The sequence below is a fragment of the Acinetobacter sp. 228 genome, assembly GCF_048147885.1.
The window spans coordinates 173,015-230,685 of the sequence record NZ_JAYWYV010000001.1 but is presented as its reverse complement, the minus strand read 5'-3'; the positions used below and the strand labels follow the sequence as shown (position 1 = coordinate 230,685).

The window sequence follows — 57,671 nt, the reverse complement described above, 5'->3', positions numbered from 1 at the left end:
TTTACGTTGTCTGAGTAAATGCAAGATTCCTTCCACTACCAGCACGAAGACGGCCAACCAGATTGGGATATAAGTCAGCCATTCACCTGATTCTACGCGTTCCCCAAGTGCCATTGAAGCAAAAGCCAGCAATACCGGTTCAAGATAACTCAATAGCCCAAAAATCACAAAAGGCAAATATCGACTGGCCAGGATATAACTGCCTAAACCGAGCGCACTTAAAAAGCCTAACCCAAGCACTGCCAATATCAAGTGATAATGACTGAATATTAATGGCAAAGAGTCGCTATAAATAAAGCCAAGATAAAACGCAACAGGCAAAATCAGAAATAAATCCCACCAAAATCCACCCAGGTGATCGGTAGCGAATTTACGCCGCATAAAGAAATAAATTGGGTAAGCTAAAGCAACATAGACTGTTTCCCATGCGATTGAACCAATTCGCCAGATTTCATGCCCTACTCCCAATACTGCCAATGCAACAGCGACCATCTGGAAAGATGATAATTTTTCTTTGTAGAGCACACAGCCGAATAACACCATTACCAGAGGCAGGAGAAAATAGCCGAGCGAGACTTCGAGACCACGCCCATTGATAGGCCCCCATAAAAACAACCACAATTGTGTGGTACATAACAGCGAACTAATCAGCAACCAGATCAAAAATGAAGGCTGTCGTAATACCCGCTTAAAGATACTGCTGATATGTTTCAGGTCCCCTGACCACCACATAAATGCAGTCAGAAATGGCAAGGTCGCCAGCATACGCCAAGCAAAGGTCTGTTCACTGTCTAAAGGCTGTAAAAAGGGCGTAAATATATAGAGCACTCCAAAAACCACGGAGGCCAATACAGATAACGCAATGCCTTTATACATAGTCAAACTCTACTTTGATTCGTCTGCATTATAGCGACTAGCATTATAGAAAGCTTGATAATTCACTTATATAAAAAGGTCTCCATTTAAAATTAGATATTATGTTTTCACACAGCATAAAAAACCATGCCTAAGCATGGTTTACATAAAAACGCTAAACTTATCTTTGAGTTTGCTTGGTATAAATCACATCACTCAGGTCATAGCCCACCGACTGTGCATATTGCAAATATTCATTCACTACGTTTTTATCCAGTTGGGGATTACGGGAAAGTATCCACATGTATTTACGTTTAGGCTCGCCCACCAACACAGTCTGATAGTTCTCATCCAGTTTTAAAACCCAGTAATCACCACGGGCGACCGGAATCCAGCGAATAAAGTCTGGTAAGAAACTGACTTTTAACTTGGTATTCTGTGGTGGATTCTGCACAAATGCCTCACCCAGTGATTGGGTTTGTCCACCATCTTTTTTAATGCAGCGGTTATCCACCACAATATTGCCATTTTCATTTAAAGTATAAGTCGCTGTGACATCACGATCACACTTATTTTGAAAATATAGAGGCTTGCGTGCTACTTCGTACCATGTCCCCAAATAACGGTCCAGTTCAACTTTCTCAATGGTCGGTAATGGCTCGTCTTTCGCATAAGCCATAGTAGCGGCGCCCAAACCGAGAAGAACCGCGCTACCCACCGCAATTTTTGCCAGCTTTAATCCGGTACGTGAAGATTTTTGAGTTGTCATAAAGATACCTATTGCATGTTCACAAAATATTTATTTAAAAAATTCTGTTCCTACAATAGCTTTATCACAGCCCTTAATTTGTTACATTATGTTTGCTTTGTGATTGATTTTACGTCATTTAAATAAGATTTAATGCAACAATAATCAATCAAACATCTGGGCTTTCAAGCGTAAAATTTCATCCCGCATACGTGCAGCCTGCTCAAACTGCAGCTCTTTGGAAGCTTTCAGCATCTCTTTTTCCAGTTTGTTAATATGTTTCGCAAAAAGTTTCGGATCTGCCATGATATGCCGCTCATCCGCACTGATGGCACGTGCCTGATCTGATACGTGTAATTTAATGGATTCATCATTCAATATTTCACCCGTATCAATTTCCTTGATCACCTGACGCACTGCACTACGTGGCGTAATACCATGCTCTTCATTAAACTGAATCTGCTTGGCACGACGACGGTCCGTTTCATCAATCGCTTTCTGCATCGAATCAGTAATACGATCAGCATACAGAATCGCCTTACCTTTCAGGTTACGCGCAGCGCGGCCAATGGTCTGAATGAGAGAGCGCTCAGAACGCAAAAATCCTTCTTTATCTGCATCCAGAATCGCCACTAATGATACTTCCGGCATATCAAGGCCTTCACGCAACAGGTTAATTCCGACCAGCACGTCATGAACCCCAGTACGCAGCTCATGAATGATTTTTACCCGTTCAACAGTATCGATATCCGAGTGTAAATAAGCGACCTTAATCCCATATTCTTTCAAATAAGAAGTCAAATCTTCAGCCATGCGCTTGGTCAAGGTTGTAACCAACACCCGCTCATTAATGTCTTTACGCAGATTAATTTCTGAAAGCACATCATCGACCTGTGTCAAAACTGGACGGATTTCAATTTCCGGATCGATCAGACCGGTTGGACGTACCACCTGCTCGACAATCTGCTGGGATTTTTCCAGCTCGTAACGTGCGGGCGTTGCGCTAACATAAACAGTCGTCGGCACAATCCGTTCCCATTCTTCAAATTTCATCGGCCGGTTATCCAGCGCACTCGGCAAACGGAATCCGTAATTGACCAGATTTTCTTTACGCGAACGATCGCCCTTATACATGGCGCCAATCTGCGGCACCGTCACATGTGACTCATCAATAATCAGCAAGGCATCATCAGGAATATAATCGAACAAGGTCGGTGGCGCTTCACCCGCAGGACGGCCAGATAAATGGCGTGAATAGTTTTCAATGCCGTTGGTATAACCCAGTTGCTGCATCATTTCCAGATCATAGCGTGTGCGCTGCTCGATGCGCTGGGCTTCCAGCAGTTTGTCATTTTCCCGGAAGAACACCAGACGCTCTTTAAGTTCTTCCCGAATGGTTTCGATGGCACGGGACAAATTGTCTTTCGGCGTAACATAATGGCTTTTAGGATAAATGGTTACGCGAGGCACTTTACGAACCATTTTCCCGGTCAGCGGATCAAACCAGCGAATGGAGTCAACTTCATCATCAAACAGTTCAATCCGGATCGCATCCTGATCGGATTCAGCCGGAAAAATATCAATAATTTCGCCACGAATACGATAAGTACCGCGCAGGAATTCCAGTTCGTTACGCGAATACTGCATCTCGACCAAACGGCGAATAATATCATCACGTCCAATACGGTCGCCTTCGACCACATGCAGCAACATGCTCATATAGGCATTCGGATCACCCAGACCGTAAATCGCAGACACTGAAGCGACAATAATTGCGTCGCGACGTTCTAAAAGTGCACGGGTGGCCGAAAGACGCATCTGGTCAATGTGGTCATTAATTGCCGCATCTTTCTCGATAAAGGTATCTGAAGATGGCACATAGGCTTCTGGCTGATAGTAGTCATAATAACTGACGAAATATTCAACCGCATTATTCGGGAAAAATGCTTTAAATTCACCGTAGAGCTGTGCAGCCAGCGTTTTGTTATGGGCCATGACAATAGTCGGACGCTGGGTACGGGCGATGACATTGGCCATAGTATAGGTTTTACCTGAACCGGTAACCCCCAGCAAAAGCTGATCGTGATAGCCTTTTTCTATACCCTTGACCAGCTTTTCAATGGCCTGTGGCTGATCGCCAGCAGGTTGATAACTGGTCACCAGTTCAAAGGGTTGTTTATCACTCATAGCTTTAATAATTTCACTGCGGATATCGACTCAATTTATTATGGGGGTAAAACTGAATTACTCAATCCCTATCCAGGTTTCTGTTTGGTAAAATAAAACAGTATCATTGTCATTATTTTATAGTGCTTTACTTTACTTAGATTTAATGAATAAGGTACAGATCAATCCAAATCAATTTTGAATTATGCAACAATCAATATAAAATTGAGATCTTTAAAAATTATAAAAAATTGGCAGGATAATGAAAGATAAAGAGTATCGTGAAATCGTGACTAAGAATCAGTTTCGCTATATGGGCACAATCATATTTTGTTTGGGCCTTTTCTATTTAGTTAGCGTTATTTACTTTCTTATTCAAAAACACTTTTTTTAAAACTCACCCATGAGTATCACTTGTGCAAAAGAATAAATTAAGCATTTTCAGACAACAACTTTATTTAGGTTTACTCGGTATGCTGTTTTGGATCATGGGTGGAATACTGACTTATCTGTTTGGATAGCGCTGCAGAATAATGCCTTGACCCCTCTTCATTTCACGGGCAACATGAAGATCAGGATGGCCTAGAATAGACAATTATGACTTACCACTATCACGATGAAAGTATTGTTAAATCCCTTCCAGAAAATACCGTTTTTGTATTTGGCAGCAACCTGGCTGGCCAGCATGGTGGTGGTGCAGCTAGAACGGCACTTGAGCATTTTGGCGCAGTCATGGGCGTCGGTCGTGGCTGGGCGGGTCAAAGCTATGCCATTCCCACCATGAACGAGCATTTGCAACAAATGCCGCTCTCACAAATCCAGCACTATATTGATGACTTTAAGATTTACACCAAAAACCATCCTAAAAATAAATATTTTATTACTTCCATAGGCTGCGGGATCGCAGGTTATAAGGTCGAGGAAATTGCACCGATGTTCAAAGGCATCTCGCGCAATGTCATTTTCCCGCAATCTTTCCGTCCTTTTGTCGAAAAACCCTTGCCCAAATTAACCGCAAATTTCTTGCATACCATTTTCCGTGATTCGGTCATTTTAACTCCGGCCAGTGATGAGCTGATTGAAGAACTGCCTTTGACTGAAAATGAAAAAAGTCTGGCAAGGATTATTTTAAATACTCAGATCTACCCGACCGACAGCAATGGACGGGAACGTGTTTTTGAAATTGAAGATATCCTGCATAACCTGAATACCAAGCTGGTCGATTTTCAAAGCCAGAAAGAAGGTGCCATGTTGTTTGGAGGCGTGATTTTAGCGCTACTGGAACTTTATAATATTAACGAGAAAGATTTTATTGATGTCTGGCAAGGTGAGCGAGAAATTGCTCCACCCAAACCGGAAAATAAAGCACGTAAAAGTATTCGTTAAGTGGCCACAGTACTCCTTTTAAAAAAGCCAATGTCTGAATTGGCTTTTTTTTAGCTACTCAAATACTGAATATGAAATAGATCAGGTCTGGATTTTGTTTCGTTTGGTATTTAGAAAGCTTAAATATTTCGTTTGCTTTATTAAGAATAAAACTGAAAGAGATTTGGATCATCCGGTTTTTTACTTTTTCATGCTCAGGAAGCTGCAAAAATGAAATATTGATCGCCAACTCCCTAAAAACTTCCACAAAAAAAGCCATGATTTATCATAGCTTTTTGAGTGGGATCAATTAGCGTTTGCCCATTGAACGGCGAGTACCACGTGGCGGCATCCAGGTACGGTCAGCATAGCGCTGCGGTCTTGGTCTTAAATCTTCTAGAACTTCTTCGGCAGCATTTTGCTCTGCTTGTTTAATAGGGAAAGGTAAATTGACCAGGGGCTTTTTTTTGGGAGTCGTTTGGGTGCTCATATGATTCACTCAATAATATATATAACTATTGTACAAAAAAACTCAACCCACTGGGTAGCAGGATCTTGGATAAATTCATCTCGACGTATTTTTTAAAATAATAAATGTGCTCAGACAAACATTTGCATGAACCATGTCCAGCCTAAAATTTACTTAAATTATCATGTAGATAATCAAAAATTAGTCTGATCGATAGTTGAGTTAATTCCAAGCTAAACTTTCTTGATATTTACATTAAAATTAAGCAGCAAACTCCTCATTTTTCAAAGCACTTTTCTTTAAAAAAGCAACTACGAAACACATAAAGCATACAGCCGTTACCAAGATTAACTATTGATTAACTTTTAGCCTATTGTTCTATAACTGAATTTTTAAATTTAATTCACATAATTAATGAACTAGAAAAACGAATAAATACACTGGACATGGAGTTCCAAATCAATGAAAAAAATGCTGGCGTGTATGGCAGGCTTGGCGACTTTACCTATGGTCGCTTATGCAGATTCCCCTTATTTTAGCTTGCAGGATGGAGATGGCTTTAAACGCTTTTCTGTATCCGTTGGTGCATTGCATGTAATGCCGCAAGGTAAAGCACAGCCTGTTCGTGTCAATACTGCAATTAATGAAGGCTATCAATCCAAAGTGGGAGATATACAGGCGGAAACCGTCATAGACAACCTTGATCCTGACCGCAAACCAAATCGTGTCGTCGAAGGATTAGTAAGGTTAATTGGTGCCTTTGGCGGTAAGGTATCTAGTGGCCTTTCTGGAGATTCCTATGTATACGGTCTTTCAGAATGGGATAATCCAGGAACGGGTCTTGAAGCAGATGATGTCACCACCCTAGGCCTCCTGACCAACTATTATTTTACCGATAATATTTCTTTTGAAATGAAGGCGGGTATTCCCCCCAAGGTAGATATCAAGGGAAAAGGTACAATCTATGCACCATTTGCTGCTGTGGCAACGCCTTTGGGTGGGATTGCAGGTAATTTAAATCTTGCCAATGACATCAAAATTACAGATCTAGCGCAGTCCAGCAAAGCTGCAGAAGCACGTGCCTGGACCCCGGCTTTTGAACTCCAGTATCATTTTGGTAAAACTGGGGTAAATAAATTCCGTCCTTATGTTGGGGTAGGATTTATGTATGCTTATTTCAATGAACTTGAAATAGATCAAGGTATTGAATCTGATCTAGTTGCTGCAGGCCACATGATCCAGAATATTATTAATCAGAATGCTGGTGCTTCCCTGGAAATGAAGGATAGCACGGGTAGAATGAAAGTGGATCTTGAAGCTACCGATGCTTTTGCCCCCATAGCTACTGTTGGCTTTACTTATGATTTCAATGATAAGTGGTTTGCGGTGGGTTCAGTGTCTTATGCCCATTTGCAGAATGAATCTAAAATTACTGTAATTAATGAAAATACCGGACAGACCTTGATTAATTCAAAAGCCGATATTGAAATTAATCCGATTCTGGCCTATGCCGGATTTGGAATGCGCTTCTAAGTTAATTTTTTACTTTTTAAGAAAACGGCTCCGGCCGTTTTTTTTGCGAATCATATTGATAAAAAAAATTTATCTTTTGATCAATTTTTATTTAATCGCCTCTCTTGCCTGAATCGAATACTATACCTATCAACTTTTATAGGCATGAATGATGTATGGCTGACGGTCAGTTTTCCAAAGCTCTGGTTTTTATGCTCATTGGCTCCGCCATTATCTTGGCATTGTCGCTGGGCGTACGACATGCATTCGGCCTGTATCTGGTGCCGATGAGTGAAGAATTTGGCTGGGGTCATCATGTTTTTAGTCTGGCGATTGCCATGCAAAACCTGATCTGGGGTGCAGTTCAGCCCATTACCGGGGCATTTGCCGATAAATATGGTAGCAAGATTGTCGTTGCTGTAGGTGGAGCTTTATATGCAATTGGCCTGCTCCTGATGGCAGTCAGCTCGACCGGGCTACTACTCAATCTGAGTGTAGGGTTAATTCTAGGTCTCGCCCTGTCAGCTACGTCATTTCCGGTGTTATTGTCTGCAGTGGGGCGTGCAGCACCGCCAGAAAAGCGTAGTCTAGCTATGGGGATTGCCAGTGCAGCCGGATCTTTTGGCCAGTTTATCATGTTGCCTTCGACCCTTTTACTCTTACAGAATGTCGGCTGGTCAGCAGCATTAGTGGTCAGTGCCATTCTGATTGCACTGATTGTGCCCTTGGCCTGGATGCTAAAAGCACCGATGTATGTTAATCCCAACGCAGCCTCTACCCCGAATAAAGTCTCACTGAGTTTTAAACAGATTCTGGTGGTAGTAAAAAATCATAAACCGTTCTGGTTTCTGGCCTTAGGTTTTTTTGTTTGTGGTTTCCAGGTGGTATTTATTGGCATCCACCTGCCTGGCTATCTGATCGATCATGGTTTTAATGCCACAACAGGTACAATTTTTCTGGCGCTGGTCGGTTTGTTTAATGTGGTAGGTACCTATACTGCCGGTTGGCTCGGTGGCAAATATTCCAAGCCGCATCTGCTGATGGGGCTTTATGGTCTGCGCGGAATCGCGATTATTGCCTTTCTCATGCTGCCTTTGAGTACATGGACAGTTTATGCCTTTGGTGTCATCATGGGATTACTCTGGTTATCAACCGTTCCGCTGACCAATGGCATTGTCGCAAATATGTTCGGTGTGAAATATCTGACCATGCTCAGTGGTATTGTATTTTTCACCCATCAGGTTGGCTCATTTTTCGGTGGGTGGCTGGGTGGAGTCAACCATGATTTGAGTGGCAATTATAATGCGGTGTGGATGCTGTCAATTGTCCTCAGCATTTTTGGGGTACTGGTGCATTTCTGGGTCAATGAGGAGCAAATCGTCCATGACTGATTCTCTGCTGAAACTCAAAATTTCGATTACTGTAGTTCTCCTGCTTTTACTGGCTCTGTCGATTACGCTCTGGTTCCAGACCCCGGAGCTGTTTGAATATTTTAATCAGGCTTTCTGTGCCCACTAATCTGCTGGAATATCCTCAGCAAAAAACACGCAATCCATCGCAGAATAAGTTAAATGCTGTAAAATCAGCAAAATAATAAAAATATAAGATTCTTCATAAACTTATCACTTCTTTTGATTTTATTTCAGTCCGGAATTTTCTTAGATTCTGATTATTAAAAAATTCTGAGACTTGATAATGACCAGCTTAACCCAACTTTCACAAGCCATTCATGATGCCCCACGCTGGCATCAGCAAGATCAATTTCAACATCCGGATGAAATCAAAATTGTACCGCAAACAGGTCAGGCCTTAGGCGCAGTAGTCTATGGTCTGGATGCCCGTAAAGTACAGTCATCCGACACCATTCTGAAGTTAAAACAGGCGCTGGCCGAGCACCTGATTTTGATCTTCAAACAGCAAAGTCTGGATGATTTACAGTACCTGGCATTTTCTACCTATTTCGGTTCCATTTTCCGCCCAGGTGCAGATACACCTGTACTGGCTGCGCAGTCGGATAGCGGTGTTCCACCCGATGTCGTTCCGGTGTCCAATGCAGTTGATCAGGGAGACTATACCGGGCATGGTGAACTGACTCCACATGCCGATCATCAATGGACACCTTTACCCTCTTTTGGTTCCCTTCTGTATGCAATTGAACTGCCTCAGGACGGCGGTCAGACCAGCTGGATCAATACCATTAAAGCCTATGATGCACTCGATAAAGAAACCAAAGCACAAATTGATCAGCTACAACTGATTACTTACAACCCATTCGTGCGCCGCCAAAAAACCAGAGATCAGGTTGAGGATCAAGGTTATGGCAATAGCCCGCTGTATCGCTTTAAAGATCAGCCCATATTAAGTCATGCCTATCCACATCCACTGGTGCGCACTCATCCCGAATCCGGTCGTAAAGCACTTTGGCTGAATACGCATACCGAAGTCGAACTGGTCAATTATGATGATCAGGCTGGCAGCGAACTGATTGCAACATTGCGTGAGCATATTTCAAAACCTGAGTTCGCTTATGAACATCATTGGGAAGTGGGCGATATCGTGTTCTGGGACAATCAGGTGACGCTGCACTCCCGTCGTCCTTTCCCGGCTGATCAGCGCCGTTTATTGAAACGTATCAGTCTGGCAGGTAGCCGTCCATTTTAATAATAAAAACGAGAATAACGAGAAAGGTAGAACTAGCTTAAACCTTCAATAATTACGATTCATCATGTCGATCTTCCACCATTGAGACTTTGACCACCTCAATGGTTTTTTATTTTCAAGCAAAAAATTAACTTTGAATATTAGCTTTGATCCAGTCGATCTTTAACAAAACAAAGTAGCTGTTTACTTTTTCTCACTTAATCTGTCTGGTGTATTTTCCTTTTTCTGCTTAGCGTATTAGAAAATCAGCAATAAACCCATGGAAAGAGGAAACAACAATGAATCAGCTTCAATTTTCAGATTGTGTTCAGACCTGTATGAGCTGTTCTCTGGCATGTACCAACTGCGCCAGCGCCTGTCTTAAAGAAAAAGAGCTAGAGATGATGCGGGAATGTATCCAGCGCTGTCTGGATTGTGCAGATATTTGTCAGCTGTGTGCCCGTATGGAACAAAAGCAGTCTCCTTTCATGCATGAGATATGTGAACTTTGTGCAAAAGCATGTGACTACTGCGCAGAAGAATGTGGTCAGCACCAACATGAACATTGTCAGCAATGTGCCGAAGCATGCCGCCGTTGTGCTGAAGAATGTCGAAAAATGGCTGCCTAGCCCTCACGGTGACTGGTCAAAAGTAGCTATAAAGATTAAAAAAGAAAAACCCGCAAGATTGATCTTGCGGGTTTTTGGCTAACTTGAATGAGTCAAATTAGAATAAACGGTTCATACCATTCAGCGTTGCCACACGATAAGCTTCCGCCATAGTCGGATAGTTAAAGGTAGTTTCTACAAAGTACTTGATGGTATTGTTCGGGCTGTTCATGACTGCCTGACCAATGTGGATAATCTCAGATGCATTGTTACCGAAACAATGAACACCCAAAACTTCCAGCGTTTCACGATGGAACAGAATCTTCAATTCGCCCACAGTATCACCGGTAATCTGTGCACGGGCCAGGTGACGGAACGATGCCTGACCGACTTCATATGGAATTTTCTCTTCAGTCAGCTGCTGTTCATTCTTACCAATCGAAGAAATTTCAGGAATGGTATAAATCCCGGTTGGAATATCAGTGACCGGAGCAACGTCTTTCTCACCACTCATGTTTGCACCCGCGCAACGACCTTGGTCATAGGCAGCAGAAGCCAGAGATGGCCAGCCAATCACATCACCAGCAGCATAGATATTTTCAACGTCAGTCTGATATTGATCATTTACAGTCAATTGACCACGACTGTTCGGTTTCAGGCCGACATTTTCCAGACCCAAACCATCGGTATTGCCTGAGCGGCCGTTACACCACAAAATTGCATCTGCTTTAATTTTCTTGCCACTCTGAGTATGCAGAACTACATATTCATCAGACGTTTCAAGATAATCAATCTGTTCGTTATGACGGATCAAAACACCCTGTTCACGCAAGTGATAAGACAATGCATCAGAAATTTCATCATCCAGGTAGCTGAGCAGTTTCGGCTGTGTATTGATCAGGTCAACTTTATGGCCCAGACCAATAAAGATCGATGCATATTCGCAACCAATGACACCTGCACCATAAATAATGATTTTTTGGATTGTATAATCCAGATCCAGAATTTTGTCTGAATCAAATACACGCGGGTGATTAAAATCTAGAATTTCAGGACGGTAAGGACGAGAACCGGTCGCGATCACCAACTGTTTAAACTGAATCGTTTCCTTGATGCCATCCGGGGTAAATACAAAAATGGTATTTTCATCCTGAATGTAGGCACGGCCATGGAAAATATCAATTTTATTACGATCGTAAAAACGCGAGTGTGTTTCAACCTGCTGTTGAATCACTTTATGTGCATTACGAAGCACCTGCTTCATGGTGAACTGTTTCCATTCACCTACTTTTTGAAACATTGGATCACGTTGATAACGGATGATGCTCGATACCGTCTGACGCAATGCTTTACTTGGAATCGTACCAACGTGGGTACAGTTACCACCTAGCTGTTCACGCATATCAACGATTGCAACACGTTTACCTGATTTGGCAAGTTTCATTGCCGCGCCTTCGCCCGCAGGGCCCGAACCTAGAACTACCGCATCATATTTAACGAAAGTCCCACTAACGACCTCTTTTTTACGTGGCATTCAACGCTCCTCAAAATTAAAAAATTTACTTTAATCTACCTGCTTATTATGACGTAAATCCTGTTGATTTGGTGTATTTAACTCACATATATTACTTGATAAGAACATTTATTAAATGAATAGTCCTTTTTGCCCCATTTGTAGCTAAGTCCGTTATAATAACTCGGCTATCTTTGAGTATCTCCCCCTTCAAAAACAGTGGAAAAGTTGAATATGTCTGAAAACCGTAAACCTGAACAGGGCGTCAAACTTCGCGGTGCGGAAAAAGTTGCCCGCATTCCTGTAAAAGTTGTTCCTACGGTTGAAACGCCACGCAAACCGGACTGGATCCGAGTAAAAATGGCGGCACCGGAAGAAGTTCAACGCATTAAAACCACATTACGTCAGCAAAAATTACACACGGTGTGCGAAGAAGCCGCGTGTCCAAACCTGCCTGAATGTTTTGGTGGCGGTACTGCTACCTTTATGATTATGGGGGACATCTGTACCCGTCGCTGTCCGTTCTGTGATGTAGCACATGGCCGTCCAAATGCACTCGATGCAGATGAACCGCGTCATATGGCTGAAACCATTGCCAACCTGGGTTTGAAATATGCAGTAATTACTTCCGTAGACCGTGATGATCTGCTGGATGGTGGTGCTCAGCATTTTGTAGATTGTATTAAAGAAGCACGTGCCTTAAGCCCGAATACTCTACTAGAAATTCTGGTGCCAGACTTCCGTGGCCGTATGGATATTGCGCTACGCATCATGACTGAGTGTCCACCAGATGTGTTTAACCACAATATCGAAACAGTGCCACGTCTGTATAAAGCCATGCGTCCAGGTTCTGACTATCAGCACTCTTTAAACCTGCTGAAAATGTTTAAGGAATACTGCCCAGACATTCCAACCAAATGTGGATTAATGGTAGGAATTGGTGAAACCGAAGAAGAAGTGCTTGCCCTGCTTGATGATCTGCATGCGCATGGCGTGGACTATGTAACCATTGGTCAGTATTTGCAGCCTTCCAAGGAACATGCAGCGATTGACCGCTTCGTGACACCTGAAGAATTCGAACGTTATACTAAACATGGTCAAAAACTGGGCTTCCGCAATATCTGGGCAGCGCCAATGGTTCGTTCAAGCTATTTTGCCGACCGTCAATACTATGGCGAACCTGTACCAGCAGTGCGTCGTAAGGTTGACCCTGCCAAGAAAATTGCAGTTCAGACAATTGAAGCTTAATCGGTTTAAATAGATGAAATAAAAGCCCTCTCAAGTAGAGGGCTTTTTAATATCTATAATTAAAATTTAACTCAGCGTTAAGCTGATTTTTCTCTATTAGACAAAGATTAAGTCATTACTTATCTTCACATTTCTTTGCGCGTTCTCACTTGAAGAATGAGCATTTTTCAAACAATCTCAAAAACAGATAAACAACTTAACTTATTCGTTTTAATACTTGAAAAAGATCATTCTCACACGTGCACTGCTGAAGCTATCCAAATCTCAAGTGACAAGAATGAATGAATTGTAATAACGAAATATCCATGAGGGATCTTGGCAAAGCCAGCTTGGTATAAATCTGGAGAAATATAACAATGCTATTTATATTTGCTGTACTACTGCTATTACTCAGTTTATGGGCTGTGTTCTATTTTCAGCTCTCGCGTAGTGTGGGTGCAATCACGCTAATTATTATGTCAGTAGTGTGTGCCTTTATTAGCCCGTGGTCACTTATTCTCGGTATTCCGCTCATCCTGATTAGCCTTGTAGTGATGATCGAACCTTTGCGCATGTCATTCATTTCCAAACCGGCCTATAAAACACTGGCCAATGCTATGCCGAGCATTAGTCCAACAGAACGCGAAGCACTGGATTCCGGGACCAGCTGGTGGGAAAAAGAGCTGTTCATGGGTGCACCGAATTGGGAAACCTTTAACAGCTATCCTTATCCAAAGCTGTCGCTAGAAGAGCAAGCCTTTCTGGACAATGAAGTTGAAACCTTGTGCAGCATGCTGGATGAATGGGAAATTCATGAGCAAAAAGCGCTGCCTGATCACATCTGGCAATACATCAAAGACCATGGTTTTCTGGGTCTGATTATTCCCAAAGAATACGGCGGTCGCGCCTTCAGTTCATTTGCCCAAAGCCGGGTGATGAGCAAGATTTCCTCACGCTCGCTCACCACCGCCGTAAGCTGCATGGTGCCGAACTCTCTCGGTCCGGGTGAGTTATTGCTGCATTACGGTACTGAAGAACAGAAAAACCGTTATTTGCCAGGTCTGGCGCGTGGTGAAGAAATTCCCTGTTTCGGTTTGACCAGTCCAGAAGCCGGTTCGGATGCCGGTGCGATTCCTGATACCGGTGTAGTCTGCTATGGTCAGTTTGAAGGTCAGGAAGTTCTGGGCTTGAGAATGAATTTTTCCAAACGCTGGATTACGTTAGCCCCAATCGCGACAGTCGTAGGCCTGGCCTTTAAAATGTATGACCCTGATCATCTCTTGGGTGAACAGACTGAATACGGCATTACCTGTGCCCTGCTCCCTGCCAGTCATGAAGGCGTAATAGTGGGACCACGGCATAACCCGGGACCACCATTCATGAATGGTACAGTTGAAGGTAAAGATGTCTTTATTCCACTGGACTGGATTATTGGTGGCGTCAAAAATGCCGGTAAAGGATGGCGCATGCTGATGGAATGTTTGGCAGTTGGTCGTGGCATTTCCCTACCAGCGCTGTCTACGTCTACAGCAGAAATGACTTATTTAAATGTGGGTGCTTTCTCTCGTATCCGTCAGCAATTCAAAATTTCAGTCGGTAAATTTGAGGGGGTACAGGAAGCCAATAGTGAAATCGCCAGTGATACCTATATGCTGGAAGCCTTCCGTTATCTGGTCACCTGTGGTTTGAATCAGGGCGGCAAACCTGCCGTAATGACGGCGATTGCCAAATATTATGCGACAGAAGGTATGCGTAAAGTGGTCAATCACGGTATGGATGTGGTCGGTGGCCGCGCCATTCAGATGGGTCCGCGCAACTTTCTGGCGCCTTACTATCAGGCAATTCCAGTCTCCATTACCGTTGAAGGTGCCAATATTCTTAGTCGTTCCCTGATGATTTTCGGTCAGGGTTCAATGCGTTGCCATCCTTATCTTTATGAAGAATTACAGCTTTTACAGGCTGAAGATCGGGCGGCCGCTCTAAACCCTTTCGATGACCTGCTTTTTAAACATTTGAGATACACCTTTAACCGGACTGCCCGCTCCTTTGCCTATGCCTTTAGCGGTGGCGCAAGTGCAGCACCGCAAAGTGCGGTTGACTTCACCCGTTCTTATTACAAAGTGATTAACCGGCTGAGTGCCAACTTTGCTTTAACTGCGGATATGTGTCTAGGTTTACTTGCAGGTGATATCAAGCGTAAGGAAATGCTTTCGGGTCGTCTGGCCGACATTCATGCTCACCTGTTTATTGCATCGGCAATTCTCAAGTTTTTTGAGCATAGTAAAAAAACTGAAGATGAGCGTTTACATGCACAGCTTGCGGTAGAAAAGTCTCTGTATACAGCGCAAGAAGCATTTTTTGACCTGTTTGCTAACTTCCCGTCAGGTGCAGCAGCAGGTATGGTCAAACTGTTATGTTTCCCATTTGGCCGTCCGGTACAGAAACCATCAGACCAGCTCAAACAGCAGGTTGCAAATAGCATGATGGAAGACAATGCTTTCCGGCAGACCCTTAAAAAACATGTCTACTATAATATCAATGAAAATGATGTCACTGGCCGTATGGAATCAACTTTCAATCTGCTACTGGAGATTGAAAAGCTCTGGGATCGCTTTAAAAAAGCTGAAAATAAAGGACAATTTAAAGGACTCAGTTTTGCTGAGCATGTAGCCGATGCACATCAACAAGGCTTTATTAATGATCAGGAAGCAGAAAAACTGCTGCACTATAATGCGCGCCGTTATGACAGCATGTTGACCGATGTATTCGATCTGCACTTGAATGAGGTATTAGAGCTTGAGAATCCGTATCTCATCAAGGAAGATGCCAAAGGAACGGATACTTCAGTGCAAACTGATCCTTCACACTCGGTATCACCTTAAATAAAACTTGAATTTAAGGTGTCATAAATTCCAGAGTGAAGTCATTTTATTGCTTTACTCTGGAAGCTTTACAAGTGGCTTTTCAGCCACTTTTTTACGACTATGGCACGATAGTATTTTAGCTTAAAAGCGTTAAGCTAAAGCAATAATAAAATTGAGGATAAAGCATGTCACAACAAGATTATGAAAATGGCTTGAAAGTCCGTACCGAAGTAATGGGGGAAAGCTTTGTGCAGCGTGCTCAGGAAAATACCGTGCCTTTTACCCAGCCTCTACAGGACTGGATTAATGAACATGCCTGGGGTTCGACCTGGCAACGTGAAGGTGTATTGCCACGTAAATACCGTTCTTTAATTACCATTGCATTTCTGACTGCTCAAAAAAGTCCCACTGAACTGAAAGGCCATGTGCGAGGTGCGCTGAATAATGGCGCAACGGTTGAAGAAATTCAGGAAGTGCTGCTGCATAGTCTGCCTTACTGCGGCGCACCGGCAACCCAGGAAGCCTTTCGTGCTGCACTTGAAGTGATTCAGGAATATGAAGCGAATCCAGAGTTGTAAATATCAGTGTATTAGAACTCTTTCATAAATAATTCTTAATGATTAAAAATTATTTATGAAATTCCCGCTCCTCATAGGAGAGGTTCTTTATAAAAAATCTCTCATCCTCTTGCAGAGCATGCTCCTCACCCCTAAGAGGGAAGGAACATTAAATATTAATGGACAATCATTTTCTGATTTATAAAGGAAATCTATTTATTTAAATTGCTCAAATATCAGTAAAATTTAAAATTGCTTAGGCTATTTAAAGTAATGCTCAATAAGAAAGCCGAGAGTTGTTAAATTCCCGGCTTTTCATATTTTTGATAATAAATCTGTCGTTATGGATTTAATTCAAAATTAATAGGTTCTCTATGAATAGCAATTTATAAGAAAGACTTTAACCCCTTAATTCAATTTGCGTACGTTGTTCCAACCCTTGTACCGCAGCGGAAAAATCCAGCTGACTGGCCTGAGGTCTGGCAATCTGCTGAAACTGTTCTTGCACCAAGGACATGACTGATAAATCTAATTGCTGCTGTTGCACCAGTTCCAAAGCAATACCAATATCTTTCTGTAATAAATCCAGCGCAAAGGTTTTATGAAACTCACGGCTCAGTACACGCTGCGCCATGATATTTTCCGACATGCTACTTTTACCACTGGAATGATTAATACAGTTCAAGGCACTGCTTAAATCAACTCCCTGCCCTTTCAGTACAGTTAAGCCTTCAGCCAGTGCCCATAAATGCGTAGCCATCAAAGTATTGTTAACGGCTTTCACTGCAAAACCGGAACCACTTTCTCCTACATACTCAATCAACCCAGCAAAAGCAGCAATGACCGGTTTGGCTTGCGCAAAGGCAGCTTTATTTCCTCCCACCATCACGGTTAAAGTACCTTTTTCTGCGCCAATGGTCTGACCGGATACTGGAGCATCCAGATAATAACTTCCCTGCTGCTCCAATCGTTGTGCCAGTTTTTGGGCCGATTCTGGTACACCGCTAGTACAGTCAATCCAGATTGAACCTGGCTTGGGTGGATGTGCAGCGATTAGATTTTCGACATCCTGACTGGTGGGTAAGCAGGAAAAGATAAAGTCGGCTTGAACCGCCTGCTCAATACTGACAGCCTGAGTGGCGAAAAGTGTGGCATGCTCTACAGCTTTCTGTTCAGACCGGTTCCAGACCCAAACCGGGTGTCCGAGTTTTGGCATATGGGAAGCCATATGCCAGCCCATTGCGCCGAGTCCTAAAAATGCAATTGTATGACTCAAAAGATACTCCTTATATTTAAGCAACCGGTTTCACTTCAATGTCCGTTGCGGTTGATGCAGATACAGGCGATTCTTTATCTTCCCCACGATTCAGGAACAGATTGAGTAAAATCGCAGCCAGAGTCGCAGTGCCAATCCCACCTAAATCAAAGCTACCAATCTGCAAGCTATAATTACCTGTACCCATAATCAGACACACTGCGCCAATGATCATTGTGCTGTTCTTGGTAAAGTCAATACGGTTATCTATCCAGATTTTGGCACCTGCAACCGTAATCAGACCGAATACTACAATCGAGGCTCCGCCAAGCAAGGCCACAGGAATCGTACTGATCACCGCACCAAATTTCGGTGAAAGCCCGAGCAAGATAGCGAATATCCCGGCAAAGACAAACACAGTGGTTGTATACACTTTGGTCACTGCCATAACACCGATATTTTCAGCATAGGTGGTCATTCCCGTACCTCCCACAGAAGCGGATAAGGAAGTACAAACACCATCTGCAAAGAAACCGCGTCCCATATACGGCGACAGATTTTTACCAGTCATTGCAGATACTGCCTTAAAGTGTCCCAAATTTTCTGCCACCAGAATAATGGCCACCGGTGCAATCATCAGCATGGCATTCATTTCAAAGACTGGACTCTGGAAAGTCGGCAGACCAAACCATGCCGCTTCACTGACTTTGCTGAAATCAATCGCAGGTCCGAAGCCCATAATATTGGTGAAAAGAAAATAAAGCAGATAGGAGGACAATAAGCCGAGTAACAGCAGCAGACGGCGTACCATTCCGCGGGTAAACACGGCAATCACACTGATACAGAGAATGGTGATTAACGCCATCCAGGAATCAAACTGGTTGGCAGATACACTTTTGATCGCGACCGGTGCGAGATGCAAACCGATAATCATCACGATGACGCCCGTGACCACGGGGGGCATCAGCTTTTCAATCCAGGCTGTACCAGTTTTCATGACCAGCAAACCAATCAAGGCATAAACAATACCGCAGGCAATGGTTCCGCCAAGTGCGAGCGCAATATTGGGATTCGCGCCTACTCCTGAATAGCCGGTAACCGCTACCACGGCACCAATAAATGCAAAACTCGACCCCAGATAACTCGGCAATCGGCCGCCAGTGATCAGGAAAAATAAAATGGTGCCAATCCCGGTAATAAAAATTGTGAGATTGGGATCAAAGCCCATTAAAAGTGGCGCTAGCACGGTTGCCCCAAACATCGCAAACACATGCTGTAACCCGAGAATAATACTTTTCCCAGCGGGCAGATATTCGTCTGTCTGAACTGGTGTTGTATCGATATTGCCTTGGTAAGGCTTAAATTTTGGAAACCACGATTCTTTTTCTTGCATGGGCTTCCCCTCCTTGATTAGGACTGAATTGATTTAGCACATTTTGTGTGGCTCACAGTAAGAACGGTTAAAGTACATCAGCGCATTGCCTTGACGCTGGCCCATGGCTTTCACTTCACAGAACAGCACGTCATGACTGCCTACAGATACTTGCTGCACCACCTCACAGTCAAAACTGACCAAGGCATCCTCAAGTACAGGTGACTGGGTCAGCAACGTTTTCCAGTTCCCCTGACTGAAACGCTCTGCCATAGGTGTTTTTCCACCAAACAGATTGGATAGATGCTGCTGATGTGAAGCTAGGGTATTCACACACAACACCTGATTATTTTTAAAAGTTTCATAAACTGATGCTGAACGGTTCAGACAGACCAGCAAAGTCGGCGGCGTATCAGTCACACTACACACGGCGGATGCGGTAAATCCAGCCATGCCTGAACGACCTTGTGTAGTAATCACATTCACTGCCGCACCCAGATTGGACATACCCTGACGGAAAATCTGCTGATCGACCTGGGTAAACATTTCAGCTGCGTTTTCAGTCTTTACCACCTTATTTAGTGCACTGTTATCTGCAACTGCTTCTGTAATGATTTTAGACAATTTGGCATTCATGCTGTTCTCCTTCGCCCCAAGTCAGTTTTCAGTGACAGACTTAGGGCTGATATAGATGAAATTGAATCAGGTGGTTCGGCTTATACATGGGCAATCGAAGCAATTTCGACCAGTGCATCCGGTTTTACCAAGCCAGTCTGTACGCAATAGCGTGCCGGTTTATCTCCCGGGAAATACTCTGCATAAACGGCATTAATCGCCGCATAATCTGCCCAGTCTTTGACAAATACATGATTGAAAGTCACGTCATCCATGCTGCCACCGGCTTCTTCAATGACACGTTTGATGGTTTCCAAAATATGACGGGTCTGGGCTGCCGCATCACCGACATGCACAACGTTATTATTTTCATCAAAAGCCAGCGTGCCTGACACATAGACAATATTGTCTGCCTTGGTTGCCGGTACAAACGGTGCTAATGGTTTTGAAGTTCCTGCTGGAATAATGACTTCTTTAGGCATACTGTTTTCCTTAATCTTGATATTTAACTTCTTAAGCGCTTTGAGCTAATCCAGTTTCTTTAAGTGATTCACTTTCTTTTTGAAAGGTATCGACAAAATTTGAGGTATCCGACACCCAGCCAAAGAAGGTCTTGATGTTGTACAGGCTGGCTTCGTGGGCTTCGACTGGACCGGCCTGATGGCAGGCATCCGCCAGCGCCACGCCAAAATATTCCAGAAAGAAACCATCACGCAGCGTCGACTCCACGCAGACATTGGTGGCAATTCCGACAAAAACTAGGTTACGGATACCACGAACACGCAACATGCTGTCCAGTGCGGTATTAAAGAAACCGCTATAGCGAGGTTTTTCAATGACCAGATCTTGTGATAGTGGCTGTAACTCATCAATCAGGTCAAAGTCCCAGCCCCCTTTGGCCAGTAATTGCCCCTGTAATTCGGGACGTTTGCGCATGGTCTTTAAAGCATTGGATTTATGGAAATTTGGAGAATCCGTACCACCTGCTTCCTTATATTCTGCATCCCAGCCATTTTTAAAATAGATGACCTGAATACCGGCCGCATGCGCAGCATCGACTGCTTTCTTGATATTTTCGACCACGGGTTTGGTCTTTGAGACATCAAAACCCGCCAGATCCAGATAGCCACCCTGCGAGGTATAAGCATTCTGCATATCAATCACAATCAGGGCAGTCTGTTCTGGTGCCAGACGGATCGATTCAGGTTCCGCCTTGAGCACTTTGCCCGTGCCTAATGCTTCAGTAAAGCCTACAGATACGATGTGCTCACTCATGCGCTTTTCTCCAAAACGGGTGCTGTATCTTCAATCACAATATGTTCACGGCACTTCATTAATGGCTGGATTTTCTGACCGAAATCTTCCACACCCTGAACGAAATCATCAAAAGTCAGCAGCACACCTTCTGTACCTTTGATTTCGCCAATTTCATCCAACATTCGTGCCACATTTTTATAAGAACCTACCAAAGTTCCCATATTGATATTTACAGGAGATACGCTAGAAGCCATTTGACGGATATTGGTATCTGTACCGGAAGTCGTGTCTTTCCCACCTTGATTCATCAACCAGTTAATCGCTTCCATATCGGCACCATCGTTATAATGCTGCCATTTAGCCTGAGCTTCTTCATCAGTTTCGGCTGCAATCACCATAAACAGCACATACGTCTGCACATCACGACCAGTAAGGTCGGTTTTTTCTTTTAAGCGATCATTAATTTCTGCATAAGCCGTTGGAGTATTCAGCCCTTTACCAAAAACAAAGTTGTAGTCGGCGTATTGCGCAGAAAATTCCAGACCGGCATCAGACTGACCTGCACAGATGATTTTCATATCGGCTTGCGGGCGCGGACTAACACGGCAGTCTTCCATCTGGAAATGCTCACCTTTAAAGTCGGATTTTCCGTTTGCCCAAAGCTCACGCAAAATTTGTACATATTCAGATAGATATTCATAGCGTTTGCCAAAATACTCATTGCCTGGCCACATGCCCATCTGGGTGTATTCAGGCGGCTGCCAGCCAGTCACTACATTTAGCCCAAATCGGCCATTAGAAATCGAGTCAATGGTAGATGCCATGCGCGCTACAATTGCAGGTGGCATGACTAGAGTTGCAGCTGTTGCATAAATTTGAATTTTGCTGGTAACAGCAGCAAGGCCGGCCATCAGGGTGAAAGTTTCCAGGTTATGTTCCCAGAATTCAGTCTTGCCACCAAAGCCACGCAACTTGATCATGGAAAGTGCGAAATCGAAACCATAGTGTTCAGCGCGCTGCACGATTTGTTTGTTTAACTCAAAAGTCGGCATATATTGTGGTGCATTTTCAGAGAGTAACCAGCCGTTGTTCCCAATTGGACAGAAGACACCTATTTTCATTTTCACACCTCATTATTTTTTAACACTTATTCAAAATCTTGAATCCACTACGGAAGTCTTATTTACAATATAAACATTGCAAACCGTGTGCCAACTATATTTATTCATTCTATTTCAATAACTTAATATTTATTTTTTTGAATTTTTAGTAAAATAACTATTTTTAACCATGAATCAATTTCGCTCACTATGTTTCATTCAAGTGCATTTATAAAAATTCATGCGTGTGCAGAATCTGTATAAATTCGCAGTAAAATTCCTGCTCATACCATAGAAACGATTCATTAGAAAAAATAAAAAGTCAGACCCAAGGTCTGACTTAAATAAACAGATTTATTGGCTGAAAATATCAGGCTGATTTTAAAAAATGCAGTATGTTTTGGTTGATCAGGGCAGTTTCAGTCACCGTAGAAGCATGTGCTCCCGTTTCGAGCAGGTTAAACCGGCTATGTGGCAATAACTGCTGCAGTTGTTGTGAACGTTGATATGGCACCAGAAAATCATCCCGATTGGCAATCAGATGTACAGGAACATGTTTGAGTGCCTGCTGATGCACTTCTTCTACTTGAAAAGCTTGTACTGCCTGTATACGTGCCAAGACATTTTGAATCGGTGGAAAGTCAAGGAGCTGCTTATTTTCTGCTTCGGTTAATGGGTCAATATGTGTTGAGATCCAGTGTGGTGGATATAAAAATAAAGCTTGGGCCCGAACATAGGCTTCTGCCCCGCTATTCAGCAATAAAGAAGTCCTTGCCTGAAAACATTTTTGGGTATGTGAGTCTAGTTCGCCCCAGGCATTCAACATGGTCAGACTCAGCAACCTAAATTTTTTCTCCGCCTGATAGGTTGCGAGCTGCATGCCAATATGCCCACCCAACGCATGTCCAATAAAATGAAATTCGCAAATATCCTCATTGATCAATAAATCCAGGATCTGCCGGGCCATACGATCTACGGAATAAGGCGTTGGCAAGAGTTCAGAATCCGAATGACAACCTTCCTGATCATAGGTCACTACATGAAAATTTTGCTGTAAGGCTTTAATTTGAGGATTCCAGAAGCTGGCATGTCCGCCCAAGCCGGAGGAAAGCACTACATAAGGCGCATGTGCCTGTGCTGCAGAGTGAATAAACAAAGACATAAAACTCTCATATTTGAACTATGAGATAAATACAGCAAGATATATGCCTGAATAAGACTATTTTTGAACAATTGGTAAAATTATAGCCAGTACACATTGAACCTGTAATAGAACTCCTCTACCTCAAAGCGTACGTTATAGCCCAGCTCTGTCAACTCCGCTGAAAGATGGTGGATTTCTTCCAGTGGCAGATGCTTGGGAAAAACTGTCAGTACCGCTGTATTACCCTGTCTGGCATTATCTTCAATCAATTGCGCTAAACGTGGCTTGAACATCTCAATATTTATATTTGCGACATCAGATAATATTTTGGCTTGATCAGCAGTCATAAAACTCATTGTTGTGTACTCTTTTTAATTTTATTCAATGAAATTAAATGATTTAAATCACATAAAATATTCTTGTTTTGTAATCTACAATATAAAAAGATAACCAAAAAAAAATCCCTCAACAAGAGGGATTTTTTATTTAAATTTACTGACCTGGCAAAGGAATATATTGCGAAGCACTATTTTGTGCCTTACGTTCAGTTACTACCACTTCAAGCGTCATCGGTTTACCTGCACGCTCGATTTCAATCTGGATAGTACTGTTCGGCTTTTGCAAGGCGACAAAATTAATCAAATGTGAGGCTGAGCTGATCTCTTCCTCATTCACCTTGATAATTTTATCACCACGCTTGATTCCAGCCTTAGCAGCAGGTCCATCTGGTAGCACCTCAGCGACGGTGACACCTTTTTCTTTAGGTTGCAGCACATCATCGCGTTCGGCAGGTAACAAGCTAATCCCCAACCAGCCACGAACGACACGGCCATCTTCCAGAATGGCATTCAATACCTGCTGACAGATTTTGGCCGGAATGGCAAAACCGATCCCTAGCGAACCACCAGACTGCGAGAAGATTGCGGTATTCACCCCAATTAAGTTACCGGCGACATCAATCAGTGCACCACCCGAGTTACCCGGGTTGATGGCGGCATCGGTCTGGATAAAATCTTCATAGGTATTGATACCCAGATCAGAACGGCCTGTGGCAGAAATAATTCCTTGAGTGACGGTTTGACCTACACCGAATGGGTTACCAATGGCCAGGACAACGTCCCCGACTTCGTTACCACTGAGCTTAAATGGCAGCACAGGTAATTTATCCAGCTCGATCTTGATCACGGCAAGGTCTGTATCCGGGTCAGTCCCGACGACCTTGGCTTCAGCACGACGGCCATCCTGCAAAGCCACTACAATCTGGTCGGCCTGCGCGATCACATGATTATTGGTCAGGATATAACCGTCCGGACGAACAATCACCCCAGAACCCAAGCTGTTTTCATTCGGGCTTTGTCCATACTGGTCAGGTAACTGATCACCAAAGAATTCACGAAATACCGGATCACTCAGCAAAGGATGAGCCTGCTGCTTGACTTTTTGAGTGGTAAAAATATTCACCACAGCCGGTGCTGCCACTTTAACCGCAGCATTATAGGAGACAACGCCTCCTGTGCGCGAAATATCAATCAACGGCTCTACTTTTTCAGCAGGCATTTTGACGCCATCTGGCGCAACTGGTGCCTTTGGTTTTTGGAGTTGTTGCCACCCCAGAAAACCGATAATGACTAAAATCAGTAACACCCAAGGTAACCATGTAAAGGTGCGGCGCACGTTATTATCCTCTAAAATATTTTAATTCGTTGATGACTAAGTAATTTATATTCTATTGTAATGCTAAATACATAACTAAACACAAAAAAATCCACAGAGATTTGTGCAGCTTTAGTTACAATCAGACCCATAGCTAACTATGGGCAAGCTTTTAAACTAACAGGACTTTTATGGCGAATTTGAACGATATTATTCACTGGTGTGACCAGACCTTGGTAACGCGTGAATTTAAGGACTATGCACCAAATGGCTTGCAGATTGAAGGCAGACCTGAGGTAAATAAAATCCTCTGTGCTGTGACTGCTTCCCAGAGTGCCATTGAAGCTGCAATTGAACAAGGTGCAGACTTGCTGCTGGTTCATCATGGATATTTCTGGAAAGGTGAAGCTTACCCAATTACCGGGATGCGTGGAAAACGCATTAAAACACTGATTAAAAATGATATTTCTTTAGTTGGATACCATCTTCCTTTAGACAGTCACCCTGTTTTAGGAAATAATGCCGCGATTGCAGATCTGCTTGAACTGGAAAATCTGGAACAGCTCAATCCAACCGAACGACATCCAATTGGCAATATTGGCTATTTAAAACAGTCCTTGACTCCAGAAGGCTTCAAAGCCTATGTATCAGAAAGACTCGGCTTTGACGCACTACATTTGCCTGCAGAAAAATCCTTGATTCAAAAAGTTGGTTTCTGTACAGGTGGCGCGCAGGATTATATTCAAAAAGCGGCCCTACAAGACTGTGATGCCTATATTTCGGGCGAAGTGTCTGAACGGACCTTTTATGAAGCTCAGGAATTGAATGTGCACTATTATGCCTGTGGCCATCATGCGACTGAAAAATACGGTGTGCAACGCCTGGCCAAGGCTATTTCAGAACAGTTTAATATTGAGTATGATTATTTTGAATTAAACAATCCGATTTAATTCGACTGACGGTTATGATCAGTGGCTTTATTCATATATTTTCAGGCTTTATTCTGTATTGTTATTTATACACGATGCCCATTTCGGCCCGATTATCTATTACAATAACGCCACTTATTGTTAAAACCCAGCAAAATGCAAGGAATTGAGAACATGACAACCATTACTTTACCAGCATTACCTTACGGCTACGAAGATCTTGCTCCACACATCAGCAAAGAAACTTTAGAATACCATCATGACAAACACCACAACACTTATGTGGTTAACCTGAATAACCTGATCGCTGGTACTGAGCTTGAAGGCAAAACTCTAGAAGAAATTATTACAGCAACTGCTGGTGATGCTTCTAAAGCAGGTGTGTTCAATAACGCGGCTCAAGTTTGGAACCACACGTTCTACTGGAACTGTATGGCTAAAAACGGTGGCGGTAAAGCAACTGGTACTTTGGCTGCAAAAATTGACGAAGCTTTTGGTTCTTACGAAAAATTTGCTGAAGAATTTGCTGCTGCTGCAACTACTCAATTTGGTTCAGGTTGGGCTTGGTTAGTGGCTGACGAAGTAAACGGCCAGCTTTCAATCATGAAAACTTCAAATGCTGATACGCCAATGGCGCATGGTAAAATCGCAGTATTGACGATTGACGTTTGGGAACACGCTTACTACATCGACTACCGCAATGCTCGTCCTAAGTACATCTCTACTTTCCTGGAAAGCCTGGTGAACTGGGATTATGCAAATGCGAAATATGCAGGCCAGCCTGCAGGTGTTGAGAAATAATTCTTTATTTCTTTGCTAAAAAAATCACCCATTTTGGGTGATTTTTTTATTTTTAGGCTCTAAATGAATATTTATAAAGCAAACAATTCATTTCTTTACATTAATTGATTGACGACCTGCCGATTCCTCCCTAAAATGCCGATCAGATTCTCCAATAGCTCAGTCGGTAGAGCGACGGACTGTTAATCCGCAGGTCCCTGGTTCGAGCCCAGGTTGGAGAGCCAATCTATTCTCCCATAGCTCAGTCGGTAGAGCGACGGACTGTTAATCCGCAGGTCCCTGGTTCGAGCCCAGGTGGGAGAGCCAGAATTCTAAAAACCCACTCATTGCGAAGTGGGTTTTTTTATACCTGTGTTTTTAAAATCGAGATCATATTGATTTAGATACGCGGTCAGCTACCTGATTTCTTATGATCCAGCTCACTTATCAAAATTAAGGCTGATCACGATTTTGTGGTTAGGACCGGTTTACATAAACATAACAGTTTGAACTACAAACCTTTTCGACTATTTTTAAAACACTTGATTCAATTTATGCTGCTTTTTTCTAAAAGTGCCTTGACCCCTTTTCAAATCTCTCTATAATCGCTGTCAGATTCTCCAATAGCTCAGTCGGTAGAGCGACGGACTGTTAATCCGCAGGTCCCTGGTTCGAGCCCAGGTTGGAGAGCCAATCTATTCTCCCATAGCTCAGTCGGTAGAGCGACGGACTGTTAATCCGCAGGTCCCTGGTTCGAGCCCAGGTGGGAGAGCCAGAATTCTAAAAACCCACTCATTGCGAAGTGGGTTTTTTTATTTTCTCTATCTGTGATCTATGTTTGATTTGAGTCAGTTTATATTTTTTGTGATTGGTTGCCTGGCAACCTTTGCATTAGTTTGTCTACTCTTCCCACATCTGTTTACCCGTCAAAAGAAATTCTATCCAAAACGTGTGATTACTGCTTTTGAAAGCAGGATGTTTACTCGTCTAAAAGATGCCTTTCCTCATCATCATATTCTGGCCCAAGTTGCGTTTAGCGCCTTGATCACGCATGACCAGATCAAAATGCGCAATCAGTTCAATCGTAAAGTCACAGACTTCGTGGTACTTGATCGCGAATATAATGTGGTGGCGATTATTGAATTAGATGATCCGAGTCATATTGGCAAAGAACAAGAAGATGCTGAACGTGATGCAATGCTGATTGCAGCAGGATATACCGTGATTCGATATACCCAGATTCCGAGTATTAGACAGCTACAAAGGGATATAAGATAAATTAAGGAACAGTTACTGTACTTTCAGATGCAGCTTGAGTTGAATTTGCTAAAGCATCCTGCTCTGCTTTGAGCTTTTCCGCAGCCTTTCGTGCTTCAATACGTGCAATCATATCTGCCTGCTGCTGCTTGTATTTTTCCTGATTTTTAGCATCACTATTTACCGCAAGAAATGCCATACTAATTAAAAATACCGGAATACAAAGTGCAAGCGTACCGAAGATCAATAGCTTTTTGACACTGCGGGGCTGTGGCTGCTCAGACATAACAAACCTGCTTTAATTTCGTCATTTAATTACACTGCCCAATATAACAAAATAACGTCATAGCTCAAGGCCGAACAGTATTTAAATCCACGCTGACTTCAAGCCAGCATGGATTTATCACTCTTATTTAATTATGACACCGGCGTATTCATAACGGCTTCTACCGTATTGAGCAGTGCGGGAATATTTTCAGTGACCACTGTAGCGTGCGTGGCATTCAGGATCGGAATTAACTCTACTTCAGTTCCGTCTGCAAGCATACCATCATATAAGATCTGGGTAATGGTATAAGGTACTGTGGTATCTGCTGTACCTTGAAAAATATAAACTGGACGGTCTAGTCGGGTTTGTGCAGGTTGATTATCCATCAGATAATCCATAATATCAGGGTCGCTCAGGAAGTTTTCCCGTAATGCCTGATATTGCGAGAAATTCACATCACTTTGTAATGCCGTTTGAATATCTGCACCAAAACGCTGTGCAAGCTCAGGGGAACATAAACTTTCAGCCTGTCTAGCCAGATCTACCTTGGCATTAACAAAGGCCTGATTGTAATTAAAGCTGGTTTTTTCCGCCTTAATTCCTGAACTGACGATGGCGGCATACGTATACAAAGTCGCCGCAATTGGAACTGCTTGAGCTATATTACCATCAGCAGCCAGACCTTGAGCAAATAAAAGCCCTTGTTCCAAGGTATCATTAAGATAGGAAGCTGGGGCAATCGCAACTGCACCACGATAAGTATTATTTGGTAAAGCCTTATAAAACTCTGCGGCTGCTAAAGCTGCATGTCCGCCCTGTGACCACCCGATCACCCCCCAATCTTTGGCCAGTAGTCCACCATACTGTTTTTGAGCTTCACTAATCGCTGATAATATTGAATTGGCAGCACTTTCCAGATGCAGATAAGGATGTGGCTCATTATCATTGCCCAGACCCTCATAATCTGGGGCAATCACCGCATAACCTCGTTGTACCAGCCCCATAACCAAGGCCTTTTCAGGTCCATCCAAGGCAAGGCGTGAAGGTGCACACTTATCTGCTCCACCTGTAGTACCATGGGCCCAAACCACAATCGGCCAGCCACCTATAGGTGGAGTACCTTTAGGGGTAAATACCAGTGTAGTAGCACGAATCTCTCGATTCTGTACACCTTCCATTCGATAAGTAAAGATATCATGACGCCCGACAACCGCTTTCACCTGCTCATCAACCGTATAAGTTCGAACAGGATTAAATCCTACAAAATTATCGTTATCATCATCGCCACACGCAGATAAAAACAGTACCGAAGAACACAGTACACCCAACATCAATTTCTTATAACTGTTCTGCATATTTCTATCCTTTTATTGTTATTCCCTATCTCTTTTTATCGAGATCACTCAAAATTAAGCATAAAAAAAAGCATCCTTATAGGACGCTTTTGTTATTAGCCGATAGACGGTTAGTACCAAAGAGCCAGAAAAATTCCAGCAAAGATTATGAAGCCAATCCAGCGGTTATGCCTAAACGCCCAGAAACACAGCTGTGGATTTTTATCTCGAGTTTTAAACCATTGGTAAATAAAATCAAGAGCAACAACCATTAGTGCAGCCAGACCAAATGGAAGCAGTAAATTTTCCAGCCATAATGCAGCACCTATCAATAAAATACTGCTCACCTGCAATGCACTAATGATCTGAATATCGTGCCGCCCAAATAAGATCGCTGTCGATTTTACCCCAATTTTCAAATCATACTCACGATCTGCAATTGCATATTGGGTATCATAGGCTACGGTCCAGGCCAGATTACCAAAATATAGAAGCCAGCAGGTTAAATCAGGCGTTTGCCCGACTGCAGTATAGGCCATCGGAATCGACCAGGAAAATGCTGCACCCAAAAAGACTTGAGGTAAATGGGTATAGCGCTTCATAAAAGGATAAATAAACGCTAAAAACAAAGCCCCGAATGACCAGTAAAAGGTTTCAATCGGCAGGAAAAGAAGCAGGCAGGCACTGGCAGCCACCAAAACCAGAAATACCATCACGGCTTCTTTGGCACTGATAACTCCGGTCGCTAACGGACGGTTTTTAGTACGCTCTACATGTGCATCGACTTTACGGTCAGCAAAATCATTAATGGCACAACCTGCTGCCCGCATAAAAATCACCCCCAAAATCATGGGAATTAAAATTTCAATGCGTGGCATGCCCTGAGCAGCAATCCACAGCGCCCACATGGTGGGCCAAAAGACCAGTTCAGTGCCAATCGGTTTATCAAAACGACAAAGATAATAATAGGCGCTAAGACGCTCACGCCAGGTGATTGCTTGTGCGGTTGCCATAAAAATCAAGCCTGTGAATTTTGTATAAAGTGTTCAAATGCCGGTAAAAATGTTTCTTGTACAATAAATTTACAGCCGTGCCAAGTATAGCAGCTCTGACGGGTCCAGCCTTCATCTAAAAGTACCACCCGACGCTGGCAGAGTGGATTGGTACGTTGAAACAGAAACCAGCCAATAGGTTTGGTGCCAATATGCTGAAAAATTCGGGCTTTTTTTTGCAGGCTTAAAATTGGAAAAATACTTTTGGCTTTCACCCAAGGAGATTGTTCCGAACCATAGAGATAACTTTCACGCACCCAGGAAGTATGCTGAGGTGACATCTGCATCCATTTGGCATTGGCAAAGCTTAAACGCTGAAAATGCTCTTGAATTGGCTCGACATGAAACTGTCCCTGAGCCAAATCGGTTAGTTGTTGCGTGAGTGAACCTGATGCATACAGCCACGGTTTTAACTCAGCCGGCAGAGCTGACAGCAACACACGCGGATTTTGTTTTCTAGAACGACTATTCATTGTTAACAGTTATCTGTTTTTGCAATGATTTCATATTTACCTTGCGGAGTCTTAATTAAAATAAAACCTTCAGCACTCAAATAAAATGAATCGGGATAAGCATAATCTAGCGCCATTTCTGGATTTTTCAGCCCCATAAATTGAGCCTGCTTGTACCCTTCAGGTGTCCGCCCCACTTCAAGATAAGTTACTTCGGAGAAGTTCAACTTAAAACCTTTGTCATGATCTTTTGGATCAATCCATGGATAAAAGCTGGTGTGCTTTTTACGCTGTGCCATTTAAGCCTATCAATCATTTAAAATTATAAATAGATGATACAAAAAAACCCGCGACATGCGCGGGTTTTCTTCGCTTTAATTCGGAAAGAATTACAAGCTGTAGTACATTTCAAATTCAACTGGATGAGTAGTCGTGTTCAGACGACGAACTTCTTCAGTTTTAAGCTCGATGTATGCGTCAAGCATTTCTTTGGTGAACACACCACCTTTAAGCAGGTAATCTTGGTCCGCTTTAAGCGCATCAAGAGCCATATCCAGGCTGTGCGCCACTGTAGGGATTTTTGCTTCTTCTTCCGGTGGAAGATCGTACAAGTTCTTGTCAGCAGCCTCACCTGGGTGAATCTTGTTTTGAATACCGTCGATACCCGCCATTAGCAATGCTGCGAAACCTAAGTACGGGTTCATCATTGGATCTGGGAAACGTGCTTCAATACGCTTGCCTTTCGGGCTAGACACATAAGGAATACGGATAGACGCAGAACGGTTACGTGCTGAGTAAGCAAGCATAATCGGTGCTTCGAAGTGCGGTACTAAACGCTTGTACGAGTTTGTAGAAGGGTTAGTGATCGCATTCAAAGAACGGGCATGTTTAATTACACCACCGATGAAGTACAACGCCATTTCTGAAAGGCCTGCATATTCATCACCAGCAAACAGGTTTTTGCCGTCTTTAGAGATCGACATATGCACGTGCATACCAGAACCGTTATCACCCACCATTGGTTTAGGCATAAAGGTTGCAGTTTTTGCATATTGATGCGCAACGTTCCAAACTGCATATTTGAACTGTTGAACTTCATCTGCTTTACGCACCATGGTATTGAAGCTCACACCAATTTCTAACTGGCAAGAAGCAACTTCGTGGTGATGCACTTCTACACGACCTGGCCCCATAATGTCTTCGATACGCGCACACATATCAGCACGCATGTCATGTGAAGAATCTACAGGAGGAACTGGGAAGTAACCGCCTTTTACGCGTGGACGGTGACCAGAGTTGCCGCCTTCATAGTCTTTGTTGGTTGACCATGCAGCTTCTTCAGCGATCAATGTATGGCGCGCGCCAGACATGTCGATTTCCCATTTTACTTCGTCAAATACGAAGAATTCTGGTTCTGGGCCAAAGAATGCTGTATCACCGATACCAGTAGATTTCAAATATTCTTCTGCACGGCGCGCAATCGAACGTGGATCACGATCATAACCTTGACCAGTAGATGGCTCGATTACGTCACAAGTTACAACAACTGTTGGCTCTGCAAAGAACGGGTCGATAAAACCAGTTTCCGCGTCCGGACGTAAAATCATGTCCGATGCTTCGATGCCTTTCCAACCTGCAATTGAAGAACCGTCAAACATTTTGCCGTCTTCAAATGTATCTTCATCAATACTGTCTGCTGGATAAGTAACGTGTTGCTCTTTACCCTTGGTATCAGTAAAGCGAAAATCGACCCATTTTGCGCCACTTTCTTGTATGAGTTGAAGGACCTTGTTCGCCATGCTCATTTTGCTCCGATGTTTTTGTTGCACCCGTGAAGTGCGTGTTAGCAGTTGATAGTTATTAAGCAATTACCATACCAACTTTTAAAAGTATAGATAAAATCTTGAATTCTTTATAAGAATTCATGAATTAATAAAAATACTTTGCGGCTATTATACTAGCTGCAAAACTAAATGCACTATATTCAAGCATTCTTCATTTATTTTATTTCAGCTTTATTTTTTAGCGCACCTAAATAGTGCAGTGGTGAATAAAAATGTATTAGAAACATAATTTTTTATAGTGGATATGCTGCTTTTTTCAACTTTTGTTTAGTTTTTATTTAGTTTTAGCTAAGAATTAAGCATTTTTTATGAGATATCAGTAAAGAAAACTTCCGGATTGACTTAGGATCACCTGATTATTTTGAGGCATTTTCTTTAACTATACTTTTGAAATAAAATTTTATATCACGCGGTCTGATTCAAGTGATGTTTTTTTCACCAAAAAATTTTAATCTTTTTTTAACTTTCTTTTTAATTTTTAAGTTCTACTCTAAAACTAATCATACTTATAACTTTCTAATGGTAAGTCTATTACTTAAAATAATGATTCAATAATTTCCATTCTGTTTAGATCGGCTTCTTAAGCCATCAAATTTGATGAAATTGTTGCGCCGAATATGGCTATTTTTTGCTATGATGAAGCGTGCTTTATTTTCACACAATGAAATCAATGATTTAGTTGTGTTACCCAAGTGCTTGCAATAAGCGCGAATTAAAGTACGATCGGGACAACTTTAGCACAGTTAAGTGCATTAATTTCAATAGGTTAAGCTCATGCTTTTAATGATCGACAACTATGACTCCTTTACTTATAACATCGTCCAATATTTTGGCGAACTGAATCAAGAAGTAAAAGTAGTCCGTAATGATGCCGTGACATTGGAAGATATAGAGCGATGGCAACCCAAGTATTTAGTGATTGGTCCTGGACCGTGCTCGCCAAGTGAAGCAGGAATTTCTATTCCTGCAATTCAGCATTTTGCTGGTAAAATTCCCTTACTGGGCGTTTGTCTTGGTCACCAGAGTATTGGTCAGGCATTTGGCGGCGATATCGTGCGTGCCAAACGTGTGATGCATGGCCGTCTGTCTGATATGTACCACAGTAATACCGGGATTTTCAGCAATCTTCCTTCTCCATTTCCTGCAACGCGCTATCATTCACTGGTGATTGATCAAGCTACCTTGCCTGAATGTCTGGAAGTCACCTGCTGGACCAATGAAGCGGATGGCTCTATGGAAGAAATTATGGGTGTGAAACATAAGACATTGCCGGTCGAAGGCGTGCAGTTCCATCCTGAATCGATTCTGAGCCAGCATGGTCATCAAATCTTTAAAAACTTTCTCGAAATTTATGCCTAAGAACACCTTATGAATATTCAACAAGCTTTAAGTAATATTACTAAAAACATTCACCTGACTCAGGATCAAATGCAAGACGTGATGCGTGCCATTATGTCAGGTGAAGCAACCGATGCCCAGATTGGTGCCCTGCTGATGGGCTTACGCCTTAAAGGCGAAAGCATTGATGAGATTACCGCAGCTGCACGTGTCATGCGTGAACTTGCCACCAAAATTGATGTCAGTGACATTCCCTATCTGGTCGATATCGTCGGCACAGGCGGTGATGGCCAGAACCTGTTTAATGTCTCTACTGCTTCCGCATTTGTAATTGCAGCAGCGGGCGCAACCATTGCCAAACATGGTAACCGCGGCGTTTCGACCAAATCAGGTTCGTCAGATTTACTGGAACAGGCCGGGATTAATCTGGACCTGAATATGCAGCAGACCGAGCGCTGTATCCGTGATGTCGGTGTCGGTTTCCTGTTTGCACCCAATCATCATCAAGCGATGAAATATGCAATCGGCCCACGCAAAGAATTAGGGATTCGCAGCATTTTCAACTTACTTGGCCCGCTTACGAATCCGGCCGGAGTAAATCGTTTAGTCATTGGGGTATTTTCCAATGAACTCTGCCGCCCTATTGCCGAAGTCATGAAACAGCTCGGTGCTGAACATGTGATGGTAGTACATTCACGTGATGGTCTGGATGAAATCAGTATTGCCTCTTCAACTCATGTCGCTGAACTGAAAAATGGCGAAGTCACGGAATGGGAAATCACGCCTGAATCGGTCGATATTGAATCGCAAACTCTGACCGGACTGATTGTGGAAGATTCTGCGCAAAGTCTGGCTTTAATCAAAGATGCACTGGGCAAGAAAAAATCAGACATCGGTGATAAAGCCGCCAACATGATCGCGCTGAATGCCGGCGCGGGTATTTATGTCTCCGGTTTAACCAGCAGCTATAAGCAAGGTGTTGCGCTGGCACATGACATTATTTACGGCGGTCAGGCACTTGAAAAAATGAGTGTGCTGTCTGAATTTACCAAAACCATTAAACATTACGAAGCTTAATTCGGTCAGGAATTTTGATCATGGTGGATATCGCAAACACAATTTTAGGCAAGATTGTTGACCGTAAAAAAGAAGAATTTGCCCTACGTTTAAAGCAGAAAAGCTATAAAGATCTGGAGGAACTGGCTCAGGGTGCATCACCTGTACGTGGTTTTGCACAGTCTTTAATGTCGAAACGTCTTGGTGTGATTGCTGAAATTAAAAAAGCTTCGCCATCCAAAGGGATTATTCGCGAGAACTTCAACCCTGCGGAAATTGCGGCACAGTATCAGGATGCAGGCGCAGCCTGTTTATCGGTGCTGACCGATGTAGACTTTTTCCAGGGTCATGATGACAATATTCAGATTGCCCGTTCACATTGTGACCTGCCTGCACTGCGCAAAGACTTTCTGATCGACCCTTATGGGGTCATCGAAGCACGTGCCCTGCATGCAGACTGTATCTTGCTGATTGTGGCTTGCCTGTCTGACCAGCAGTTAGAAGAAATGTCTAAAACTGCATTTGAACATCATCTGGATGTACTGGTTGAAGTTCACGATGAAGAAGAACTATCACGTGCTTTAAAGCTTTCTGATCGTTGTCTGCTCGGCGTGAATAACCGTAATTTAAAAACCTTTGATGTCGATTTAAATACATCATTACGTTTGAAAAAATTACTGGACCCTTCACGCCTGCTAGTGACTGAAAGCGGTATTGCAACTCCTGCCGATGTGGCCATGATGCAGGAAAATGATATTCACGCCTTCTTGGTCGGCGAAAGCTTCATGAAACAGCCACGTCCGGATCATGCTTTCCGCGATCTGTTTGGTGAGCCTGAAGCGGTTTAAAATGTAAATGCTCACCTAAGCATTAAAAAAGCCCAATCTCAGAATTGGGCTTTTTAATTTTATTCAGCAAAGTTTCACAGCAGATAAACTCAAATTACATTGCAATTGTTTTAAGCAGAACTAAAGAGAGTGGAAATAAAACAGGCGAAGATTGACAAAGTACTGCCTCGAAACGAGCCCCTGCACTTTGAGCCTTGGTCTTAAAATATAATCCTGCAAACATTGCAGCGAACATAAAAATAATCAATGTTGGACTGAATAATTTTACTGACTGGATATCGAATAAAATGAGCGAAAATAATCCGACAATACTCAAGTTATAAAAATATTGAAGATGCCACATATCCTCATTTCCTTTTTATTAAGAGTATATATCGGACTTATGCATTTCTATATCTGAAAACTTCATTTTACTGATCAAAATAAGATAGCAGTTCTTCAAACTCCGGCAGTTCAGTATAGCTTTGATTCACCTTGATTTCGTCTGCCCAAGTAATTTTAGAGCTCAGGCAAAAACTTAATTTTTGCTGAATCTTTGGTGCATTATCTAACAACCCTAAAGGAATCCATATCAATGCAGTTGTGCCCACTTGATTGGGAACGGGTGAGCCGCAGCGCTGACAAAAATGGGAGCGAAAGCCAGTCTCTTTTTGATAACAGGATATTGAAGACGTGACTGACGTCCATTCAAAATATTGCTGATTGATTAAAGTGGCTGCATTGGCGGCCGTGCCACTCTGTTTCCGACACAAACTGCAATGACAGTGATACATGCTATGAATGTCTGTATTAACCCTAAATTTTACATTGCCGCATAAACAGCTGCCTGAATAATTCATTTTTTATTTTCGCGATTATATGATCTTATATTTAAAAAGAGATATTCCATAGAAGCAACTCTTTAAGTGATCAAACCAGAAAAATCACGAAACATCTTTTATTTACAGCGGATTCGGTTTTTGATTGTAAAAATGTGCCGCTATTTTAAAGTCCAATTTTTATGTTATGTGGTTATAAACGCATTTCATTTCTCCTTTCAGCCATTTAAGACTATAATTCTATTAAATTCCGTTTCTCCCCCCTATTTTCAGATTATGAGCAAACATGATTCTTCGCTTTCTAAAGATCAGTACAACTTACTGAAAGATTTAAAAAAGCAAATTAGTCAGCCTAAGGCTGAACCTGTTGCCCCTGTCGTGAAAACAGCGGAGCAAGAACAGGCTGAAGACCTCGACCTGTTTCGTAAACAAATGCAAGGCGTACAAAAAATCGATGCCGGCAATACTGCCAAAATTGAAAAATCTGCCAAGAAAAAGCCGGATGCACAAATTCTGGCAAAGCGTGCCGCTGCCGAAGGGCCAATGCACACCGATGAAACCGTTCTTTCAGATACTCAAGCCATGCTGAATCCGGTCGGCAGTCAGGCCAACTTGAGCTATCGTATTGCCACCTTGCAACATAAAGTTTTTGAAGACTTAAAAGCCGGTAACTTGCGCTGGTTTGAAGCTGTGGATCTGCATGGCTGTACCGTAGAAGAAGCGCGACAAGCAGTGCTGCAGATTATCCAGATCGCCAAAGATGAAAATCAAAACGTGATTAAGATCGTACATGGCAAAGGCCCAGAAGCGATTTTAAAAACCTATGTCAACGGCTGGCTGCGTCAGCATCGTGACGTTTTGGCCTTTGTCAGTGCCCCTGAAAAACAGGGCGGTACTGGTGCGGTACTGGTTCTGCTGAAACGTGCGGAAAAGAATCCAAAGTTCAAACAATAAACGGTTTTAGCTCCAAAACAAGGCATTGTAAAAGTTTTCTGCTACAATGCCGTCCTTGTTCATTCTCAGTTTAAGTGAATACGTCATATGACTATGCAGCAATCCTACGCAAACATTCTTACTGCCGTTGGCGAAGATCTCAATCGCCCTGGTCTCAAAGATACGCCAGTGCGCGCTGCGAAAGCATTTTCATATTTAACATCGGGTTATAGCCAGACACTTGAGGAGGTAACCAACAAGGCGGTCTTCCCTTCTGATAACCGTGAAATGGTACTGGTCAAAAACATCGAATTTTATTCGCTCTGTGAACATCACTTACTGCCATTTTATGGCCGCGTGCATATCGCCTATTTACCGGAAGGCCATGTTTTAGGTTTATCCAAATTTGCCCGCATTACGGAAATGTTTGCGCGCCGCTTGCAAATCCAAGAAAATCTGACCCAGCAAATTGCAGAAGCAGTGGCTGAAGTCACCAAAGCACGCGGTGTTGCAGTCATGATTGATTCTGCACATATGTGTATGATGATGCGTGGTGTAGGCAAGCAGGAATCAACTACTCGTACGGTATCGTTTATTGGGGATTTTAAAACCGATAAAGAAACACGTCGTGAATTTTTAAGTGCAGTTCCAGAAAATTTCTAATAAATTCATAAATGGAAGCCTCAATTGATATTGGGGCTTTTTTATCACAACGAGGCTACCAATGTCATCTATCTGGATTGCGGGTCAGGGTTTAAGTCAGGCTAAGGAAAGTGTCGATTATCCACGACCAGATCGTCTGGTCAAAGCCAATCCTAAACGTCTGACTCAGAGTGCCTATCAGCATCCTCATATGGACTGCGGCATCTGGCAATGTGAAATTGGTGCCTGGAATATTGTATTTACCGAGAATAAACAGGAATTTTTTCAGGTCATTGAAGGCATCGTACGTTTACATGACACTCAAAAACAGTCATTTGTTGAAATTAAGGCAGGTGAAGCCGGTATATTCCTCCTGGTTTTATCGGCACTTTTGAAGTGGTTGAAGCTATTAAAAAGTATTATGTAGTAGTGGAATGTTAAAAGGCTTTTTCGCACTTTATTTTCCTCAACAGTTAAGGAGTTTCGTAATAAATTTCTTAACTGTTTTAATATTCTTTAGGCCTTTCTCATTTTTGAAATTCTTTGCATAACGCTTGTTTAGCTAAAAACTTTCTCAGCATATGATCTGAATCTTTCTTTTACTTTTATAAATAAAAAATGAAAATCAGTCGTTTCATATCCTCTATTGCGGATTGCTAAACTACATTTTCTGTCATGTTTAAATACAGATTTTGCTGTTAGATGATTGCATGATTCAGGTATGCAAATACTGGAAGTTACCATGAGCAAGAAGCAGCCCGATCCTCTTAAACGCACTTCACGTATTTATTCAAACAGTTTTGACTATAGCCTGGACTTTAAAAAAATTAATTTCCGCAAACGACCAGAACTGTACCGGATTGGCCGTGGTGAACAAGGCGTGTTACTGGTTGAACCTTACAAATCGGAAATCCTGCCGCACTGGCGCTTTGCCGATGCAGACAAAGCCCAAGCCAGCAGTGACAAGATCTACCAGCTTTTCCTAGAATATTTGAAACAAGAAGATTTTATCGGGGCAGACATGGCACGCAAGTTTTTACAGATGGGTTTTACCCGTGCGCGTCGTTATGCCAACCATAAAGGTGGCAAAAAATACGTTGGTCCGGTTCCAGAAGATAAAAAAGGCTTGAGTGGCGCACATGGCCGTTCAGAGCTGCCACGCTATCAGGAAGATCCGGTTAAAGCCGCTGCTGCCGAAATTTTTAAACAGAAATGGGATGAAGCCAAAACCCATCCGGCATATCTTGAGCAAAAACAGAAATTTCAGGAATTTATAGAGCAGCGGTTTCTAACTGAATAAATGCGTATAATTTAGACTGAAAGTGGCTGTACGGCCGGGTTTACGGACTGATGAGCCATATAGACTCTGTTACGCCCGTTATTCTTCGCCATATTACAAGGCAGAATCTGCCGCGTTCAGGAAGCGCTGATAATCCGGATGTCCATCATAGAGGGCACACCCAATACTGACAGTAAATTTAAATTGATGGCCTTGTACCGAATTAATCATGCCATTTTCAATATATTTACGAATACTTTCTGCAATATTCAGGGCACGTTTTTCATCAGTATCCACCAGTAACAGCAAAAATTCTTCACCGCCGATCCGGAAAACATAATCACTGCCCTGACTGTATTTTTGCAAGCCTTCGGCCAGAAACTTCAAGGCTAGGTCACCTGCAGCATGCCCGAATTTGTCATTGATACTTTTGAAATAGTCGGCATCAATCGCAAGCAAAGACAAGGAGGTATGATTCTTGCGAGAAAAAGTGATTTCACGTGAAATAATTGTATTCAAATAACGACGATTCAGTAATTGAGTCAAGGAGTCATTGCCTGATTCAATATACTCGGCTACCTGAAATAACTGATCTACCAGTAGCTGAATTTCACGATTCAGATTCCGGATTTTCTGGATCAACCCCAGCATATTATTCTTATCCGTACAGTTCATAATATCTTGATTGAGTTCATCAACTTGATAAATCCGCTCAATGATTAAATCGACCTGATCAGAACCGGTAAAAGCATAAGAGGCTTTATGGACAAACCATAAACCGAACTCCGACTTGGATAGCATCGGATGATTGAATTTCTCATGCTCGGAAAAGACCTTGAACATGAGTTCATTTTCCCAGTCCAGCAGCGAGCTGCGCTGTTTATCTTTTTGTACGGCCACATCCTGCATTGCTGAAAAAACACGATAGCTGTGTTTGATTTCCTGGTTCAGGGCTGTTTTGGCTTCATAGGATCGGCACATTATTTCTGTGGCAAAGCCCATAATTTGGATAATATAACTGCAGGTGGTCAACACACCCTGGTCAGGATTCTCATCCAGCAGTTCAAACATTTTACGTTCAATTTCACGTACACCACGCATGATCAACCAGGATGGAATCCCGACACGTGCATGCACATGCCCCACCAATGCCTGTTTCTGTACGGCATCAGCATAACGTTTATTAATTCCTACACTAAAGCTTTCAAGTAACCAGGCATTCAAGGTGTCACGCAAGCGCTTCTGAATCAGGTCATCGGAAAAGAATTCTGCAGATTCCTTTTCGATAAGCATGTTTTTATAGAACTCTTCAACCAGAATCAGGGAATGGTCTTGAATAAACTGAAAGGCATGCAATAAATTATCTGATGAATAATTTTGACAGATCTGTTTCCACTGCTCGGCCAACCTTACCATGCATTCATTATCCATACTGCCTGTTCCCCAAAACTCTGAAATTTGCACTCACATTATGTGACAAATATAACAAATATCAGGTATTTTTCCTAAAATATTGATCAGATTATTTGTATTAAACCAACCCACTCTCTATACAAGATAAGGGCAAGCGGAAAGACAGCCTTATGGAGAACCAAGGATTGATGAATAGTTTAAATCTATTTTAACCCATTCTAAAAATACCGTATCAAGCCAAGGCTCCATTGATCCCAGTCTTTGGATTGCTGTTGCTGATACGCCCAAGACAGCCGAAGCGCATGTTGTGGATTGAACGCATATTGGAGCTGGGTATTCAATTTCAGGTGCCAGTGATGCGAATCCTCCCAATACGGCAGCTCTACCTGTACCAGACTGTTCATCTGATCGCTCCAGATATTCTGACAACCCACGGTGGGACCAGCACCTACGCGCCAGCCCTGTTCGAGTGCTTTGCCTACCTGTAGCTGAGTTTGCAGTTGCGCATAACATAGATGTTCACGGCTGGCATTTGCCCAGCTATAGCCAACCTGAGTTTTTAAGCTGGCAACGCCATGTTGTTCATTTTCACTAAATCGGCCATGCGCATCCAGTGCTTCCTGTTGCCAACCCAGATTAAAACCCCAAGATAAGGGTGTATTAAACGGATTGACCGGGTTATAGGAGTTGACAGTCAATAGATCCAGATGGTCCAGTTTGAGTTCACTGTCACGATATTGCAAAGCCCCATCTAGAAACAGCAGTTGTGTGCCGGTTCGAAAACCGCCTTGCGGGTCGACGAGATCGTGATAGGCCTGCCGATGGCCAAGCTGGACAAAAGATTCACCCTGAACCTGTCCGGCCTGAATACTGATATTGCGTGCATGATGGCTTTGTACCGGATCTATTTTTGGACGTTCCGGCGCTTTACGCTGTTTCTCGACATTCAGCTGACTTCTTAAACCCAATAGCTTGCGGAAACGTGGCTGGGAAAATGATTCATCGACTTTCTGCCGGAGGAAATCCAGATATAAATGATCATAGGCCATTTCCAGAATTTTGGCCTGATTCTCTGCGGGATAATCTTGCAAGATTGAAGGCATTGTATCTGCTTCTGCATAAGCTAACTGATGTGCACTTTTTGCCAGCGCTTTGCCATGCTGTCTGGACTGAGCCAGCAATTGAGTCTCAAGCGCCGGACGATAAACTTTCTGCCTAACCAAGCCCTGCAGTTCTACGACTTTCAGCGTTTCAATCGGAATTGCAGTCGAATTAAACTGTTTCTGTAGATTTAACTCGGGACGAACCAGATCAAACAGCCCGAGTAAACGATAGGAGCAATTATCGTTGATAAAATAATAAGGGAAACTTACATTTTGCATTTCCCAAAGATGCTGTACCAGAAATCTGGTTTCTTGCGGACTTAAATTTAATTCGTATTCCCATAAATCCCGGCTTTCGAAGTCACCATACTCTTTGACCTTGCGGTAATACGGCATCAGTGAATATTCACCCGGATATTGTCCGGTTAGTCCTTTCCAGGCAAAGGACCAGTTATCATTACTATTAACCGTTGCAGCATAGTTGACGGCATAAGAAATCAGATTAAGTTGTTGCTGATCTTTAGGGTCCAGACGTAACAAGGTATGGCCAAACATGGAGCTGGGATTGCCCATAAAATCAGTGGCATAAATCAGGGTTGCCTGATAAGGCTTGACTTCGCCTAGCCATTTCTCCAAATCCGGACAGCTGACCGCAGGTAATTGCTGTTCAGAAATATCCAGTTGCTGCATTAACCAGCTGCTTCGTGCCGGAAACTTACAGCGCACGGACTGATTCGGTTCTGCGCTCAAAAATAAAGCCTGAATGTTATATTGCATTTCCTTTTTTAAATCGGTTTTTCCCTGTTCTGCCAGAAAATATCCTGAGTAGCTTACTTCGCTATGACCTTTGGGATTGGCATACATCAGACGTTGCCAGGTAGTGCTTTGGTCCAGATGCTGTGTTTCGGCCTGAACCAGATAATGCTGGATGTCTGAATTAATTTCACTGGAAAAACTTAAAGGGCTGAATGTGAGGCCCAGCACAAAGAACGCATATTTCATTCAGTTAACTTATTCTCATCAATTTCTTTTAATCATAAGAAAACCCTGCCAGAACAGCAGGGTTTTTATGGTGTGGATCAGATGTAAGCTTTTAAGACTTCATCTTTGGCCATCACGGTTTGTAAGGTGTTTAAAACCTGTAAGGTATTCTGGTTGTGCGCAGAATAGATTTCAGAAAAATTTTGCTTGGAAACGCTAAAGAAACGTGCTTTATCTTCAGACTTGATATTAAGTAGTTCTGCCAGTACATTCAAGCTTTCACCTTCGCCAACCGCCATATCACGTGCCAGTGCTTCAGCATTTTCATTGGTAAAGGTCACCACTTGAGCAGTTACAGTACCACCTTGACTACATCCTAGAGTACCAAAAGTAATCCCGAGCCACTGATTCGTAAACAGAACGTTAGTCGTACCTGCAAGTAGCTTAGGAATAATGCCTGACTGGCCCGCCCAGACCTGACTACCGATACCACAACCGACATCGTTATCCGCCATCGCCATACCAGAACCCGTTGCCAAAACCACAGCGAGCATAATTTTTTTCAACATATTTATTCTCCGATTATTCTCATGCAATCTTTGTTATTACTCTAATTATGTAATTTAAATTACATACTGAGCAGAGTAGCGATAAGTCAAGTTTGGCGCAATCGAAAAAATACATGCTTTACATAAACATAACCTGAATAATTTTACTGCGCTTTGAGCGTCCAATTGCCTTGCGAATTACGCTGTCCCAAGATTTTCAATACCAACACCAGACTCAGCAATAACAACAGATACCAGGACCCGAGTTTGCCCCATCCCACCATATGCCATTTTTCTACCTGGCTTGGATAGAGCCAGATCTGGTAAAAGGTGCTGATATTCTCGGCAATCCAGATAACAAATGCCAGAATCAGCAGGACTGGTAGCATCGGCAACTGAAAAGCATGCTGATTCAGCTGAAAGCGGATTTTGGTTTTCCAGAACATGACCACGCTCCAGACAAATAAAATCACCCGATAGTCGGGAATAAAAAACTTGCTCATAAAGTTGATATAAGACAAGACTGCCAGAGCCAGCATATGACTAAAACGCGGTAACTTTTCGAATGACACCTGATATAAGCGCAAAGAACGGGCAAAAAAACTGCCAACCGCAGAATACATAAAACCGGCAAATAAAGGCACAGTCATAATTTTAAAGACTGCAGGTTGAGGGTAATGCCAGGATGCAATTGCTGGATGGGTCAGAAAAATTTCCATGACCATAGCCATGAGATGAAACAGGGCAATGACTTTAGCTTCAGCCCAGGATTCAAGTTTGGTATAGAGCAGCAATACCTGAATGATCAGGGCAAAAAACAGTAAATAGTCATAGCGGTAAAAACCAAAAAAACGATCACTGCCCATAGAAGCGGTCAGCGCAAAAGCCAGCAGGAGTAAAATCCCAAATAAGGCAGCCGAAGCTGCCTTATAGGTAAATTCAAACCCTGATTTAAGTAGGTCAATCAAAGTTCACATCCTAAAAATATTTAGCACTGTACTCATGTACGGTATCAATAAATACCTTAGGCTTGGCCGGATCGACCCATTGGGTAATACCATGCCCCAGATTGGCGACATAACCGGTTTTTTCCCCATTGGCATAGGCATCGTCCAGCATGGCTTTGGTCGCTTTCATGATGGTTTCTGATGAACCATATAAAGTGGCAGGATCCAGATTACCCTGAAGTGCTGCACGTCCAGCAATGGTCTGACGAGCAACATTCAATGGTGTCGTCCAGTCCAGTCCAAATGCATCTGCACCTGTGGTAACCATCGGTTCCAGCCACTGACCACCACCTTTGGTAAACAGAATCACCGGAATCTTGCGACCGTCTTTCTCACGTTGCAGGCCAGCGACAATCTTCTGCATATAGTTCAGCGAGAACTCGATATACTCACGATGTGCTAATGCCCCACCCCAACTATCAAAGATCTGTACCGCTTGCGCACCCGCATCAATCTGCGCATTCAAATACTCAGTGACTGCATCAGCCAGACGGTCCAGTAAAGCATGCAAAACTTCAGGCTGCGCATACATCATCTGTTTGGTAAACCGGAAATCTTTGCTTGAACCGCCTTCGACCATATATGTCGCTAAAGTCCAAGGGCTTCCCGAGAAACCAATCAGAGGCACCTGACCACCCAAGGCTGAACGAATGGTCGAAACTGCATTCATCACATAGTCGAGATCGGACTTGGCATTAAATGCAGGCAGGTTTGCGACATCCTGCTCGGTACGTACAGTTTTATGAAACTTAGGACCCTCCCCGGCTTCAAAATACAGTCCCAATCCCAGAGCGTCCGGAACCGTCAAGATATCTGAGAATAAAATCGCAGCATCCAGATCATAACGGCGCAAAGGCTGTAAGGTCACTTCACAGGCAAATTCTGTATTTTTGCAAAGAGACAGGAAATCTCCAGCTTTGGCACGTGTTTCACGATATTCTGGTAAATAACGGCCAGCCTGACGCATCATCCATACGGGTGTAGCATCTACAGGCTCACGCAACAGTGCGCGCAGAAAACGATCATTTTTTAAGGTCGTCATTCACATTCCCATCTTTCTTTGACATTGCCGACATCATAGCAAAAAGGCTACAGTTTTAATAACTTCTGCCGACTTTTAAAACCGATCATATGTCGTGATCAAATGTGATCAATTACACAAAACAACTACTGCATCTCCACATTTTTTCTGTAATACTTATAGTGTTTTTTCACATAGTTAAGAAATATTTTAAGGTTGAGTTACATGTTCGTTCGCACAATGCTCGCTGTGAGTCTAGGTTGCATTTTCGCAGGTACTGTTTTCGCTGCGTCTACTGCTGAACAACCATTAAACCCCCAAGTAGTAACTGATGTTTCAGTACAGGATCCGATTGATCCTTTGGCGACTGAAGCTTCGGCAGCCCAGGCTGAAACCAGAATTACTGCCCAAGAACAACAAGACCTGAAGAAAGCTTCTGACGCTCTGAATGTACTACAAAATACTGAAGACCAGACTGCTGATATTGGCGCCGCTCCAACCAGTAAAACTCCAGCCAGCTCGGCTGCAGCCAAAGCTTCCTGGACCTTAGACGGTCTTAATAATGCGGAATGGTATGAAAATATCGGTAAAGGTCAATTTCCTGTCTATGCACGTGCTCATGTCATGCTGAATAATGCACATGCTTCTCCAGGTGCAATTGATGGTACCAGCGGTAAAAATACGCTGAAAGCGATTGCTTCTTTCCAGCAAATGAACGGCATCAAGCCTACTGGCACACTGACTAAAGAAACCTGGGATGCGCTGGTAGCAAAACAGGGCTCTAAACCTGCCTTTGTTGAATACACCATCACTGAGGATGACCTGAAAGGTCCATATGCCCAGTCTATTCCGCATGATTACGCCTTGCAGGCTAAAATGAAAGGCCTGTATTACACCCGTGTATCTGAAATGTTGGGCGAAAAGTTCCATATGGATGAAGACTTTTTGAAAAAGTTAAATCCGAAAGCGACCTTTAAAAAAGCCGGGGAAAAACTGATTGTTGCCAATATCCGTAACGAAGTTCCTGAAGACATCCATTTAATTGTGGCGCATAAAGGTGCCAAACAGTTATATTTATTTAATAACCGTAACCAGATGATCGGCTCTTTCCCTGCCACTATTGGTAGTTCGGACACTCCATCTCCTACCGGTACTTATAAAGTGACTGGAGTAGCTCCAAACCCATGGTATAGCTACTCACCAAGCAACTTTGTTCAGGGCAATAACAAGAAACCGTTATCTTTACCACCTGGTCCAAATGGTCCGGTCGGCAATATCTGGATTGGTTTAAGTAAAAAATCCTTTGGTATTCACGGTACGCCAAACCCGTCTGCAATTTCTAAAACTGCATCGCATGGCTGTATCCGTCTAACCAACTGGGATGCCAATGACTTAGGCCGTAAAGTGAAATCTGGTGTGACGGTCCGTTTCCTAGAATAATGACCGCTCTACCGGTTAAAATAGAATAGCCTGCTTTTGAGCGGGCTTTTTTATTCCTGAGTTTTTGCTTTGAGCTGTGTCGTTGCAAAAATGCAATGATCTGTCGCCTATTTGAGATTTTTTCAGTTTTAAAACGACAGTATGATGATCTCAAGTTTAAAATAATATCGAGATTAAATCATGAAAGCTTTTCTACATCCGAGTGAAAATCGTGGTCATGTAAAAATGGGCTGGCTGGAGTCTAAACACAGCTTCTCATTTGGTAACTGGTATAACCCGAACTACATGGGAGTCAGTGCCTTACGCGTGATTAATGATGATCTGATCGATGGTCATCAGGGTTTTGGCACACATCCGCATGACAATATGGAAATCCTGACCTGCGTGCTAAAAGGAACCATTACCCATCAGGACAGCATGGGCAATCATGGCGGAATCTCTGCGGGTGAATGGCAACTCATGAGCGCCGGAACAGGTGTACGACATAGTGAAATGAACCAGGGTGATGAACAGGTCCATCTGTTACAGATCTGGATTATTCCCAATGAACGTAATGCCAAACCGAATTATCAGCAAATTCGTCTTGATCCCCATGAGCAACCCAACCAGTGGCATTTGATTTGTGGTCCAAATGACAATGCACCGATGCATATTCGTCAGAATGCCGAAGTCAAAACTGCGGTAATTCAGCAAGGCCAGAGCCTGGAAGTCAAAGCAACCCAGCATATTAATTATGTACATGTGGTTTCTGGTACTGTCGAGATTGCAGAACATACAGTTAAGGCGGGTGGCGCAATTGCTTTTCTGGAGGACTCCGAAATTAAAGCAAGTGAAGATGCGCAAGTCATCTGGTTTGACTTACCTGAAGTACCAAACTAAGCTTTTAATAAGGCTCCCTCTACAAAGGCTATTGATCATTTTGATGAATAGCCTTTTTTATCCATAGAATAATGAATAAGAAGTATAAGTTCGCAGAATCATTATAAGATTTCCTCACTAAGAAAATTATGCCTACTACTTATACAAATCCAACCAATTCTCATCACATTTTTACCTAACCCCAGCACTATTTAGGTGAATATAAACTGATCCATTTCCAGGAAATCAAACGCTGTATAGCGTTGATCATTCATGACTAGTTTGATGTTGTCTTTTATAGGCATAAAGTGAATTGGCCTTTTCATTTAGGTTAAATAAATAGAAGAGCATATCGGTATGAACCAGATTTTAGAGATTCAAAACAGCCAACAACAAGCTTTGCTTTATTTATTAGCCTTTTTAAAAGAACAAGATTATCACTTTACAACCATTACCCCGCTTTCACATCAGCGAATTCTGGACCGAAAAAAGAATGAAATTTATAAGCACAGAACCCTTCAGGATATCTTTGGCTGGAATCTAGGTTTCAAGAAAACTGATCTTGATCCCGTCCTGTTTGAATTATTGCAAGAACATCAACTTCTACAGCTACAGCAAGGCCAATACTTGAGTCAGGTTCGGGTTTCTTCACTTGATAATGAACTCTTTATTCATTCTGTTTTTCCCACCACTCAGCAGGATGCAGTATTTTTTGGCCCGGATACTTATCGCTTTGTCTATCATCTTAAGCAATATCTAGCCACTCAGCCTCGTCCTTTTAAACAGGCCGTAGAAATATGTTGTGGCACTTCAGCAGCTGCGATCAGCCTCGCCAGACATTTTCCAGATGTTAATGAAATTATGGTTGCTGATCTGAATCCCAAAGCCTTGCTCTATAGCCAGATTAATATCAGTTTTGCCGGCTTAAACCATATTCATCCGGTTCAAAGTAATTTATTTTCTAATCTTGAGGGGAATTTTGACCTAATTTTTGCTAATCCGCCGTATTTGATTGATCCGGATCAACGTCAATACCGGCATGGCGGTAATAAACTGGATGGCGGTGATTTATCATTCAGGATTATAAAAGAAGGTTTACAACGGCTGAATTCTGGCGGACGTTTATTTCTCTATACAGGTGTGACCGTGAATGAGCAGGGCAATCTATTTTTGCAGCATCTTAAAGATTTGATGAAACAGCATCAAAATATAATCTGGTCCTATGAAGAAATTGACCCGGATATCTTTGGTGAAGAGCTAGAGCAGCCGGCTTACCAACATGTAGAAAGAATTGCTTTAGCGCTGATCAAGATTGAAGTACGTGCTTGAATAATATCTATTTATAAATTATTGACTTTTTAAATGGTGGTTTTCTTCGAACCCCGTTTATTTTCCAGCATGCTATTAAAATTTTAAAGTAATAAAAAACCCCAATCTTTCGACTGGGGTTTTAAAATCTGGCGGAAGCGGTGAGATTCGAACTCACGGAGGACTCACACCCTCGTCGGTTTTCAAGACCGGTGCATTAAACCGCTCTGCCACGCTTCCATGTGCGCAATAATACGGAGCTTTTATCCGACTGACAAGTGAAAATTACAGTGAATGCAATCAACTGCATATAGTTTCATCAAATCGCTACAATTTTGCTGCCAATTCCGCTCCTTCACGAATAGCACGCTTGGCATCCAGTTCAGCTGCCAGTTTTGCACCGCCAATAATATGATACTGCACCAAGGTATTTTCCCCGTTAAGCGGCATCAGATCCTTCACCGATTCTTGGCCTGCACATACCACAATGCTATCCACACGTAATAATTGAGCATGACCATCGACCTCAATCCATAAACCTTCATCGGTAACAGATTTATATTGCACACCGCGCAACATACGTACTGCATGTTTTTTTAACTGGGCACGATGTACCCAGCCTGAAGTCTTGCCCAGTCCTGCACCAAGTGGTGTTTTTTTACGCTGCAACAGATAAATTTCCCGTACCGGAGGTTCTATTTCAGCTCGCTGTAACCCACCTTCAGTCACATAATCTGGATGTGCATCAACACCCCACTCTCGCTTCCATTCATCTACAGGTTGCGGCTGTATTTGATGCGGTGGCTTTAATAAAAACTCGGACACATCAAAACCGATCCCGCCAGCACCAATGACCGCAACACGATCACCGACAGGTGCGCCACGTAACACTTCTGCATAAGACAAGACTTGTGGTGCCTGACTGCCTTCGATATTCAAGGCACGTGGCACGACACCTGTAGCCACAATCACTTCATCAAAACCTTCACGCTCCAACTGCTCGCGGTTTACCCGCGTATTTAAACGTACATCTACTCCGGTTTTTTCCAGTTGCACCTTAAAATAGCGAATTGTTTCGTGAAATTCCTCTTTCCCCGGAATCACTTTAGCCAGGTTAAACTGCCCGCCTACTTCGTGACTGGCTTCAAATAGCGTCACATCATGGCCACGGCTGGCAGCGACTGTGGCTGCTGATAAACCCGCAACTCCTCCGCCAATCACTGCAATACTTTTTGGTTTTTTGGTTTTGACATAGACCAGTTCGGTTTCATAACCGGCACGTGGATTGACCAGACAGGTTGCCCGCTGGTTTTTAAAGGTATGATCCAGACAGGCCTGATTACAGGCAATACAGGTATTGATTTCATCAACGCGATTGGTTGCAGTTTTATTGACCCAGAACGCATCTGCCAAAAGTGGACGTGCCATCTGTACCATATCTGCCTGACCGGAAGCCAGAATCGCTTCGGCAGTGTCTGGCATATTGATGCGGTTAGACGCAATCACTGGCACCGAAACATGTTTTTTGACTTCAGCGGTGTAATCGACAAAAGCTGCTCGCGGCACAGAAGTGACAATAGTCGGAATACGCGCTTCATGCCAGCCAATACCGGTATTAAGTAAAGTAATTCCGGCCTTTTCCAATGCTTTAGCTACGGTAATCACTTCCTGCATAGTATTGCCATCATGCACCAAATCGAGAAGCGACAAACGGAAACAGATAATAAATTTCTCACCAATTTCAGCGCGAATCGCTTTAACAATTTCTACGGCAAAACGCATCCGGTTTTCAATCGGGCCGCCCCAACGGTCAGTACGCTGATTGACATGACGACTTAAAAACTGATTCAGCAAATAGCCTTCAGAACCCATGATTTCCACGCCATCATAGCCGGCTTTTTTGGCAATACTGGCAGTTTTCACATAATCCTGAATGGTATTCAGGATCTGTTTATCTGACATTTCACGCGGTTTAAAAGGAGAAATTGGTGATTTGATCGGGCTGGCCGAAACCACAAAAGGCTGATAGCCATAACGTCCGGCATGCAGAATCTGTAAAAGAATTTTGGCGCCATGCTTATGAACTGCATGCGTCACCAAGCGGTGAGGTGCAATATCGCCCAAGGTATTCATGGTACCGCCCGCCGGCAACAACCAGCCTTGACGGTTTGGCGATATTCCACCTGTAATCAGCAGACCCACACCACCCTTTGCACGTTCGCCAAAATAAGCTGCCAGTTTAGGATAATTATAAAAACGATCTTCCAGACCAGTATGCATCGATCCCATTACCACCCGGTTTTTAATGGTGGTGAAACCCAGATGAAGTGGTTTTAAAATATTGGCATAGCGCGTCGTAGTCATAACATATCCCTGATTTTTATTTGGCTAATAGCTTAAATCTCATAAAGGTACTTTAACTGATTTTTAGGGGCTTTTTATGACTATCAGGTCTGCATTCTCAGGCACAAATACCAATTGGTGGCATATTTATATCGAACCTTCGCAATTAAATTATTGCTGCCATTGCCTTGCACTGGATTTCCATAATGCAATCGCACCCAATACTGTCCCAATCGGAAAACTGAACAGCATGAGGATTGCCATCACTCTGGATAATGTCCGCCCTGAACCATTCCCCTGCTTCACCTTGAGACAGGCCTGTATATTTAAAACAATCAGTATCAACAAAATTAGTAGGATCATTCCCAGACTCAGCATGGAAATCGCGGATTGCTGATATTCCAGATATAAAAAAGCAATCGTACTAAAAACCAGCAAACCGGCATAAATCCCATGCAACAGTGCCAGCGTTTCATTCTTGGTTTTTGGATTTAAGTTAGGTAATGGTGGAATAGGAGACGCCATGATTTTATTCCTCATTTATCTGATTTTTTAACTTTATGCGCTGAATATAGCGAATTTTTAATTTTTTAGCAGGATTCTGGTCAAAATTGTGCGATTTATGATTATTTAAGTCTATTGAATAGAGATTTTAAAACGAGTTTTTCTTTTCTAAAGCAAACCTAAATAAATTAATGATACAATTGATGCAATATGTATTTTTTCAGGCCACCAATTCTGGCGTGCCTATTTCATATCATTAGGATGAACAATGTCTGATAATGCAACTATCTTGCAGAATGTCCCAGTAGGTAAAAAAGTTGGTATTGCCTTCTCTGGTGGTCTAGATACTTCTGCTGCTCTTTTGTGGATGAAACAAAAAGGCGCTGAACCTTATGCTTACACAGCTAACTTGGGTCAGCCAGACGAAGACGATTACGATGCGATTCCAAAAAAAGCTGAAGCTTATGGCGCAGTAAAAGCACGTTTAATCGACTGCCGTTTACAGCTTGCATTAGAAGGTATTGCAGCAATTCAATGTGGCGCGTTCCACATTTCTACTGGTGGTGTTCCTTACTTCAATACGACCCCGCTTGGTCGTGCAGTTACAGGCACCATGCTGGTTACTGCCATGAAAGAAGATGACGTCAACATCTGGGGTGACGGCTCTACTTATAAAGGTAACGACATTGAGCGTTTCTATCGTTATGGCTTGTTGACTAACCCAAATCTTAAAATCTATAAGCCTTGGTTAGACCAGACGTTTATTGACGAATTAGGCGGCCGTGCAGAAATGTCACAGTTCCTGATCGACAACGGTTTTGACTATAAAATGTCAAAAGAGAAAGCATACTCAACAGATTCAAATATGTTAGGCGCGACTCATGAAGCCAAAGATCTTGAATACCTGAATGCAGGCATCAAAATCGTTGAGCCAATCATGGGCGTTGCGTTCTGGAAAGAAGAAGTAGAAATCAAACCTGAAGAAGTATCCATTACTTTTGAAGAAGGCTTCCCTGTGGCCATCAATGGCCAACGTATCGAAGATCCAGTTGAGTTCATTCTTGAAGCAAACCGTATCGGTGGCCGTCATGGTCTGGGTATGTCGGATCAGATCGAAAACCGTATTATCGAAGCGAAATCTCGTGGTATCTATGAAGCTCCGGGTATGGCACTTCTTCATATTGCTTATGAACGTCTTGTGACCGGTATTCATAACGAAGATACCATCGAACAATATCGTATTAACGGTTTACGTTTAGGTCGTCTGCTTTACCAAGGTCGCTGGTTCGATTCTCAAGCGCTGATGCTGCGTGAAACTGCACAGCGCTGGGTCGCTAAAGCAGTTACCGGTACAGTGACGCTTGAACTTCGTCGCGGTAATGACTACACCATTATGAATACTGAATCTCCTAACCTCACTTATGAAGCTGAGCGTTTGACTATGGAGAAAGGTGATTCCATGTTCTCGCCGATGGATCGTATCGGCCAGTTAACTATGCGTAACCTGGATATTACAGATACTCGCGCGAAACTGGGCATTTATACAGAGACAGGTTTACTCGCAGTCGGTACAGCATCTGCAGTGCCACAACTGAAAGACAAAAACTAAGTTTTGTCTTTAGCAAAAAAACCGCGCCTTGAGCGCGGTTTTTTATTGGTGATGCTTATAGATGTTTAGAATTTCTAACCATTTGCGATATCTGAATTGACTGATCGAATGGACTGATAATAGATCTGATTGCGTCCAAGCTGCTTGGCACGATATAGCGCCTGATCCGCGATTCCCAACAATGCATCTTTATCAATATCATCCTCACCACGATAGACAGTAATACCTAAACTGATAGTGATATGTTTCGCAACTGAGGATTTTTCATGTGGAATTTCCAGCCGGTCAATCGCTTTAAAGATATTTGATGCCACTGCATAAGCACCATGCGCATCTGTTTCAGGCAAGAGGACCACAAACTCTTCTCCACCATAACGTGCGACAAAGTCCATATGCCGGATCGCATTCTTGATCGTTTTAGCAATGCTTGAAATAACGTCATCACCTTTCTGATGTCCATAAAAATCATTGTAATTTTTAAAGAAATCTACATCAATAAACAGAATCGCCAAAGCCGTTTCCTCACGGCGAGCACGTTCGAAATGGACCTCCAGTGTCTCATCAAAGGTCCGTCGGTTCGAAATCTTGGTCAGTTCATCATACTGGCTTAAATGTAATAATTCGGTGGTATGAATACGCTGGATTTGCTCACTGATTCTGGCACGAATGCTATAGAGAAAAATCACACGTTCACGTGCAAAAATCATATGACTGATCACATAACCCAGCAAGCAACTCCCAATCAGGATACGCCCAAAAACCAAGGGGCTAAATTCTATGGACATGATTGATAAAGCAATAATCGTGGTAGCTGCTGCAGCCAGTCCTGTCACCAGCATCTGTACAGGCTTGATACCGGTTAGAACATATCCCAGAATATAAATAATGGTGACAATTGCCATCGACTGATGCTGTAAAGCTGGAGTTTTAATCGACATGGTAATACACGAAATTGAAACCAGCATCCAAAATACCAGCAGCATTGATGCCTGCGGGAAAAACCGCCTGATTTTGGGTAAACAGGAAAACATATAAAAGAGGGTTAATGCGATGCAGCCATTGATGAGACCCAGCATGCACAACACAAAATCATGTACGAAATGTTCTTTGCTGATAATCCAGTAATCTGTAGGAATGATCACCACTAAAAAAATAAAATAAGCCAATACTCCGCCCCAAACATATTTTTCGACATGTTTACGGGCACGTTCCAGATTTTTTGTCCAGAATTCTTGTTCCAGATTTTGAGGGAAGACCGGACCTACACGCTGACTTTGCCGTGTGATCAATTTTTCTATGTCTTCTTTATTATCTTGTAATTTCGCTAGACTGTACTTGTATTCCATTGCCAAGTATTTATGTAATTTTTTTAGTAATTCTAAAATAACATACTTTTTGAAATTAAATTATAGATATCCCTTATTTTGTAGCGCTTTCTCGTTACCATTTTTGCTATAGATGGATTATCATTCACTTTATTTGTTCGACTGAATTTGCCTTGAATACGATTACGATTCTCCAGCCAGATGACTGGCACGTTCACCTGCGTGATGGTTTAGCACTTCAACGTACCGTTCCCGATTTAGCCAAACAGTTTTCTCGCGCCATTTGCATGCCAAACCTGGTACCACCCGTTAAAACCGTGGAGGAAGCCAATGCCTATCGTGAACGCATTATGGCCCATGTGCCTGAAGGGGTAAATTTCGACCCACGTATGGTGCTGTATTTCACTGACAACACCCCGGCAAGCGAAGTTAAGAAGATTAAAGAATCTGAGCATGTCAATGCCATCAAGCTCTATCCTGCAGGTGCGACCACCAACTCCGATAGCGGTGTGAGCGATATGAGCAAGGTCTACAGCGTAATTGAACAGCTTGAAGAACACCAGGTGCCTTTATTACTGCATGGTGAAGTAACGCATAATCATGTGGATATTTTTGACCGTGAAAAGCGCTTCCTGGATGAAGTGCTGGCTCCCTTACTCAGACAGTTTCCCAAGCTAAAACTGGTACTCGAACACATTACCACCAGTGAGGCTGCAAATTTTGTGCTCGAGCAAGACCGGAATGTCGCTGCAACCATTACCCCGCAACATTTATTGTTTAACCGAAATGACATGCTGGTCGGTGGGATCAAGCCGCATTTCTACTGCTTGCCAATTTTAAAGCGTCAAACGCATCAGCAAACTTTGCTGGAAGTCGCAACCAGCGGTAATCCTAAATTTTTCTTGGGAACAGACAGCGCGCCACATTCAAAAAATGCAAAAGAAAATGCGTGTGGCTGTGCAGGATGTTATAGTGCGCCGACTGCCATTGAGCTGTATGCTCAGGCATTTGATCAGGTGGGTAAAATTGAACGCCTGGAAGGTTTTGCCAGCCACTTTGGCGCAGATTTCTATGGTCTGCCACGTAATACCAGCACTATTACCCTGATCAAAGAAGATCAAGTGATTCCTGAAAGTTTAAACTACCTGGATGGTGAACAGATTATCCCTCTGTATGCGGGTAAAACCATTCAATGGAGAAAAGTGTGACAAATGAAACTCTCCCAATCATTGGTCAACGTTTTCGTGGATTCTTACCTGTAGTTGTCGATGTCGAGACTGCAGGTTTTAATGCACAGACTGATGCATTGCTGGAAATTGCGGCCATTCCGATTGTTTATAATGAAGATGGTCAATTTGTGCTAGGTCAAGCCTACCATGCACATATCAATCCTTTCGAAGGGGCAAACCTCGACCGCCGTTCGCTGGAGTTTATTGGGATCGATCCCTCTAATCCGATGCGAATCGCCATGGCTGAAGATGAAAAAACTGCGCTTAAGCGTATTTTTAAATCTGTGAATGAAGTACGTCGCCAGCAAAACTGTACCCATGCGGTTTTAGTCGGACACAATGCACATTTCGATTTAGGTTTTCTTCAGGCCGCGATTGCCCGTACCGGAACCAAAAACCAGAATCCGTTTCATAGTTTTTCTGTCTTCGATACAGTGACTTTAAGTGCGGTGATGTTTGGTCAGACCGTACTGGCAAAATCCTGTATTCAGGCCGGAATCGAGTTTGATGGCAAAGAGGCTCACTCTGCATTATATGATACGCAGAAGACCGCTGAACTGTTTTGCTATATTTTAAACAAACTCGCACCTCACCTGCTTGACACTCTGGTGGCGGATCAATAAGATACCGCCATCTTCTAAACGTCCCTATCGTCTAGAGGCCTAGGACATCGCCCTTTCACGGCGGTAACCGGGGTTCGAATCCCCGTAGGGACGCCATCTATCTTCTTCTCTTCCTTTATATATCTTGTACCAGCACCTCAAGCTGATTAATTCATGAACATTCATTATTTTATTAATGAAAATAATTCTCATTTTCATTGATTACCACACCAAAGTTAATGATAATTACTTACATTATCTTTCTCATAATCAAGCTCTCTCATGCGTTTTGCTTATTCCCCACTTTCTATTGCGGTTTTAACTGCATTGAGTTCAACTGTTTTTGCTGAAAAATCCGATCAATCAGAACAAGTCAAATCACAAGCTTCTGTTAAGTTTTCCACCATTGTGATTCAAGCTAAAACAGAAAATGAGGTGGGGAAAACGGTTTACAATAAAGAGGACATACAGCAAATACCAAATGGCTCTAAGACCATCACCGAATTATTAAAAGTTAATCCGAATGTACAATTTGATTCAAACGCACGTAGTGGATTGCAGCAAGGCGAACTCAACGCGACGGATATCAGTATTAATGGCAGCCTACCCTACGATAATAAGTTTTTGATC

The 57,671-nt window shown here is 42.8% G+C and carries 53 protein-coding genes, 6 tRNA genes and 2 pseudogenes (2 of these 61 running past the window's edge); 31 read left to right on the top strand and 30 right to left on the bottom strand.

Going from position 1 to position 57,671, the window contains the following annotated elements:
- The 3 genes from rarD to uvrB all read right to left on the bottom strand — a co-directional run.
- Positions 1-876, bottom strand: partial view of an EamA family transporter RarD gene (gene rarD / locus VXQ92_RS01100; RefSeq protein ID WP_064101398.1) — the 5' portion only. 57 nt of this gene lie to the left of the window's left edge; the window shows 876 of its 933 coding nt (coding positions 1-876); the start codon lies at positions 874-876; its stop codon lies off the left edge, out of view.
- 160 nt (positions 877-1,036) lie between these two features.
- Complete coding sequence (locus VXQ92_RS01095; protein ID WP_064101399.1) at positions 1,037-1,624, bottom strand: lipocalin family protein; 588 nt, start codon at positions 1,622-1,624, stop codon at positions 1,037-1,039.
- Positions 1,625-1,768: 144 nt separating this feature from the next.
- Positions 1,769-3,790, bottom strand: coding sequence for an excinuclease ABC subunit UvrB (gene uvrB / locus VXQ92_RS01090; RefSeq protein ID WP_416679962.1), 2,022 nt, complete (start codon positions 3,788-3,790; stop codon positions 1,769-1,771).
- Between the two features lie 576 nt (positions 3,791-4,366).
- Here uvrB and VXQ92_RS01085 point away from each other — a divergent pair.
- Positions 4,367-5,155, top strand: a complete 789-nt coding sequence (locus VXQ92_RS01085; protein ID WP_416679960.1) for a hypothetical protein — start codon at positions 4,367-4,369, stop codon at positions 5,153-5,155.
- 289 nt (positions 5,156-5,444) lie between these two features.
- Here the strand turns inward: VXQ92_RS01085 and VXQ92_RS01080 are convergent, their stop codons facing one another.
- Entirely contained in the window at positions 5,445-5,624 is a 180-nt protein-coding gene (locus VXQ92_RS01080) for a hypothetical protein (protein ID WP_064095505.1), read from the bottom strand.
- 441 nt (positions 5,625-6,065) lie between these two features.
- Here VXQ92_RS01080 and VXQ92_RS01075 point away from each other — a divergent pair, with 441 nt between their 5' ends.
- The 5 genes from VXQ92_RS01075 to VXQ92_RS01055 all read left to right on the top strand — a co-directional run bounded on the left by VXQ92_RS01075 (position 6,066) and on the right by VXQ92_RS01055 (position 10,384).
- Entirely contained in the window at positions 6,066-7,136 is a 1,071-nt protein-coding gene (locus tag VXQ92_RS01075; protein ID WP_416679959.1) for an OmpW/AlkL family protein, read from the top strand.
- A gap of 155 nt (positions 7,137-7,291) precedes the next feature.
- On the top strand, positions 7,292-8,506 hold the full coding sequence (locus tag VXQ92_RS01070) for an MFS transporter (protein ID WP_416679958.1): 1,215 nt from the start codon (positions 7,292-7,294) through the stop codon (positions 8,504-8,506).
- Complete coding sequence (locus VXQ92_RS01065; protein ID WP_416679957.1) at positions 8,499-8,633, top strand: hypothetical protein; 135 nt, start codon at positions 8,499-8,501, stop codon at positions 8,631-8,633. Before VXQ92_RS01070 ends, VXQ92_RS01065 begins: the two co-directional genes overlap by 8 nt.
- A gap of 177 nt (positions 8,634-8,810) precedes the next feature.
- Complete coding sequence (locus VXQ92_RS01060; RefSeq protein ID WP_416679956.1) at positions 8,811-9,776, top strand: TauD/TfdA dioxygenase family protein; 966 nt, start codon at positions 8,811-8,813, stop codon at positions 9,774-9,776.
- Between the two features lie 278 nt (positions 9,777-10,054).
- A complete protein-coding gene (locus tag VXQ92_RS01055; protein WP_416679954.1) occupies positions 10,055-10,384 on the top strand; it encodes a four-helix bundle copper-binding protein in 330 nt (109 codons plus the stop codon).
- A 97-nt stretch (positions 10,385-10,481) separates the two neighbouring features.
- Here the strand turns inward: VXQ92_RS01055 and sthA are convergent, their stop codons facing one another.
- Entirely contained in the window at positions 10,482-11,897 is a 1,416-nt protein-coding gene (gene sthA, locus VXQ92_RS01050) for a Si-specific NAD(P)(+) transhydrogenase (protein WP_064095510.1), read from the bottom strand.
- A 213-nt stretch (positions 11,898-12,110) separates the two neighbouring features.
- Between sthA and lipA the strand changes: the two genes are divergently transcribed.
- The 3 genes from lipA (at position 12,111) to VXQ92_RS01035 (ending at position 16,545) form a co-directional block, all read left to right on the top strand.
- Entirely contained in the window at positions 12,111-13,124 is a 1,014-nt protein-coding gene (gene lipA, locus VXQ92_RS01045; RefSeq protein WP_416679953.1) for a lipoyl synthase, read from the top strand.
- Between the two features lie 356 nt (positions 13,125-13,480).
- Complete coding sequence (locus tag VXQ92_RS01040) at positions 13,481-15,985, top strand: acyl-CoA dehydrogenase (protein WP_416679952.1); 2,505 nt, start codon at positions 13,481-13,483, stop codon at positions 15,983-15,985.
- A gap of 167 nt (positions 15,986-16,152) precedes the next feature.
- A complete protein-coding gene (locus VXQ92_RS01035) occupies positions 16,153-16,545 on the top strand; it encodes a carboxymuconolactone decarboxylase family protein (RefSeq protein WP_262478610.1) in 393 nt (130 codons plus the stop codon).
- A gap of 379 nt (positions 16,546-16,924) precedes the next feature.
- On the opposite strand, the gene VXQ92_RS01030 is transcribed toward VXQ92_RS01035, so the two are convergent.
- From VXQ92_RS01030 to VXQ92_RS00990, 9 genes are all read right to left on the bottom strand, one after another.
- The gene (locus VXQ92_RS01030) at positions 16,925-17,800 is read right to left on the bottom strand and encodes an NAD(P)-dependent oxidoreductase (protein WP_416679950.1); all 876 of its coding nucleotides are present in this window, start codon (positions 17,798-17,800) and stop codon (positions 16,925-16,927) included.
- 16 nt (positions 17,801-17,816) lie between these two features.
- Complete coding sequence (gene rutG, locus VXQ92_RS01025) at positions 17,817-19,172, bottom strand: pyrimidine utilization transport protein G (protein WP_416679948.1); 1,356 nt, start codon at positions 19,170-19,172, stop codon at positions 17,817-17,819.
- Between the two features lie 33 nt (positions 19,173-19,205).
- Complete coding sequence (gene rutF, locus VXQ92_RS01020; RefSeq protein ID WP_416680037.1) at positions 19,206-19,697, bottom strand: NADH-dependent FMN reductase RutF; 492 nt, start codon at positions 19,695-19,697, stop codon at positions 19,206-19,208.
- A gap of 170 nt (positions 19,698-19,867) precedes the next feature.
- Positions 19,868-20,248, bottom strand: a complete 381-nt coding sequence (gene rutC / locus VXQ92_RS01015) for a pyrimidine utilization protein C (RefSeq protein WP_064095517.1) — start codon at positions 20,246-20,248, stop codon at positions 19,868-19,870.
- 31 nt (positions 20,249-20,279) lie between these two features.
- The gene (gene rutB, locus VXQ92_RS01010) at positions 20,280-21,041 is read right to left on the bottom strand and encodes a pyrimidine utilization protein B (protein WP_416679947.1); all 762 of its coding nucleotides are present in this window, start codon (positions 21,039-21,041) and stop codon (positions 20,280-20,282) included.
- Positions 21,038-22,144 carry a pyrimidine utilization protein A gene (gene rutA / locus VXQ92_RS01005; protein WP_064101410.1) on the bottom strand — a complete coding sequence of 369 codons (1,107 nt, stop codon included), beginning with the start codon at positions 22,142-22,144 and terminating at the stop codon, positions 21,038-21,040. Before rutA ends, rutB begins: the two co-directional genes overlap by 4 nt.
- A gap of 349 nt (positions 22,145-22,493) precedes the next feature.
- On the bottom strand, positions 22,494-23,285 hold the full coding sequence (gene rutD, locus VXQ92_RS01000; protein WP_416679946.1) for a pyrimidine utilization protein D: 792 nt from the start codon (positions 23,283-23,285) through the stop codon (positions 22,494-22,496).
- Positions 23,286-23,365: 80 nt separating this feature from the next.
- Entirely contained in the window at positions 23,366-23,623 is a 258-nt protein-coding gene (locus VXQ92_RS00995; protein ID WP_064095521.1) for a hypothetical protein, read from the bottom strand.
- 136 nt (positions 23,624-23,759) lie between these two features.
- The gene (locus VXQ92_RS00990; RefSeq protein ID WP_064095522.1) at positions 23,760-24,941 is read right to left on the bottom strand and encodes a S1C family serine protease; all 1,182 of its coding nucleotides are present in this window, start codon (positions 24,939-24,941) and stop codon (positions 23,760-23,762) included.
- 170 nt (positions 24,942-25,111) lie between these two features.
- Here VXQ92_RS00990 and VXQ92_RS00985 point away from each other — a divergent pair, with 170 nt between their 5' ends.
- From VXQ92_RS00985 to VXQ92_RS00955, 7 genes are all read left to right on the top strand, one after another.
- Positions 25,112-25,870: a Nif3-like dinuclear metal center hexameric protein gene (locus VXQ92_RS00985; protein ID WP_416679944.1), complete on the top strand. Its 759-nt coding sequence runs from the start codon at positions 25,112-25,114 to the stop codon at positions 25,868-25,870.
- Between the two features lie 153 nt (positions 25,871-26,023).
- Positions 26,024-26,650 carry a superoxide dismutase gene (locus tag VXQ92_RS00980; protein ID WP_416679943.1) on the top strand — a complete coding sequence of 209 codons (627 nt, stop codon included), beginning with the start codon at positions 26,024-26,026 and terminating at the stop codon, positions 26,648-26,650.
- A gap of 148 nt (positions 26,651-26,798) precedes the next feature.
- Positions 26,799-26,874: transfer RNA gene (locus tag VXQ92_RS00975), tRNA-Asn, on the top strand.
- A 6-nt stretch (positions 26,875-26,880) separates the two neighbouring features.
- A tRNA-Asn gene (locus tag VXQ92_RS00970) sits at positions 26,881-26,956 on the top strand.
- 290 nt (positions 26,957-27,246) lie between these two features.
- Positions 27,247-27,322, top strand: a tRNA-Asn gene (locus VXQ92_RS00965).
- 6 nt (positions 27,323-27,328) lie between these two features.
- A tRNA-Asn gene (locus VXQ92_RS00960) sits at positions 27,329-27,404 on the top strand.
- 59 nt (positions 27,405-27,463) lie between these two features.
- On the top strand, positions 27,464-27,907 hold the full coding sequence (locus VXQ92_RS00955) for a DUF2726 domain-containing protein (protein WP_064101412.1): 444 nt from the start codon (positions 27,464-27,466) through the stop codon (positions 27,905-27,907).
- Between the two features lies 1 nt (position 27,908).
- On the opposite strand, the gene VXQ92_RS00950 is transcribed toward VXQ92_RS00955, so the two are convergent.
- The 6 genes from VXQ92_RS00950 to glnA all read right to left on the bottom strand — a co-directional run bounded on the left by VXQ92_RS00950 (position 27,909) and on the right by glnA (position 32,797).
- Positions 27,909-28,172, bottom strand: a complete 264-nt coding sequence (locus VXQ92_RS00950; protein WP_416679942.1) for a hypothetical protein — start codon at positions 28,170-28,172, stop codon at positions 27,909-27,911.
- Positions 28,173-28,303: 131 nt separating this feature from the next.
- On the bottom strand, positions 28,304-29,509 hold the full coding sequence (locus VXQ92_RS00945) for an alpha/beta hydrolase family protein (protein WP_416679940.1): 1,206 nt from the start codon (positions 29,507-29,509) through the stop codon (positions 28,304-28,306).
- A gap of 110 nt (positions 29,510-29,619) precedes the next feature.
- Positions 29,620-30,501: a 4-hydroxybenzoate octaprenyltransferase gene (ubiA, locus tag VXQ92_RS00940; protein ID WP_416679939.1), complete on the bottom strand. Its 882-nt coding sequence runs from the start codon at positions 30,499-30,501 to the stop codon at positions 29,620-29,622.
- A gap of 5 nt (positions 30,502-30,506) precedes the next feature.
- Positions 30,507-31,013: a chorismate--pyruvate lyase family protein gene (locus tag VXQ92_RS00935; RefSeq protein WP_416679938.1), complete on the bottom strand. Its 507-nt coding sequence runs from the start codon at positions 31,011-31,013 to the stop codon at positions 30,507-30,509.
- Positions 31,014-31,015: 2 nt separating this feature from the next.
- Entirely contained in the window at positions 31,016-31,291 is a 276-nt protein-coding gene (locus VXQ92_RS00930) for a hypothetical protein (RefSeq protein ID WP_416679937.1), read from the bottom strand.
- A 90-nt stretch (positions 31,292-31,381) separates the two neighbouring features.
- Entirely contained in the window at positions 31,382-32,797 is a 1,416-nt protein-coding gene (gene glnA, locus VXQ92_RS00925) for a type I glutamate--ammonia ligase (protein WP_171254921.1), read from the bottom strand.
- Between the two features lie 813 nt (positions 32,798-33,610).
- On the opposite strand from glnA, the gene VXQ92_RS00920 reads away from it, so the two are divergent.
- The 3 genes from VXQ92_RS00920 to trpC are packed head-to-tail and all read left to right on the top strand — an operon-like array spanning position 33,611 to position 36,078.
- Entirely contained in the window at positions 33,611-34,195 is a 585-nt protein-coding gene (locus VXQ92_RS00920) for an anthranilate synthase component II (protein ID WP_071851871.1), read from the top strand.
- 9 nt (positions 34,196-34,204) lie between these two features.
- On the top strand, positions 34,205-35,251 hold the full coding sequence (gene trpD, locus VXQ92_RS00915) for an anthranilate phosphoribosyltransferase (protein WP_064101418.1): 1,047 nt from the start codon (positions 34,205-34,207) through the stop codon (positions 35,249-35,251).
- Positions 35,252-35,271: 20 nt separating this feature from the next.
- Positions 35,272-36,078, top strand: a complete 807-nt coding sequence (gene trpC / locus VXQ92_RS00910) for an indole-3-glycerol phosphate synthase TrpC (protein WP_064101419.1) — start codon at positions 35,272-35,274, stop codon at positions 36,076-36,078.
- Between the two features lie 410 nt (positions 36,079-36,488).
- Here the strand turns inward: trpC and VXQ92_RS00905 are convergent, their stop codons facing one another.
- Positions 36,489-36,917: a GFA family protein gene (locus tag VXQ92_RS00905; protein ID WP_064101421.1), complete on the bottom strand. Its 429-nt coding sequence runs from the start codon at positions 36,915-36,917 to the stop codon at positions 36,489-36,491.
- A 255-nt stretch (positions 36,918-37,172) separates the two neighbouring features.
- Between VXQ92_RS00905 and VXQ92_RS00900 the strand changes: the two genes are divergently transcribed.
- The 4 genes and pseudogenes from VXQ92_RS00900 (at position 37,173) to VXQ92_RS00885 (ending at position 39,771) form a co-directional block, all read left to right on the top strand.
- Complete coding sequence (locus tag VXQ92_RS00900; RefSeq protein WP_064095537.1) at positions 37,173-37,850, top strand: Smr/MutS family protein; 678 nt, start codon at positions 37,173-37,175, stop codon at positions 37,848-37,850.
- Positions 37,851-37,943: 93 nt separating this feature from the next.
- A complete protein-coding gene (gene folE, locus VXQ92_RS00895; RefSeq protein WP_171254931.1) occupies positions 37,944-38,492 on the top strand; it encodes a GTP cyclohydrolase I FolE in 549 nt (182 codons plus the stop codon).
- Positions 38,493-38,553: 61 nt separating this feature from the next.
- Positions 38,554-38,912 (top strand): annotated as a pseudogene (locus VXQ92_RS00890) (cupin domain-containing protein).
- A 301-nt stretch (positions 38,913-39,213) separates the two neighbouring features.
- Complete coding sequence (locus VXQ92_RS00885) at positions 39,214-39,771, top strand: DUF4385 domain-containing protein (RefSeq protein WP_416679935.1); 558 nt, start codon at positions 39,214-39,216, stop codon at positions 39,769-39,771.
- A gap of 11 nt (positions 39,772-39,782) precedes the next feature.
- On the opposite strand, the pseudogene VXQ92_RS00880 reads toward VXQ92_RS00885, so the two are convergent.
- From VXQ92_RS00880 to hemE, 5 genes and pseudogenes are all read right to left on the bottom strand, one after another.
- A pseudogene (locus VXQ92_RS00880) lies at positions 39,783-41,181 on the bottom strand (diguanylate cyclase).
- Positions 41,182-41,381: 200 nt separating this feature from the next.
- A complete protein-coding gene (locus VXQ92_RS00875; protein WP_416679934.1) occupies positions 41,382-43,268 on the bottom strand; it encodes a DUF4105 domain-containing protein in 1,887 nt (628 codons plus the stop codon).
- Between the two features lie 77 nt (positions 43,269-43,345).
- Complete coding sequence (locus tag VXQ92_RS00870) at positions 43,346-43,816, bottom strand: DUF3015 family protein (protein ID WP_064095543.1); 471 nt, start codon at positions 43,814-43,816, stop codon at positions 43,346-43,348.
- Between the two features lie 143 nt (positions 43,817-43,959).
- Entirely contained in the window at positions 43,960-44,763 is an 804-nt protein-coding gene (locus tag VXQ92_RS00865) for a DUF817 family protein (RefSeq protein WP_416679933.1), read from the bottom strand.
- Positions 44,764-44,773: 10 nt separating this feature from the next.
- Positions 44,774-45,844, bottom strand: a complete 1,071-nt coding sequence (hemE, locus tag VXQ92_RS00860) for a uroporphyrinogen decarboxylase (RefSeq protein ID WP_064095545.1) — start codon at positions 45,842-45,844, stop codon at positions 44,774-44,776.
- A 204-nt stretch (positions 45,845-46,048) separates the two neighbouring features.
- Here hemE and VXQ92_RS00855 point away from each other — a divergent pair, with 204 nt between their 5' ends.
- The 3 genes from VXQ92_RS00855 to VXQ92_RS00845 all read left to right on the top strand — a co-directional run bounded on the left by VXQ92_RS00855 (position 46,049) and on the right by VXQ92_RS00845 (position 49,450).
- A complete protein-coding gene (locus tag VXQ92_RS00855) occupies positions 46,049-47,263 on the top strand; it encodes a L,D-transpeptidase family protein (protein ID WP_064095546.1) in 1,215 nt (404 codons plus the stop codon).
- A gap of 180 nt (positions 47,264-47,443) precedes the next feature.
- Positions 47,444-48,142, top strand: coding sequence for a pirin family protein (locus VXQ92_RS00850; protein ID WP_416679932.1), 699 nt, complete (start codon positions 47,444-47,446; stop codon positions 48,140-48,142).
- A 336-nt stretch (positions 48,143-48,478) separates the two neighbouring features.
- Positions 48,479-49,450, top strand: a complete 972-nt coding sequence (locus VXQ92_RS00845; protein ID WP_416679931.1) for a methyltransferase — start codon at positions 48,479-48,481, stop codon at positions 49,448-49,450.
- Positions 49,451-49,579: 129 nt separating this feature from the next.
- On the opposite strand, the gene VXQ92_RS00840 is transcribed toward VXQ92_RS00845, so the two are convergent.
- From VXQ92_RS00840 to VXQ92_RS00830, 3 genes are all read right to left on the bottom strand, one after another.
- A tRNA-Ser gene (locus tag VXQ92_RS00840) sits at positions 49,580-49,669 on the bottom strand.
- Positions 49,670-49,756: 87 nt separating this feature from the next.
- The gene (locus VXQ92_RS00835) at positions 49,757-51,793 is read right to left on the bottom strand and encodes an FAD-dependent oxidoreductase (RefSeq protein ID WP_416679929.1); all 2,037 of its coding nucleotides are present in this window, start codon (positions 51,791-51,793) and stop codon (positions 49,757-49,759) included.
- Positions 51,794-51,943: 150 nt separating this feature from the next.
- Positions 51,944-52,297 (bottom strand): hypothetical protein, encoded by a 354-nt coding sequence (locus tag VXQ92_RS00830; protein ID WP_416679928.1) that lies wholly within the window; start codon positions 52,295-52,297, stop codon positions 51,944-51,946.
- Between the two features lie 247 nt (positions 52,298-52,544).
- On the opposite strand from VXQ92_RS00830, the gene argG reads away from it, so the two are divergent.
- The gene (gene argG, locus VXQ92_RS00825; RefSeq protein WP_416679927.1) at positions 52,545-53,885 is read left to right on the top strand and encodes an argininosuccinate synthase; all 1,341 of its coding nucleotides are present in this window, start codon (positions 52,545-52,547) and stop codon (positions 53,883-53,885) included.
- Positions 53,886-53,959: 74 nt separating this feature from the next.
- Here argG and VXQ92_RS00820 read toward each other — a convergent pair whose 3' ends face one another.
- On the bottom strand, positions 53,960-55,231 hold the full coding sequence (locus VXQ92_RS00820; protein WP_191730461.1) for a GGDEF domain-containing protein: 1,272 nt from the start codon (positions 55,229-55,231) through the stop codon (positions 53,960-53,962).
- A 152-nt stretch (positions 55,232-55,383) separates the two neighbouring features.
- Between VXQ92_RS00820 and pyrC the strand changes: the two genes are divergently transcribed.
- From pyrC to VXQ92_RS00800, 4 genes are all read left to right on the top strand, one after another.
- The gene (gene pyrC, locus VXQ92_RS00815; RefSeq protein ID WP_416679926.1) at positions 55,384-56,418 is read left to right on the top strand and encodes a dihydroorotase; all 1,035 of its coding nucleotides are present in this window, start codon (positions 55,384-55,386) and stop codon (positions 56,416-56,418) included.
- Positions 56,403-57,062, top strand: a complete 660-nt coding sequence (gene rnt / locus VXQ92_RS00810) for a ribonuclease T (protein WP_416679925.1) — start codon at positions 56,403-56,405, stop codon at positions 57,060-57,062. Before pyrC ends, rnt begins: the two co-directional genes overlap by 16 nt.
- A gap of 20 nt (positions 57,063-57,082) precedes the next feature.
- Positions 57,083-57,158 (top strand) — tRNA-Glu (locus tag VXQ92_RS00805).
- 165 nt (positions 57,159-57,323) lie between these two features.
- Positions 57,324-57,671, top strand: the 5' portion of a protein-coding gene (locus tag VXQ92_RS00800) for a TonB-dependent receptor plug domain-containing protein (RefSeq protein ID WP_416679924.1). The gene runs 2,148 nt beyond the window's last position; 348 of the gene's 2,496 nt are visible here — the first part of the coding sequence; its start codon is at positions 57,324-57,326; its stop codon lies beyond the right edge, outside the window.

What these genes read in the sequence shown, in the direction of transcription:
- rutA (WP_064101410.1), bottom strand. Translation starts at nt 22,144, where the DNA reads ATGAAAATAGGTGTCTTCTGTCCAATTGGGAACAACGGCTGGTTACTC.
- trpC (WP_064101419.1), top strand. Translation starts at nt 35,272, where the DNA reads ATGGTGGATATCGCAAACACAATTTTAGGCAAGATTGTTGACCGTAAA.
- rnt (WP_416679925.1), top strand. Translation starts at nt 56,403, where the DNA reads ATGGAGAAAAGTGTGACAAATGAAACTCTCCCAATCATTGGTCAACGT.
- sthA (WP_064095510.1), bottom strand. Translation starts at nt 11,897, where the DNA reads ATGCCACGTAAAAAAGAGGTCGTTAGTGGGACTTTCGTTAAATATGAT.
- VXQ92_RS01065 (WP_416679957.1), top strand. Translation starts at nt 8,499, where the DNA reads ATGACTGATTCTCTGCTGAAACTCAAAATTTCGATTACTGTAGTTCTC.
- VXQ92_RS01085 (WP_416679960.1), top strand. Translation starts at nt 4,367, where the DNA reads ATGACTTACCACTATCACGATGAAAGTATTGTTAAATCCCTTCCAGAA.
- rutC (WP_064095517.1), bottom strand. Translation starts at nt 20,248, where the DNA reads ATGCCTAAAGAAGTCATTATTCCAGCAGGAACTTCAAAACCATTAGCA.
- VXQ92_RS01070 (WP_416679958.1), top strand. Translation starts at nt 7,292, where the DNA reads ATGGCTGACGGTCAGTTTTCCAAAGCTCTGGTTTTTATGCTCATTGGC.
- rutD (WP_416679946.1), bottom strand. Translation starts at nt 23,285, where the DNA reads ATGTCTTTGTTTATTCACTCTGCAGCACAGGCACATGCGCCTTATGTA.
- VXQ92_RS00885 (WP_416679935.1), top strand. Translation starts at nt 39,214, where the DNA reads ATGAGCAAGAAGCAGCCCGATCCTCTTAAACGCACTTCACGTATTTAT.
- rutG (WP_416679948.1), bottom strand. Translation starts at nt 19,172, where the DNA reads ATGCAAGAAAAAGAATCGTGGTTTCCAAAATTTAAGCCTTACCAAGGC.
- trpD (WP_064101418.1), top strand. Translation starts at nt 34,205, where the DNA reads ATGAATATTCAACAAGCTTTAAGTAATATTACTAAAAACATTCACCTG.
- VXQ92_RS00935 (WP_416679938.1), bottom strand. Translation starts at nt 31,013, where the DNA reads ATGAATAGTCGTTCTAGAAAACAAAATCCGCGTGTGTTGCTGTCAGCT.
- VXQ92_RS00920 (WP_071851871.1), top strand. Translation starts at nt 33,611, where the DNA reads ATGCTTTTAATGATCGACAACTATGACTCCTTTACTTATAACATCGTC.
- VXQ92_RS00955 (WP_064101412.1), top strand. Translation starts at nt 27,464, where the DNA reads ATGTTTGATTTGAGTCAGTTTATATTTTTTGTGATTGGTTGCCTGGCA.
- folE (WP_171254931.1), top strand. Translation starts at nt 37,944, where the DNA reads ATGCAGCAATCCTACGCAAACATTCTTACTGCCGTTGGCGAAGATCTC.
- VXQ92_RS00820 (WP_191730461.1), bottom strand. Translation starts at nt 55,231, where the DNA reads ATGGAATACAAGTACAGTCTAGCGAAATTACAAGATAATAAAGAAGAC.
- VXQ92_RS00830 (WP_416679928.1), bottom strand. Translation starts at nt 52,297, where the DNA reads ATGGCGTCTCCTATTCCACCATTACCTAACTTAAATCCAAAAACCAAG.
- VXQ92_RS01040 (WP_416679952.1), top strand. Translation starts at nt 13,481, where the DNA reads ATGCTATTTATATTTGCTGTACTACTGCTATTACTCAGTTTATGGGCT.
- glnA (WP_171254921.1), bottom strand. Translation starts at nt 32,797, where the DNA reads ATGAGCATGGCGAACAAGGTCCTTCAACTCATACAAGAAAGTGGCGCA.
- VXQ92_RS00980 (WP_416679943.1), top strand. Translation starts at nt 26,024, where the DNA reads ATGACAACCATTACTTTACCAGCATTACCTTACGGCTACGAAGATCTT.
- VXQ92_RS01075 (WP_416679959.1), top strand. Translation starts at nt 6,066, where the DNA reads ATGAAAAAAATGCTGGCGTGTATGGCAGGCTTGGCGACTTTACCTATG.
- rutF (WP_416680037.1), bottom strand. Translation starts at nt 19,697, where the DNA reads ATGTTTACCCAGGTCGATCAGCAGATTTTCCGTCAGGGTATGTCCAAT.
- VXQ92_RS01055 (WP_416679954.1), top strand. Translation starts at nt 10,055, where the DNA reads ATGAATCAGCTTCAATTTTCAGATTGTGTTCAGACCTGTATGAGCTGT.
- hemE (WP_064095545.1), bottom strand. Translation starts at nt 45,844, where the DNA reads ATGACGACCTTAAAAAATGATCGTTTTCTGCGCGCACTGTTGCGTGAG.
- VXQ92_RS00850 (WP_416679932.1), top strand. Translation starts at nt 47,444, where the DNA reads ATGAAAGCTTTTCTACATCCGAGTGAAAATCGTGGTCATGTAAAAATG.
- VXQ92_RS00985 (WP_416679944.1), top strand. Translation starts at nt 25,112, where the DNA reads ATGGCGAATTTGAACGATATTATTCACTGGTGTGACCAGACCTTGGTA.
- VXQ92_RS01035 (WP_262478610.1), top strand. Translation starts at nt 16,153, where the DNA reads ATGTCACAACAAGATTATGAAAATGGCTTGAAAGTCCGTACCGAAGTA.
- VXQ92_RS01080 (WP_064095505.1), bottom strand. Translation starts at nt 5,624, where the DNA reads ATGAGCACCCAAACGACTCCCAAAAAAAAGCCCCTGGTCAATTTACCT.
- argG (WP_416679927.1), top strand. Translation starts at nt 52,545, where the DNA reads ATGTCTGATAATGCAACTATCTTGCAGAATGTCCCAGTAGGTAAAAAA.
- VXQ92_RS00835 (WP_416679929.1), bottom strand. Translation starts at nt 51,793, where the DNA reads ATGACTACGACGCGCTATGCCAATATTTTAAAACCACTTCATCTGGGT.
- rutB (WP_416679947.1), bottom strand. Translation starts at nt 21,041, where the DNA reads ATGAGTGAGCACATCGTATCTGTAGGCTTTACTGAAGCATTAGGCACG.
- VXQ92_RS00905 (WP_064101421.1), bottom strand. Translation starts at nt 36,917, where the DNA reads ATGAATTATTCAGGCAGCTGTTTATGCGGCAATGTAAAATTTAGGGTT.
- VXQ92_RS00995 (WP_064095521.1), bottom strand. Translation starts at nt 23,623, where the DNA reads ATGAGTTTTATGACTGCTGATCAAGCCAAAATATTATCTGATGTCGCA.
- ubiA (WP_416679939.1), bottom strand. Translation starts at nt 30,501, where the DNA reads ATGGCAACCGCACAAGCAATCACCTGGCGTGAGCGTCTTAGCGCCTAT.
- VXQ92_RS00930 (WP_416679937.1), bottom strand. Translation starts at nt 31,291, where the DNA reads ATGGCACAGCGTAAAAAGCACACCAGCTTTTATCCATGGATTGATCCA.
- uvrB (WP_416679962.1), bottom strand. Translation starts at nt 3,790, where the DNA reads ATGAGTGATAAACAACCCTTTGAACTGGTGACCAGTTATCAACCTGCT.
- VXQ92_RS00875 (WP_416679934.1), bottom strand. Translation starts at nt 43,268, where the DNA reads ATGAAATATGCGTTCTTTGTGCTGGGCCTCACATTCAGCCCTTTAAGT.
- VXQ92_RS01095 (WP_064101399.1), bottom strand. Translation starts at nt 1,624, where the DNA reads ATGACAACTCAAAAATCTTCACGTACCGGATTAAAGCTGGCAAAAATT.
- VXQ92_RS01060 (WP_416679956.1), top strand. Translation starts at nt 8,811, where the DNA reads ATGACCAGCTTAACCCAACTTTCACAAGCCATTCATGATGCCCCACGC.
- VXQ92_RS00845 (WP_416679931.1), top strand. Translation starts at nt 48,479, where the DNA reads ATGAACCAGATTTTAGAGATTCAAAACAGCCAACAACAAGCTTTGCTT.
- VXQ92_RS00950 (WP_416679942.1), bottom strand. Translation starts at nt 28,172, where the DNA reads ATGTCTGAGCAGCCACAGCCCCGCAGTGTCAAAAAGCTATTGATCTTC.
- VXQ92_RS00900 (WP_064095537.1), top strand. Translation starts at nt 37,173, where the DNA reads ATGAGCAAACATGATTCTTCGCTTTCTAAAGATCAGTACAACTTACTG.
- lipA (WP_416679953.1), top strand. Translation starts at nt 12,111, where the DNA reads ATGTCTGAAAACCGTAAACCTGAACAGGGCGTCAAACTTCGCGGTGCG.
- VXQ92_RS00870 (WP_064095543.1), bottom strand. Translation starts at nt 43,816, where the DNA reads ATGTTGAAAAAAATTATGCTCGCTGTGGTTTTGGCAACGGGTTCTGGT.
- VXQ92_RS00945 (WP_416679940.1), bottom strand. Translation starts at nt 29,509, where the DNA reads ATGCAGAACAGTTATAAGAAATTGATGTTGGGTGTACTGTGTTCTTCG.
- VXQ92_RS00855 (WP_064095546.1), top strand. Translation starts at nt 46,049, where the DNA reads ATGTTCGTTCGCACAATGCTCGCTGTGAGTCTAGGTTGCATTTTCGCA.